51 protein-coding genes (1 of these 51 running past the window's edge) are annotated in these 57,671 nt (G+C 72.1%); 18 read left to right on the top strand and 33 right to left on the bottom strand.

Annotated elements, in window-relative coordinates:
- From IEY93_RS14075 to IEY93_RS14065, 3 genes are all read left to right on the top strand, one after another.
- On the top strand, nt 1–196 hold the final stretch of the coding sequence (locus IEY93_RS14075; protein ID WP_189163603.1) for a glucose-6-phosphate dehydrogenase assembly protein OpcA. Its footprint begins 701 nt before the window's first position; only the last 196 of its 897 coding nucleotides appear in the window; the start codon falls outside the window, past its left edge; it ends in the stop codon at nt 194–196.
- A 135-nt stretch (nt 197–331) separates the two neighbouring features.
- Nucleotides 332–1,105, top strand: coding sequence for a 6-phosphogluconolactonase (pgl, locus tag IEY93_RS14070; protein WP_189163493.1), 774 nt, complete (start codon nt 332–334; stop codon nt 1,103–1,105).
- A gap of 433 nt (nt 1,106–1,538) precedes the next feature.
- Entirely contained in the window at nt 1,539–2,393 is an 855-nt protein-coding gene (locus tag IEY93_RS14065) for a helix-turn-helix domain-containing protein (RefSeq protein ID WP_203968370.1), read from the top strand.
- 12 nt (nt 2,394–2,405) lie between these two features.
- Here IEY93_RS14065 and add read toward each other — a convergent pair whose 3' ends face one another.
- Together add and IEY93_RS14055 are read right to left on the bottom strand one after the other, a co-directional pair.
- Nucleotides 2,406–3,464, bottom strand: coding sequence for an adenosine deaminase (add, locus tag IEY93_RS14060; protein ID WP_189163491.1), 1,059 nt, complete (start codon nt 3,462–3,464; stop codon nt 2,406–2,408).
- A gap of 67 nt (nt 3,465–3,531) precedes the next feature.
- On the bottom strand, nt 3,532–4,326 hold the full coding sequence (locus IEY93_RS14055; protein WP_229691118.1) for a class I SAM-dependent methyltransferase: 795 nt from the start codon (nt 4,324–4,326) through the stop codon (nt 3,532–3,534).
- 72 nt (nt 4,327–4,398) lie between these two features.
- Here IEY93_RS14055 and IEY93_RS14050 point away from each other — a divergent pair, with 72 nt between their 5' ends.
- The gene (locus IEY93_RS14050) at nt 4,399–4,977 is read left to right on the top strand and encodes a CGNR zinc finger domain-containing protein (protein ID WP_189163490.1); all 579 of its coding nucleotides are present in this window, start codon (nt 4,399–4,401) and stop codon (nt 4,975–4,977) included.
- 46 nt (nt 4,978–5,023) lie between these two features.
- A complete protein-coding gene (locus IEY93_RS14045; RefSeq protein ID WP_189163489.1) occupies nt 5,024–5,689 on the top strand; it encodes a nitroreductase in 666 nt (221 codons plus the stop codon).
- Between the two features lie 307 nt (nt 5,690–5,996).
- Here the strand turns inward: IEY93_RS14045 and IEY93_RS14040 are convergent, their stop codons facing one another.
- Nucleotides 5,997–6,485: a nuclear transport factor 2 family protein gene (locus IEY93_RS14040; protein ID WP_189163488.1), complete on the bottom strand. Its 489-nt coding sequence runs from the start codon at nt 6,483–6,485 to the stop codon at nt 5,997–5,999.
- 165 nt (nt 6,486–6,650) lie between these two features.
- Between IEY93_RS14040 and IEY93_RS14035 the strand changes: the two genes are divergently transcribed.
- Both IEY93_RS14035 and IEY93_RS14030 read left to right on the top strand, forming a co-directional pair.
- Nucleotides 6,651–7,478: a LysR family transcriptional regulator gene (locus IEY93_RS14035; RefSeq protein WP_189163487.1), complete on the top strand. Its 828-nt coding sequence runs from the start codon at nt 6,651–6,653 to the stop codon at nt 7,476–7,478.
- A gap of 145 nt (nt 7,479–7,623) precedes the next feature.
- Nucleotides 7,624–7,770, top strand: a complete 147-nt coding sequence (locus IEY93_RS14030) for a hypothetical protein (protein WP_189163486.1) — start codon at nt 7,624–7,626, stop codon at nt 7,768–7,770.
- Nucleotides 7,771–7,779: 9 nt separating this feature from the next.
- Here the strand turns inward: IEY93_RS14030 and IEY93_RS14025 are convergent, their stop codons facing one another.
- Nucleotides 7,780–10,035 carry a molybdopterin-dependent oxidoreductase gene (locus IEY93_RS14025; protein ID WP_189163485.1) on the bottom strand — a complete coding sequence of 752 codons (2,256 nt, stop codon included), beginning with the start codon at nt 10,033–10,035 and terminating at the stop codon, nt 7,780–7,782.
- A 170-nt stretch (nt 10,036–10,205) separates the two neighbouring features.
- Nucleotides 10,206–11,240, bottom strand: a complete 1,035-nt coding sequence (locus tag IEY93_RS14020; protein ID WP_189163484.1) for a GNAT family N-acetyltransferase — start codon at nt 11,238–11,240, stop codon at nt 10,206–10,208.
- A gap of 190 nt (nt 11,241–11,430) precedes the next feature.
- On the opposite strand from IEY93_RS14020, the gene IEY93_RS14015 reads away from it, so the two are divergent.
- A complete protein-coding gene (locus tag IEY93_RS14015) occupies nt 11,431–13,104 on the top strand; it encodes an amidohydrolase (protein WP_189163483.1) in 1,674 nt (557 codons plus the stop codon).
- A 69-nt stretch (nt 13,105–13,173) separates the two neighbouring features.
- Here IEY93_RS14015 and IEY93_RS14010 read toward each other — a convergent pair whose 3' ends face one another.
- The 11 genes from IEY93_RS14010 to uvrA all read right to left on the bottom strand — a co-directional run bounded on the left by IEY93_RS14010 (nt 13,174) and on the right by uvrA (nt 26,779).
- Nucleotides 13,174–13,518, bottom strand: a complete 345-nt coding sequence (locus tag IEY93_RS14010) for an RNA polymerase-binding protein RbpA (RefSeq protein WP_189163482.1) — start codon at nt 13,516–13,518, stop codon at nt 13,174–13,176.
- A 74-nt stretch (nt 13,519–13,592) separates the two neighbouring features.
- A complete protein-coding gene (secG, locus tag IEY93_RS14005; protein WP_189163481.1) occupies nt 13,593–13,826 on the bottom strand; it encodes a preprotein translocase subunit SecG in 234 nt (77 codons plus the stop codon).
- 130 nt (nt 13,827–13,956) lie between these two features.
- Nucleotides 13,957–14,742 carry a triose-phosphate isomerase gene (gene tpiA / locus IEY93_RS14000; protein WP_189163480.1) on the bottom strand — a complete coding sequence of 262 codons (786 nt, stop codon included), beginning with the start codon at nt 14,740–14,742 and terminating at the stop codon, nt 13,957–13,959.
- 7 nt (nt 14,743–14,749) lie between these two features.
- Entirely contained in the window at nt 14,750–15,937 is a 1,188-nt protein-coding gene (locus tag IEY93_RS13995; RefSeq protein ID WP_189163479.1) for a phosphoglycerate kinase, read from the bottom strand.
- Nucleotides 15,937–16,941: a type I glyceraldehyde-3-phosphate dehydrogenase gene (gene gap, locus IEY93_RS13990; RefSeq protein WP_189163478.1), complete on the bottom strand. Its 1,005-nt coding sequence runs from the start codon at nt 16,939–16,941 to the stop codon at nt 15,937–15,939. The genes IEY93_RS13995 and gap overlap by 1 nt, the downstream gene beginning before the upstream one ends.
- A 494-nt stretch (nt 16,942–17,435) precedes the next feature.
- Complete coding sequence (gene whiA, locus IEY93_RS13985) at nt 17,436–18,416, bottom strand: DNA-binding protein WhiA (RefSeq protein WP_189163477.1); 981 nt, start codon at nt 18,414–18,416, stop codon at nt 17,436–17,438.
- 138 nt (nt 18,417–18,554) lie between these two features.
- Nucleotides 18,555–19,472, bottom strand: a complete 918-nt coding sequence (locus IEY93_RS13980; protein WP_229691133.1) for a gluconeogenesis factor YvcK family protein — start codon at nt 19,470–19,472, stop codon at nt 18,555–18,557.
- Nucleotides 19,473–19,912: 440 nt separating this feature from the next.
- Nucleotides 19,913–20,779 carry an RNase adapter RapZ gene (rapZ, locus tag IEY93_RS13975; RefSeq protein WP_268241554.1) on the bottom strand — a complete coding sequence of 289 codons (867 nt, stop codon included), beginning with the start codon at nt 20,777–20,779 and terminating at the stop codon, nt 19,913–19,915.
- A 68-nt stretch (nt 20,780–20,847) separates the two neighbouring features.
- On the bottom strand, nt 20,848–22,740 hold the full coding sequence (gene uvrC / locus IEY93_RS13970; RefSeq protein WP_203968380.1) for an excinuclease ABC subunit UvrC: 1,893 nt from the start codon (nt 22,738–22,740) through the stop codon (nt 20,848–20,850).
- A gap of 446 nt (nt 22,741–23,186) precedes the next feature.
- Nucleotides 23,187–23,651: a Rieske (2Fe-2S) protein gene (locus IEY93_RS13965; protein ID WP_189163473.1), complete on the bottom strand. Its 465-nt coding sequence runs from the start codon at nt 23,649–23,651 to the stop codon at nt 23,187–23,189.
- Nucleotides 23,652–23,938: 287 nt separating this feature from the next.
- Nucleotides 23,939–26,779, bottom strand: a complete 2,841-nt coding sequence (uvrA, locus tag IEY93_RS13960) for an excinuclease ABC subunit UvrA (protein WP_189163472.1) — start codon at nt 26,777–26,779, stop codon at nt 23,939–23,941.
- Between the two features lie 189 nt (nt 26,780–26,968).
- On the opposite strand from uvrA, the gene IEY93_RS13955 reads away from it, so the two are divergent.
- Both IEY93_RS13955 and IEY93_RS13950 read left to right on the top strand, forming a co-directional pair.
- Entirely contained in the window at nt 26,969–27,766 is a 798-nt protein-coding gene (locus IEY93_RS13955; protein WP_203968369.1) for a maleylpyruvate isomerase family mycothiol-dependent enzyme, read from the top strand.
- The gene (locus IEY93_RS13950) at nt 27,763–28,407 is read left to right on the top strand and encodes an MBL fold metallo-hydrolase (protein WP_189163470.1); all 645 of its coding nucleotides are present in this window, start codon (nt 27,763–27,765) and stop codon (nt 28,405–28,407) included. Before IEY93_RS13955 ends, IEY93_RS13950 begins: the two co-directional genes overlap by 4 nt.
- 91 nt (nt 28,408–28,498) lie before the next feature.
- Here IEY93_RS13950 and pssA read toward each other — a convergent pair whose 3' ends face one another.
- The 12 genes from pssA to IEY93_RS13890 all read right to left on the bottom strand — a co-directional run bounded on the left by pssA (nt 28,499) and on the right by IEY93_RS13890 (nt 41,560).
- Nucleotides 28,499–29,338: a CDP-diacylglycerol--serine O-phosphatidyltransferase gene (gene pssA / locus IEY93_RS13945; protein ID WP_189163469.1), complete on the bottom strand. Its 840-nt coding sequence runs from the start codon at nt 29,336–29,338 to the stop codon at nt 28,499–28,501.
- The gene (locus IEY93_RS13940; protein WP_189163468.1) at nt 29,325–29,972 is read right to left on the bottom strand and encodes a phosphatidylserine decarboxylase; all 648 of its coding nucleotides are present in this window, start codon (nt 29,970–29,972) and stop codon (nt 29,325–29,327) included. Before IEY93_RS13940 ends, pssA begins: the two co-directional genes overlap by 14 nt.
- A gap of 121 nt (nt 29,973–30,093) precedes the next feature.
- On the bottom strand, nt 30,094–31,077 hold the full coding sequence (locus tag IEY93_RS13935; RefSeq protein WP_189163467.1) for a TerC family protein: 984 nt from the start codon (nt 31,075–31,077) through the stop codon (nt 30,094–30,096).
- A gap of 217 nt (nt 31,078–31,294) precedes the next feature.
- Entirely contained in the window at nt 31,295–32,416 is a 1,122-nt protein-coding gene (locus tag IEY93_RS13930) for a glycosyltransferase family 4 protein (protein ID WP_268241552.1), read from the bottom strand.
- A 143-nt stretch (nt 32,417–32,559) separates the two neighbouring features.
- Complete coding sequence (murJ, locus tag IEY93_RS13925) at nt 32,560–34,245, bottom strand: murein biosynthesis integral membrane protein MurJ (protein WP_189163466.1); 1,686 nt, start codon at nt 34,243–34,245, stop codon at nt 32,560–32,562.
- Entirely contained in the window at nt 34,242–35,132 is an 891-nt protein-coding gene (locus tag IEY93_RS13920) for a hypothetical protein (RefSeq protein WP_189163465.1), read from the bottom strand. The genes murJ and IEY93_RS13920 overlap by 4 nt, the downstream gene beginning before the upstream one ends.
- A 126-nt stretch (nt 35,133–35,258) precedes the next feature.
- Nucleotides 35,259–36,230 carry a copper transporter gene (locus tag IEY93_RS13915; RefSeq protein WP_189163464.1) on the bottom strand — a complete coding sequence of 324 codons (972 nt, stop codon included), beginning with the start codon at nt 36,228–36,230 and terminating at the stop codon, nt 35,259–35,261.
- Nucleotides 36,227–37,423 carry a putative cytokinetic ring protein SteA gene (steA, locus tag IEY93_RS13910; protein WP_189163463.1) on the bottom strand — a complete coding sequence of 399 codons (1,197 nt, stop codon included), beginning with the start codon at nt 37,421–37,423 and terminating at the stop codon, nt 36,227–36,229. The genes IEY93_RS13915 and steA overlap by 4 nt, the downstream gene beginning before the upstream one ends.
- Nucleotides 37,424–37,622: 199 nt before the next feature.
- A complete protein-coding gene (gene recN, locus IEY93_RS13905; RefSeq protein ID WP_189163462.1) occupies nt 37,623–39,341 on the bottom strand; it encodes a DNA repair protein RecN in 1,719 nt (572 codons plus the stop codon).
- Between the two features lie 234 nt (nt 39,342–39,575).
- Complete coding sequence (locus IEY93_RS13900) at nt 39,576–40,484, bottom strand: NAD kinase (RefSeq protein WP_189163461.1); 909 nt, start codon at nt 40,482–40,484, stop codon at nt 39,576–39,578.
- Nucleotides 40,485–40,518: 34 nt separating this feature from the next.
- The gene (locus tag IEY93_RS13895) at nt 40,519–41,337 is read right to left on the bottom strand and encodes a TlyA family RNA methyltransferase (RefSeq protein ID WP_275411981.1); all 819 of its coding nucleotides are present in this window, start codon (nt 41,335–41,337) and stop codon (nt 40,519–40,521) included.
- A gap of 28 nt (nt 41,338–41,365) precedes the next feature.
- Nucleotides 41,366–41,560: a hypothetical protein gene (locus IEY93_RS13890; protein ID WP_189163459.1), complete on the bottom strand. Its 195-nt coding sequence runs from the start codon at nt 41,558–41,560 to the stop codon at nt 41,366–41,368.
- 295 nt (nt 41,561–41,855) lie between these two features.
- Between IEY93_RS13890 and IEY93_RS13885 the strand changes: the two genes are divergently transcribed.
- On the top strand, nt 41,856–42,203 hold the full coding sequence (locus tag IEY93_RS13885) for an SCP2 sterol-binding domain-containing protein (protein WP_189163458.1): 348 nt from the start codon (nt 41,856–41,858) through the stop codon (nt 42,201–42,203).
- A gap of 93 nt (nt 42,204–42,296) precedes the next feature.
- Here the strand turns inward: IEY93_RS13885 and IEY93_RS13880 are convergent, their stop codons facing one another.
- Complete coding sequence (locus IEY93_RS13880) at nt 42,297–43,292, bottom strand: HAD-IIA family hydrolase (protein WP_189163457.1); 996 nt, start codon at nt 43,290–43,292, stop codon at nt 42,297–42,299.
- 94 nt (nt 43,293–43,386) lie between these two features.
- Entirely contained in the window at nt 43,387–43,815 is a 429-nt protein-coding gene (locus tag IEY93_RS13875) for a tetratricopeptide repeat protein (RefSeq protein WP_189163456.1), read from the bottom strand.
- 113 nt (nt 43,816–43,928) lie between these two features.
- Here IEY93_RS13875 and IEY93_RS13870 point away from each other — a divergent pair, with 113 nt between their 5' ends.
- Nucleotides 43,929–45,194, top strand: a complete 1,266-nt coding sequence (locus tag IEY93_RS13870; protein WP_307837572.1) for a DUF1015 family protein — start codon at nt 43,929–43,931, stop codon at nt 45,192–45,194.
- 137 nt (nt 45,195–45,331) lie between these two features.
- Here the strand turns inward: IEY93_RS13870 and IEY93_RS13865 are convergent, their stop codons facing one another.
- Nucleotides 45,332–46,423 (bottom strand): LacI family DNA-binding transcriptional regulator, encoded by a 1,092-nt coding sequence (locus tag IEY93_RS13865; protein WP_203968368.1) that lies wholly within the window; start codon nt 46,421–46,423, stop codon nt 45,332–45,334.
- 254 nt (nt 46,424–46,677) lie between these two features.
- Here IEY93_RS13865 and IEY93_RS13860 point away from each other — a divergent pair, with 254 nt between their 5' ends.
- From IEY93_RS13860 to IEY93_RS13845, 4 genes are all read left to right on the top strand, one after another.
- On the top strand, nt 46,678–47,583 hold the full coding sequence (locus IEY93_RS13860; RefSeq protein WP_189163454.1) for a carbohydrate ABC transporter permease: 906 nt from the start codon (nt 46,678–46,680) through the stop codon (nt 47,581–47,583).
- Nucleotides 47,584–47,586: 3 nt separating this feature from the next.
- Nucleotides 47,587–48,525 carry a carbohydrate ABC transporter permease gene (locus tag IEY93_RS13855; RefSeq protein ID WP_189163453.1) on the top strand — a complete coding sequence of 313 codons (939 nt, stop codon included), beginning with the start codon at nt 47,587–47,589 and terminating at the stop codon, nt 48,523–48,525.
- Between the two features lie 59 nt (nt 48,526–48,584).
- On the top strand, nt 48,585–49,922 hold the full coding sequence (locus tag IEY93_RS13850; RefSeq protein ID WP_229691117.1) for an ABC transporter substrate-binding protein: 1,338 nt from the start codon (nt 48,585–48,587) through the stop codon (nt 49,920–49,922).
- Nucleotides 49,923–50,108: 186 nt separating this feature from the next.
- On the top strand, nt 50,109–52,151 hold the full coding sequence (locus IEY93_RS13845) for a beta-galactosidase (RefSeq protein ID WP_229691116.1): 2,043 nt from the start codon (nt 50,109–50,111) through the stop codon (nt 52,149–52,151).
- A 125-nt stretch (nt 52,152–52,276) separates the two neighbouring features.
- Here the strand turns inward: IEY93_RS13845 and IEY93_RS13840 are convergent, their stop codons facing one another.
- Nucleotides 52,277–52,738: a hypothetical protein gene (locus IEY93_RS13840; RefSeq protein ID WP_189163450.1), complete on the bottom strand. Its 462-nt coding sequence runs from the start codon at nt 52,736–52,738 to the stop codon at nt 52,277–52,279.
- Nucleotides 52,739–52,983: 245 nt separating this feature from the next.
- On the opposite strand from IEY93_RS13840, the gene IEY93_RS13835 reads away from it, so the two are divergent.
- On the top strand, nt 52,984–53,928 hold the full coding sequence (locus tag IEY93_RS13835) for an MBL fold metallo-hydrolase (RefSeq protein ID WP_229691115.1): 945 nt from the start codon (nt 52,984–52,986) through the stop codon (nt 53,926–53,928).
- Between the two features lie 259 nt (nt 53,929–54,187).
- Here the strand turns inward: IEY93_RS13835 and IEY93_RS13830 are convergent, their stop codons facing one another.
- Nucleotides 54,188–55,462: a tetratricopeptide repeat-containing protein gene (locus IEY93_RS13830; protein WP_189163449.1), complete on the bottom strand. Its 1,275-nt coding sequence runs from the start codon at nt 55,460–55,462 to the stop codon at nt 54,188–54,190.
- Nucleotides 55,463–55,987: 525 nt separating this feature from the next.
- Between IEY93_RS13830 and IEY93_RS13825 the strand changes: the two genes are divergently transcribed.
- The gene (locus IEY93_RS13825) at nt 55,988–56,602 is read left to right on the top strand and encodes a hypothetical protein (protein WP_189163448.1); all 615 of its coding nucleotides are present in this window, start codon (nt 55,988–55,990) and stop codon (nt 56,600–56,602) included.
- The last annotated feature ends 1,069 nt before the right edge of the window (nt 56,603–57,671 follow it).

Raw genomic sequence — 57,671 nt, 5'->3', positions numbered from 1 at the left:
GGAGCAGGGCGAGGTCGCGGTCGAACGGCACGACTCGCGCACCGCGACGCTGATCCGGCCGGGACAGCCCGACCGGCACGTCGCGCTCGCGCGCCGGCCGACCTCCGACCTGCTCGCCGAGGAACTGCGGCGGCTGGACCCCGACGAGGTCTACGCTTCGGCGATCAGGCACGTCGCCGACCACGACGGCTCCTGACCCTCCGATGCCGCCGGCCGGGCCGGCGGCACGGGTTCGCCGACCCGGCTGCCCGGCACCGCCGCAGCGCACCGATGTGACGGCGCGCTGCGGCGGTGCCGGGCGCCTGTTGTTCGTAGATGAAGGGGTGTTCTCGTGAGTGTTCCCTCGGTCCTGATCCACCGGGACCCCGACGTGCTGGCCAAGGCGGTCGCCGCGCGCCTGATCACCGGGCTCGCCGACGCCCAGGCCGCCAAGGGGTCGGCGCACCTGGTGCTGACCGGCGGCGGCATGGGCACCGCCGTGCTGAAGGAGGTCGCCGCCACGGCGGCGCGCGACGCGGTCGACTGGCCGCACCTGGACATCTGGTGGGGTGACGAGCGGTTCCTGCCCACGGGCGACCCCGAGCGCAACGAGACCGGCGCCCGGGAGGCGCTGCTCGACCGGGTGGACGTCGACCCGGCCCGCGTCCATTCCGTGCTCGGGCCCGACGCGGGGGTCACCGCCGAGGAGTCCGCCGAGCGGTACGCCGAGGAGCTGCGCAAGGCGGCCCGTCCGGAGGACCACGGCCCGGTGCCGTCGTTCGACATCCTGCTGCTCGGCCTCGGCCCGGACGGCCACGTGGCCTCGTTGTTCCCCGAGATGCCCGCCGTCCACGACGAGCGTCCGGTCGTGGCCGTCCACGGCTCTCCCAAGCCGCCACCCACCCGGGTGAGCATGACCCACCCGACGATCAGGGCGGCGCGCGAGGTGTGGGTCATCGTGGCGGGCGAGGACAAGGCGGGCGCCGTCCGGCTGGCGCTGCAGGAGTCGGGCCCCTTCCAGGTGCCCGGGGCCGGGGCGCGCGGCCGCCTGCGCACGCTGTTCCTGCTCGACCGGGCCGCCGCCGCCAAGATCCCGCCGGGGCTGACCCGCCGCGCCTCCCCCTGACACCGGGGGACGGCCGCTCGCCGCGTGGTGGGTGACCGGTCTGCGCACGCCCCTGGACGCCCGGCCGTGACCTGCGGCCGGGCGCCTTCTTTTCCCGCCCGCCCGGGACTCGCGCGCACCTGCCCTCGTCCTTTCTCCCGCGCGGGCCCGTGCCGCACCTCGTACGCTGGTCCGTACCCCCCGCCCCACGCGCGAGGCCAGGGCGCGGCAGCCGCTTCCAGGTGGAACTTTCCCGGCCGAAGGATCGTTCGCCCAAGCACCTGGATCAAGCCGGGTCGAATCATGGCAAGCGAACCACGCCGGATGGGATGCTGGAACGTCCTGGCCACTGTGAGCTGCGCCATGTGCCGCCTGCTGGGACGCCCGTGGGATGCCCCGCTCGACCTCACGCCGCGCTCCCGCCCGGCGGCTCCTCGCCGCAGAAGGAGGAATCTTGTCGCAGACGGGGGAAGTCGAGCGCTTCGCCGCCCGGTTGAGGATGCTCAAGGAGCGCAGCGGCATGAGCTTCGAGGTGCTCGCCGCGCGCACGGGCATCAGCCGGTCGAGCCTGCACCGTTACTGTTCGGGCAGCAAGCTCCCCACCGGCTACGGCCCGGTGCACGCCTTCGGCAAGGCGTGCGGGGCCAGCGGGGAGGAACTGCGCGAGCTGCACCGGCTGTGGGCGGTGGCCGACACGGCCCGCTCCGCACGACCGGAGCAGGAGGACGACGACCCGGAGATCGCAGCGGAGTCCCCGCGGGAGGCTCCGGAGCACACCTCGCGAGACGCCGCGGAAGAGCAACTCCGGGACGCTCCGGAAGAGCCTCCGGGCGAACCGGTGGACGGGCGCCGCCGCGGCTCCCCCCGGGCGGTGTGGGCCGTCGCCGCCGCGGTCGTGCTGGTCGCCGCCGCCGTGACGGTGTTCGTCGTGCTGCGCCCGGAAGGCGGCCTGGCCGGTCCGGTGATCGTGGCGTCGACCGGCGCCACGGCGGCCACGGCGCAGGTCACCGTCTTCAACATCGAGGGGGACTGCGGAAAGCGCAAGGACCGCTTCCCCGCCTGCAGCATGGGCCTGGCCATCGACCCGCGCAAGAAGTACGCCGCCGGGAACGTGGTGAGCCACCGCGTCTGGCACGGGGACGTGCTGGTGGCCGACTGCGTGCTGTTCGACGGCGACCGGGTGGAGGACGAGACGGGCGTCGGCACCTCACGCTGGTTCCGCGTCCGGCTCGACGATGTGCCCGAGGGCCACGGCTGGCTGCCCGCCGTGCGCACCCACGACAACCCCGCCCTGCCCGTCTGTGCCTGAGCGGTCGGAAGGTCAGAAGGCTCCGGGTGACCGGACGGCGTGCGCGGCGCAGACCTGGTCGATCTCGGCGAGGATCGCCCGCTTGGCCGGCTCGTCCAGGAAGGACGCCCGCACGGCGTTGCCGGCGAGCCCGGCCAGCTCGGCCGTGCCCAGCCCGAAGGCGCGGGCGGCGAGGGCGTACTCGCCGTTGAGGGTGGTGGCGAACATCGGCGGGTCGTCGCTGTTGAGCGTGACGTACAGCCCCTCTTCCAGCATGCGCGGCAGCGGGTGGCGGGCGATGGTGGGCACCTGGCCGGTGCGCAGGTTCGAGGTGGGGCACACCTCCAGCGGGAGCCGCGTCTCCCTCAGGTACGCCATGAGCCGGGGGTCGCGCACGCAGGCGATGCCGTGCCCGATGCGCTCGGCGCGCAGGCCCTCGATGACCTCCCACATCGTCTCGGGCCCGCTCATCTCGCCGCCGTGCGGCACGCTGTGCAGACCCGCGGTGGTGGCCGCGCGGAAGGCGTCCCGGAAGGCGTCGCGGTGCCGCACCCGCTCCTGCTCGATGCCGGCCAGGCCGAAGCCGACCAGGGCCTCCGGTGGCACCGACAGCGCGTGGTCGAGCGTCACGCGGGCGCCTTCGGCCCCGCACTCGCCCGGCACGTCGAAGATGTAGCCGACGCGCACGCCGTGCTCGGCCACGGCTTGGCGGGCACCCAGGTCCAGCGCCTCGGTGACCGCGGCCATCGGCATGCCGACGGCGAGATGGGAGTACGCCGTGACGGTCAGCTCGACGTACCGGACGTTCTGCGCGGCGAGGTCGCGGGCGATGCCGGCGACCAGGATGGCGATGTCCTCCGGGTCGCGCACCAGGCTGTTGACGCTCGCGTAGACCTGCGCGAAGTGCGGGAAGTCACGGAAGACGTAGAAGGCGCGCAGTTCCTCCTCCGTCGTGGGGACCGGGCCGCCGGGGTGCCGGCGGCTCAGTTCCAGCACCGTTGGCACCGAGGCCGACCCGATCAGGTGGACGTGCAGTTCGGCCTTGGGCAGGGCGGCGATGAACGCGTCGATCGAAGAGGTGGGCTCCGTCATGCGCCCGACCCTAGGCAGCTCAGCCGCCCCGGTGGAAGCGATCGGGCGGGAATCTCACCCGAACCTGTCAAGTTCTCGGTTCGACGGGGAGGACGGCGCACAGGACGCGGTCGTGACCGTTCTGCCACAGGGTGCCGACCTCGGCGAACCCGGCGGCGCGCAACGCCGCGACGTGCGTGGACAGCTCCAGCGACTCCGAGCCGTGGTGCGCCGGGCCCGCCACCTTGCGGGCGCGTTCGTCCGCCAGCGCCGCGAGCGCGGGGTCGGCGCCGGCCGCGTCCCACCACTCGCGCCAGTCCTCGGGCATGCCCGCGGCGAACCGGCGCCGCGTCGCCCGCTCGTGCACCGCCCGCTCCAGCCCGGCCAGGGTCGGCGCGACATCGACGACCTCCAGGTGGTCGCCGTTGAGGAACAGGCCGCCGGGCCGCATCACACCGGCCAGTTCGGCGAACATGGCGCGAAGCTCCGGCTCGGCGAGCCAGTGCAGGGCGGTCGTGCTCACCACGGCGTCCACCGGCCGGTCCAGCCCGAGCGTGGAGGTCCAGCCCGGGTCGCGCAGGTCGGCGTCGGCGAACCGCAGGCCCCGCCTGCCCTCGTGGGCGGCCCGGCCGAGCGCGAGCAGCAGCGGGTCGGCGTCCACCGCCACCACCTCGGCCTCGGGCAGCCGGTCGAGCAGGCGGACGCTGAGCGACCCGGGCCCGCAGCCGAGGTCGAGCACCAGCGGGTCAGGGCGATCCGTACCCGCCTCCACCGCGTCGATCAGGGCGGTGAACCGCGCCTCCCGGTCGGTCAGATAGCCCTCCTGCTGGACGTCCCACCGGGCGATCCAGTCGCGGGCCTGCTCAGGGTGAAGAATGGACATCAAAGCTCTCCTGTAACTGTCGTGTAGACTTTCACCAGTTACACGGTAGGACGTGAGGATGTAACGGGTCAAGTGAATTTCAACAGTCACACCGACGCGGTGGTGGCCATCGCCGCCGCCCTGGTCAACACGCTGACGGCCGGCGAGGCCCGCGGCCGGGAGTACGCGCCCCCGCCCCTCGGCCCCGCACGGCGCACCGCGGCCACCGGCGCCCTCGCGACGGGCGGCAGGCATCCGCGCGAGGTGACCGACGCGGAGACGGCCGAACTGTCCCAGGTCGCGCTCGAACTGCGTGCGGTCTTCGAGGCGGTCGACGCCGGCGACCTGGACTCGGCGGCCGTCCAGGTCAACCATCTGCTGGACCGCACGCAGGCGCGCCCCCTGCTGGAACGGCACGACGGCGAGCCGTGGCACCTGCACTTCCACGGCAACGCCGGCACCGTGGGAGACGACTACGCGGCGGCCTGCGCCACCGGCCTGGCCGTCGTGCTCGGCGGCGAGCTGTACGACCGGCTCGGCGTGTGCACGGCGACCCGCTGCGACCGGGTCTTCGTCGACACCTCACGCAACGGCACCCGCCGCTTCTGCTCGACGACCTGCCAGAACCGCGTCAAGACCGCCGCCTTCCGCGCCCGCACCCAACGCCCCTGACCCCACACCTGCGCCCCCATGTCGTTGAGCGAGAGGACGAGAAGCCGTGGATGTGTACGAAGCCGTGGACAGTCGACGTGCGGTGCGGGCGTTCAGCGATGAACCGGTGCCCAAGGAGATGCTCGAACGAGTGCTGGCCGCGGCGACGCGGGCTCCGTCGAGTGGGAACCTCCAGCCGTGGCACCTGTACGTCGTGACCGGCGAGCCCTTGGCCGAGCTGAAGAGGCGCGCGACGGCCAGGGCACTGGCGGGAGACCCGGGTGACGAGCGGGAGTATCCGATGTACCCGGACGAATTCACCTCGCCGTACCTGGACCGCTTCTCCGCCGCGGCCGCCCAGCGGTACAGAGCGCTGGGAATCGAACGCGACGACCCGGACAGGCCCATGAAGATCGCCGCCTTGAACTCGGAGGCGTTCGGGGCGCCGGTCGTACTGTTCTGTTACCTCGACCGGACGATGGGCCCCGGACAGTATGGGGACGCCGGGATGTACTTGCAGACGGTCATGCTGCTGCTGAGAGCGGAAGGGCTGCACAGTTGCCCTCAGGTGATGTGGACGATGTATCGCAAGACCGTCAGCCAGACAGTGGGAGTTGATGACGGGTTCGTATTGTTCTGTGGTGTCGCGGTGGGATTCGAAAAGGAGGGCGCGCCACGCCTGCGTACCGGGCGGGCGGACATGACGGAAACCGTGACCTTCATCGGAGTGTGACCACTGGCGGCCGAGCCGGCACTCGGGGTGCCGGCAAGAACCACTCCAGCGGCTGTCACGGTCCTTGCCGGCACCCCACCGGTGAGGGGGACACTTCGTCACCGAGGCTCGCGTACACGGAGGTCTCGCGCATCGCGAGAAGCGCGTACAGGCGCGGCGCCGCCCAATGCCGGGCCGTCTCCTTCGCCGCCCCGATGAAGCGCTGCGCCTCACGAGTACGACCGGGATCACTCCGCGTCATGCGTGCGCACCGCATGGCGAGCAGCGACGCTGCCTGGACGTTGTCCGGTGACCGCCACGTGGTCCGTCAGGCGCCGGGGATGGCGTAGGGCATGTCGAGCAGGATGTGGTGGCGGACGATCTTCCATTCGCCGCCGACGCGCCGCAGGTCGGTGTCGTAGTAGCCGGACTCGATCGGCCGCACGGTGCCCTGCGCGCCGAAGGAGTCCTGCGGCCATCCGTTTTCGGGGCGGGCGGCGGCGCGCACCTCGAACACGATGAACTGGGCGTTCATGTGGGCCGTGTCGCCGTCCACCTCGATGATGTGGTCGGCGGTGACGTGGTGGCTCGATCCCCCCTGGGGGTGCGGGGCCATGTAGTTGTCCACCGCGTAGTGGACCGCGGCGCCGCCGATCATGGGCTCGGTGAACGGCTCGTACTGTTCCGGGCCGACCTTGCTGAAGGACTGGATGATCGCGTCGTCGGTGAACAGCGCGCCCTGGGTCGCGCCGTCGCGGCGGTCGGTGGCGCGCACGTACTGGGCCAGGACTTCCTGGATCTTGCGCTCGTCGCTCATATCGTCGTCTTCTCTCTGTCGCACGTGATGGTGGGGTCCGCAACCGGACGTCCCGATCGCCGCCGCGCTCCGGAGAAGGGGGCCGGACGTGGCGGTGGGACCATTCCACCCGCTCCGACCTGGGGGAACAATGACGGTTCCGATAGCGACCATTACCCTTGCGGTATGGATCGTCTGGAGACGCGGGAGCTCGCGCAGTTCGTGGCGGTGGCCGAGGAGCTGCACTTCGGCCGGGCCGCCGAGCGGCTCGGCATCGCCCAGCCCCCGCTGTCGCGCACCATCGGCCGGCTGGAGCGCCGCATCGGCGTCCGGCTGCTGGAGCGCACCAGCCGTCGCGTCGCGCTGACCCCGGCCGGGAAGGTCTTCCTGGACGAGGCCCGCAAGGCGTTGCGCAGCGTGGACACCGCCGTCCGGCGCGCACAGCAGGCCGCGCGCCCGCACCGGCTGACGGTGGCCGCCCGGCCGGGCACCGGTGCGGGTCTGCTCGCCGAGGTGGTGCGCGCCTACGGGCGCCGCCCGGACGCCGCCGAGGTCGAGGTCGTCTTCACCCACGACCAGGCGGCCGCCCTGCGGGACGGCACGGCCGACCTCGCGCTGATGTGCGGCGACGGCGACCTCGCCGGGCTGCGCACCGCCGAGCTGGCGCAGGAGGCGCCGGTGGCCCTGCTGCCCGCCGGGCACCGTCTCGCGAAGCGCACCGCCGTCACGCTGGCCGACCTCCGCGCCGAGGGCGTCTTCACCGAGCACTGCCCCACGGTCGCGCTGGACGAGATCGTGGACCGGGTCGCGCTGGGCCTGCTGGTCGTCGTGACCGGGGACGGCGTCACCGGCCGGCTGGGCGGCGACGTGGCCGCGGTCCCGGTCGCGGACCTTCCCGGCAGCGACCTCGTACTCGCCTGGCCCGAGCACGCCGCCGCCCCCGCCCGCGCCGCGTTCGTCCGCGCGGCCCGCGAGATCGCCGGCACCCGCGCCCACCAGCCCAGAGCCTCCTGACCCTGTCCAACGTGCAACCCGCCCACGGGGCCCAAGGGTCCCGCGGACCGGCGGCCTCTGTGGTCCCCGTCTTCTGAGCTGGAGATGGGCGGCGCGACCGCGATGGCACGCGCGAGGTGATCAAGAGCGCGGATCGCCGGTCACGGTGGAGAGCACCATCACCATGACCGAACCGACGTCCGCGATCAGCGAATATCGGGACGCCGCCTCTGACGCGTTCGATGACGAGCCCGGCCACGGCCTGCGAGCCGATCACACACGCGCCGCCCGGGATCGCCTGCTGCGCGAGTGAGCGCGGTGTTCAGGCCGGGAGTGCCTCGACGCGGGCGGGGACGTGTTTGTGCCAGGGGGTGCCGGCGTAGGGGTCGCGGTCTTCGGCGGCGGTCAGCTCGTTCGGCGGGGCGCCCGTGGTGGCCTGGCCCGACTCGCCGGGGTAGGTCAGGCCGAGGCCGTTGGGCAGCGAGACGTGCCCGGCCTGGAGGGTGTCGGTGATCTCGACGACGGCCTCGACCGAGCCGCGCCGCGTGGTCACCCGGGCCCGCGACCCGTCGGACAGGCCGAGGTCGGCGGCGTCCTTGGGGCTGACGCGCAGCACGCCCTCGGCGTCCCGTCTGCGCCAGGCGGGGTCGCGGAAGATCGTGTTGGCGGTGAAGGCGCGCCGCTCCCCCGCCGAGAGCACGAACGGGTAGTCCGGGTGCCCCGCCGGGCCCGGCCCGAGGGCGGCCAGTTCCGCCAGCAGGTCCGGCAGCGCCAGATGGATCTTCTTGTCCGGGGTGCCGAGCCGGTCCCAGCCGTCCCCGGGCTCGTCCAGGGTGAACACCATGCCGGAGGGGCTGTCCAGGACGGCGTCGAACAGCCGGTCACCGAGTTCGGCCCCCTCGCCTTCGACGCCGGCCCGGCGGACGGCCTCCGGATGGGCCGCCGCCACCCGGTGCGCCTGCGCCCACAGGGACGCCGCGGCCGCCGCGCCGTGCGGCAGCGCCGGGCCGAGCGTGCGGTACAGCAGGACCGGTGCGATCTTGGCCAGCGCGGGGTCGGCCATGGCGGCGAGGAACGCCTGGCCGAAGGCGGCCCGGCCGCGCCCGGCCGCCGCGCGCAGCGGAGCGACCTTCTCCTCCGGGAGGGCACCGATGGCCTCGCACAGCCGCGCGTAGATCTCCGGCTCGGGCAGCAGGTCGGTGCCAGGGGGCGGGTCGAGCACCGGCGGGCGCAGGTGGAAGTAGTTGGCGGGGGCCTCCAGGTTGAAGAAGGTCGCCTCCCACTTCTCGAACTGCGACGGCGCCGGCAGCACGTAGTCGGCCATCCGCGCGGTCTCGGTCATGGCGACGTCGATGACGACGAGCAGGTCGAGGGCGTCCAGCGCTTCGCGCATGCGCGGGGAGTCGGCGACGGAGTGCGCGGGGTTGGCGGACTCCACCAGCATGGCGCGATAGCGGCGCGGGTGGTCGGTGAGGATCTCCTCGGCGACCACGTTCGCCGGGACCAGTCCGGAGATGATCCGTGCCCCGGCCACCGGGCTGAACCGCTCGGCCTTCGGACCGTGGTGGGAGAAGGTGATGAACGGCGCGAACAGGATCGGTGGGTTGTTGGCGCCCGGACGCCCGAAGTTGCCGGTCAGCAGCCACAGCAGGTTGTCCAGGTAGCTGTTGAGAGTCGAGTGGAGGGTCATCTGCACGCCGAGGTCCTCGAACACCGCGACGCTCGCCGCGGCGGCGATCCGGCGTGCCGCCGTCCGCACCAGTTCCTCGGGCACGCCCGCGGTGGCGCAGTAGCCGGAGACCGGCACCGCGCGCAGGACGGCGCGCACCTCGTCCAGGCCGGTGGCGTGGGCGGCGAGCCAGTCGCGGGCGATGAGGTCCTCCTGGACGAGGACGCCGGCCATCGCGGCGAGCAGCCACGCGTCGGCGCCGGGGCGCACCCGCAGGTGGATGTCGGCCATCTCGGCGGTCTCGGTGCGCCGCGGATCGATGACGATCATGCAGCGGGCCGGGTCGCGGGCGATCTCACGCAGGGTGGGACGGGCGCGAGGCAGGCCGTGGGACTGCCAGGGATTCTTCCCGACGAACAGCGCGACCTCGCAGTGCTCGAAGTCGCCGGAGACGGTGGTGCCGAGCATGCGGTCCGACACCCAGAACAGGCCGGTCTTCTCCTGGGCCAGGGCGTTGGAGCGGTACCGGGCACCGAGCGCGCGCATCAGGGAACCGGAGTAGGAGCCGCCGAGATGGTTGCCCTGCCCGCCCCCGCCGTAGTAGAAGATCGACTCTCCGCCGTGGGCGCCGGCCACGCCGCGGAGCCGGGCCGCGACCTCGCCGATCGCGGTGTCCCAGCTCACCCGCTCGAACGTGCCGTCGGGCCGGCGCCGTAGCGGGTGAGTGAGCCGGTCCGCACCGTTCTGGTAGTGGTCCAGCCGCAGCGGCTTCTCGCAGGTGTACCCCTGGGAGGACGGGTGGGCCTTGTCGCCCCGGACGCGCGCCAGGTGCCGGCCGTCCAGCTTGATCTCGATGCCGCAGTTGCACGCGCACAGCACGCATGCCGAAGGCCGCCACTCGGTGCCCATGTCGCTCCCCGGTCAGGCGTTGAGTTCACTATGCGGACCCAGCCTAACCAGAAGAATCCTCTTGTCACCACCCCGGGACGACCGTGCCCCTCGTCCCGGCGTCCCGGCGGGCCGTCCGCCGTGATCCGCGATCCCCGAGCGTTCCCGGAGCGCGGCGGGCGGCCCGGCGTTCAGCCGCGAGGAGCGGGCACCATCGCGCCGGTGGCGATGCGCGCCTCCACGACGCCGGGGTCATCGGTGTAGGTCAGCGTGGCGCCCAGCGAGATCAGCAGGCGGCGCATGCGCACGTTGTCCGACAGCAGACTCGCCTTGACCTCGGCGAAGCCCAGGTCGCGCGCCTCCTCCAGCAGCATCCGTGCCAGCGCGCCGCCAAGGCCCCGTCCCTGCCAGCGGTCCTCGACCAGGAACGCCATCTCGGCGATACCCGGATCGGGTGTGAAGATCAGGTTGGCCAGCGCCACCACCTGCCCGTCGTACCCGGCGACGATCGAGTGCCCCCGGTCGCGGTCGCACAGCCGGTCGAACATCTTGGGGGGCAGCGCCGGCATCGAGGTGAAGTACCGGAACCTGCGCGAGTCGGGCGAGCAGCGGTCGTGCAGGTCGCGCACCGCTTCGCGGTAGAGCAGGGTGAGCGGGCGCACCTGCACCTCGATGCCGTCATGCAGGGTCACGGGGCGCTCGGCCGAGGGCATCTCGGCCGGCGGCTGCGCCAGCCGGACGAGGGCCGCCGCCCGGGCGGCCTCGGTCAGCGTGAACGGCAGCTCCGTGCGGCGCAGCCGGATCGCCCGGCGCGGCGCGACCGGCACGGTGAGCAGGGTCGGGTCGGGCAGGTCGGAGGAGAGGTCCACGCCGTACACCCAGCGCGCGTCGTCGGCGCGCAGCAGGTCGGTCAGCACCTCCGGCAGCCGCCAGGGCTGGGCGCGCAGGCGGGCGGCGAGCAGCAGCGCGCGGGTGGGCTCGTCGGTCAGTTCGTGCGCCGCGGCGGGCACGACCTGTACGCGACGGCCGCCGGCGGCCTCCAGCGCCTCCCGCACCGCCTCCGCCGAGGCGGGGATGTCGGCCACGAACTCGTCCACGGTGCCGTCGGTATCGGGCTGGACGCTCAGTCCGAGGATGTTGCCCCCCTTGGCCGCCAATGCGGCGGCGAGAGAGGCGAGCCGGCCCGGTCGCTCATCTACCGTGGTACGTATGCGCAGAAATCCCATCAAAACTCCCCTGTCGTCCGTCAGCAGGATGCCGCCAAGCTGTTACAGAACTGCTACATGGACATGAGCCGCCGGTTTCCGTTCATCGCATTTACCGCTGGAAGACGGATTTGACATGACTTGTCGGCATCGCTAGCCGCTTTCTGCCGACGTCCCGGCGGTAGGGCCACCGGATATAGCATCGTGGCCGATGACCGATCTGCTCTTCCACGGCGGCCGTGTGTTCACCGGCGCCGCGCACCAGGCCGCCAGGCCCACCACCACCGCATCCGGTGACTCTCCGGGAGCCTCCGCCGCCTTCGCCGAGGCCGTCCTCGTCCGCGGCGGGCGGATCGCGGCGGTGGGCGCCGAGGCCGACGTGGTCCGCCAGGCGCGCCCAGGGCACGAGAGCGTCGACCTGGCCGGCCGCCTGCTGACCCCGGCGTTCACCGACGCGCACATCCACCCCGTCCAGGCAGGGCTCGAACGCGCCAAATGCGACCTGTCGGAGGTCTTCGGCCTTCCCGCCTACCTCGACCTGATCGCACGGTACGCGCGCGAGCATCCGGGCAAGGCGTGGATCGACGGCGGCGGCTGGGACATGGCGGCCTTCCCCGGTGGCCTGCCGCACCGCACGCAGATCGACTTCACCGACCGCCCCGTCTACCTCATCCAGCGCGACCACCACGCGGCCTGGGTGAACACCAGGGCCCTGGAACTCGCCGGGATCACCGCCGCCACCCCCGACCCCGCCGACGGCCGCATCGAGCGCGACCCCGACGGCACGCCGAGCGGCGTCCTGCACGAGGGCGCCATGGACCTGGTCGGCCTGCTCACCCCACGCCCCACCGCGGGCGACCTGGACGCCGCGCTCATGGACGCCCAGGCCCACCTGTTCTCGCTGGGCATCACCGGCTGGCAGGACGCCATCGTCGGCTCCTACGCCGGATCCGACGACAACTTCCCCGCCTACCTGTCGGCCGCCGCCTCCGGCCGGCTGCGGGCGCGGGTCGTCGGCGCCCTGTGGTGGGACCGGGCGCGCGGCGCCGAGCAGATCGAGGAACTGGCCGAGCGCCGCGCCCAGGCGGGCGGGACGTTCTCCGCGGGCTCGGTGAAGATCATGCAGGACGGCATCGCGGAGAACTTCACCGCCGCCGTCATCGAGCCCTACTGCGGCTGCGGCCCCGACGAGCGCGGCCTGTCCTACGTCGACCCGGTGAAGCTCAAGGGGTACGTCGCCGAGCTGGACCGGCGCGGTTTCCAGGTCCACTTCCACGCCATCGGCGAGCGCGCCGTCCGCGAGGCACTGGACGCGCTGGAGGACACCTCGCCGGCGGGCCGGCACCACATCGCGCACCTGCAGATCGTCGAACCGTCCGACGTGCCGAGGTTCGCCCGGCTCGGCGTGACCGCCAACCTCCAGCCGCTGTGGGCGACCCACCACCTGCAGATGGACGAGCTGTGCATCCCCTACCTCGGCGAGGAGCGCTCGTCCTGGCAGTATCCGTTCGCCGGTCTGGTGCGCACCGGAGCCCGCCTGTGCGCGGGCAGCGACTGGCCGGTCTCCTCCGCCGACCCGCTCCAGGGCATGCACGTCGCCGTCAACCGCACCGAGCCCGGCGGATCGGTGCACGCGGGCTACCCGACCGCCCAGACCCCGTTCCTGCCGCACCAGCGCCTCGACCTGGCCACGGTGATGACGGCCTACACGTCCGGGTCGGCGTGGATCAACCACGACGACGAGGCCGGGGTGATCACCGTGGGCAACCGGGCCGACCTCGTGGTGCTCGACCGCGACCCGTACGCGCTGCCCGCCGGGGAGATCTGGACGACGCGGGCCGACATGACCTTCGTCGCCGGAGAGACGGTCTACGAACGGAGCTGACCGCGGACGCGAAGGCCCCCACGGGATCCCGTGGGGGCCTTGGCGTCGACCGGTTCGAAACCCGCAGGCCTACCAGGGCGAACGGTTGTTGCGCAGCCGCTCGAGGGCCTCGGCGAGAATCGCCGCGCCGTCGGTGTCGCTGCGCCGTTCCTTGACGTACGCCAGGTGGGTCTTGTAGGGCTCGTTGCGCGGCGGCGCGGGAGGGGCCGACTCGTCCTGACCGGCGGGAAGACCGCAGCGGGGGCAGTCCCAGTACTCCGGGACGGCGGCGTCGCTCGCGAAGCTCGGACGCGTCTCGTGCATGTTGGCGCACCAGAACGAGACCCGGACTCGCGGGGCCGCCTCGCCACGCTCGGCCTCCCCCATCGGACCAGCACCGACACGGCTACCACGGATGGCGTTGCCACTACCCACGGATGAACTCCTCGCTTGATCGCCCCGCCGCGCGGCGGGGAAAAGAATCTCTGTCAGGCCGTCAGGGAGGACGACTACGCCGGCCGGAGCAGCAGCCCCAGCGCGATGATGCAGACGAACCAGACCGATCCGGTGATGACCGTCAGCCGGTCGAGATTCCGCTCCACCACCGAGGACCCACCGAAGGACGATGTGAAGCCGCCGCCGAAGAGGTCGGAGAGACCGCCACCCTTGCCCTTGTGGAGCAACACGAGCAGCACCATGAGGGCGCTCGACAGGATGAGGGCGATGGAGATACCGATAATCACCGTTGACCTGTTTCCCTGTTATGCGCGCCGGAGCGCGACCTGACCTGCCCGGCGAACGCCGGGGTGACGATTCAAAGTGTCTCTTCGAGGGTACGTCGTGATGTCAACTCGTACCTCCCGAACAGCTCAGCTAGCCCGGCATTTCGCCAAAACGACTGATTTTGACGAAGTCGACCGGGTCGAGGCAGGCACCGCCGACCAGAGCCCCGTCGATATCCGGCTGCGCCATGATGCCGGCGACGTTGCCGCTCTTCACCGACCCACCGTAAAGGATACGGACGGCGGCGGCCACATCCTGGTCGTACAGCTCGGCGAGTCGCACCCGGATGGCGCCGCAGACCTCCTGCGCGTCGTCCGGAGTGGCCACCTTGCCGGTGCCGATCGCCCATACCGGCTCGTAGGCGACGACGACCGACTTGGCCTGGTCGGGCTTGACACCGTTCAGCGCGGCGTCGAGCTGGGACAGGGTGTAGGCGACCTGACCGCCGGCCTGCCGGATGGGGAGGCCTTCGCCCACGCAGAGGATGGGCGTGAGCGAATGCCGGTAGGCCGCCTGCACCTTGGCGCCGACGACCTGGTCGTCCTCGCCGTGGTACTGCCGGCGCTCGGAGTGCCCGGCCAGCACGTACGTGCAGCCGAGCTTGGCCAGCATCGAACCCGAGATCTCGCCGGTGTAGGCGCCGGCGTCGTGCACCGAAAGGTCCTGCGCGCCGTAGACGATGCGCAGCTTGTCACCGTCCACCAGGGTCTGCACACTGCGCAGGTCGGTGAACGGGGGCAGCACCGCGACCTCGGCACGGTCGAAGTCCTTGTCGGTCAGCGTGAACGCCAGCTTCTGGACCAGGGCGATGGCCTCGAGATGGTTGAGGTTCATCTTCCAGTTGCCGGCGAACAGCGGCTTGCGGGCTGTGCTCATGGGGCGCTCAGTCCTCCAGCGCTGCCAGGCCGGGCAGGGTCTTGCCCTCGAGATACTCGAGGCTCGCCCCGCCACCGGTCGAGATGTGGGAGAAACCGTCCTCGGGGAGACCGAGCTTGCGCACGGCCGCCGCCGAGTCGCCGCCGCCGACCACGGTGAACGCGCCGGAGGCGACCAGCGCCTCGGCCACGGCGCGGGTGCCGCCCGAGAACGCCTCGAACTCGAACACGCCCATCGGGCCGTTCCAGAAGACGGTCGCGGCGTCGGCCAGCTTGGACGCGAACAGCTCGCGGGTCTTCGGCCCGATGTCCAGGCCCTCGCGGTCGGCCGGGATCGCGGTGGCCTCCACCACGTCATGCGGCGCGTCCTCGGCGAAGGTCGTCGCCGCCAGGATGTCGACCGGCAGCACGAGCTCGACACCGCGCTTGTCGGCCTCGGCGATGAACCCGCTCACCTGCTCGAGCTGGTCCTCCTGCAGCAGGGACTTGCCGACCTCGTGGCCCTGGGCCTTGAGGAAGGTGTAGGCCATGCCGCCGCCGACGATCAGGCGGTCGACCTTGCCGAGCAGGTTGGCGATCACGCCGAGCTTGTCGGAGACCTTCGCGCCGCCGAGCACGACGACGTACGGCCGGGCGGGGTCCTCGGTGAGCTTCTTGAGCACCTCGACCTCGGCGACGACCAGCCCGCCGGCGGCGTGCGGGAGCCGCTTCGGCACGTCGTAGACGCTGGCGTGCTTGCGGTGCACGGCGCCGAAGCCGTCACCGACGTACAGCTCGGCCAGGGCGGCGAGCTCGTCGGCGAAGGCGCCGCGCAGCGCGTCGTCCTTGGACTCCTCGCCCGGCTCGAAGCGGAGGTTCTCCAGCAGGGCGACCTCGCCGTCGCCCAGGCCCTCGACCGTGGCGCGGGCGGAGTCGCCCACGACGTCGGAGGCGAAGGCGACCGGGTGGCCGAGCAGCTCGCCGAGCCGCGCGGCGACCGGGGCCAGGGAGAACTGCGGCGCCACCTTGCCCTTGGGGCGGCCCAGGTGGGCGCAGACGATCACCCGCGCCCCCCGGCTCGCGAGCGCGCTGATCGTGGGCACCGACGCGCGGATGCGCCCGTCGTCGGTGATGACGTCCCCGTCGAGGGGAACGTTCAGGTCGGCGCGCACGAGCACGCGCCGACCCTTCACGTCGAGAGCCTCGATGGTCTGCATCAGAACCGCGAACCAACCAGCTCGATGAGGTCGCCGAGGCGGTTGGAGTAGCCCCACTCGTTGTCGTACCAGCCGACGACCTTGACCTGGTTGCCGATGACCTTGGTCAGGCCGGAGTCGAAGATGCAGGAGGCCGGGTCGGTGACGATGTCGGCGGAGACGATCTCGTCCTCGGTGTAGCTGAGGATGCCGCGCAGCGGGCCCTCGGCGGCGGCCTTGAGGGCGGCGTTGACCTCCTCGACCGTGGTCTCGCGCTTGAGCTCGACGGTCAGGTCGGTGGCCGAGCCGGTGGGGATCGGCACGCGCAGCGCGAAGCCGTCCAGCTTGCCCTTGAGCTCGGGGAGCACCAGGCCGATCGCCTTGGCGGCGCCGGTGGAGGTGGGCACGATGTTCAGGGCGGCGGCGCGGGCGCGGCGCAGGTCCTTGTGCGGGCCGTCCTGGAGGTTCTGGTCCTGGGTGTAGGCGTGGATCGTGGTCATCAGGCCCTTCTCGATGCCGAAGGTGTCGTTGATGACCTTCGCCATGGGGGCCAGGCAGTTGGTCGTGCAGGAGGCGTTGGAAATGATGGTGTGCGCCGCCGGGTCGTACTTGTCGTGGTTGACGCCCATCACGATCGTGATGTCCTCGCCCTTGGCGGGCGCGGAGATGATGACCTTCTTGGCGCCGTTCTCGGCGTGCACCTTGGCCTTGGCGGCGTCGGTGAACAGGCCGGTCGACTCGACGACGACGTCCACGCCGAGGTCGCCCCACGGCAGCTTGGCGGGGTCGCGCTCGGCGAACACCTTGATCGCCTTGCCGTCGACCGTGATCTCGTCGGCCGTGTTCTTGACCTCGTACGGCAGGCGGCCCAGGATGCTGTCGTACTTCAGCAGATGGGCGAGGGTGGCATTGTCGGTCAGGTCGTTGACGGCGACAATCTCGATGTCCTTACCGCCGGCCGCCACGGCTCGCCAGAAGTTGCGGCCGATACGGCCGAAGCCGTTGATGCCTACGCGGATGCTCACGGAACCAGATCTCCTCGAACGTCGTGGCGCCGGCCCGTGCCGGCGTCGTGGCGGGCTGAAACCTCAGATAACCCTACCGGGTGGCAATTGGTGTAGACCACGTGGCTCTCCCCTTTGCGGCCGCGGTCGCGGACCGCGCAGGCCCCCCAGCTCACAGCGGCACGAGCGGACGCGAACGCCGCTTCCTCCGCCCCGCCCTCCGGCGGTCACGCGGACCGGGCGAAAGACCTCCCCACCGCCCGGGGCACGGCCCCTTCACGCCGCCGGAGCCGGCGCCCGGACGTGCGGAACGCCAGATCTCAGATCACGACCGTGCCGCCGGACCGCATCCCTCCTTGACGTTCCTGACGCGGTCTCGGCGTCCCACGCCGACGGCTTCCCCCGGCCGCCTTCGGCGGCGACGGAGCCCTGTGCGCCCGGCGCCGCGGGGGGACGGTGCACGCGGCGAACGGCGGCGCCACCTCGCGCAGGGGCCCGGACCTCTGGCCGACGCGTCAGGGGGCGAGCATCTCGGCGGTGAGATTGGCGTCGGTGGAGGCGATGCCGAGGTCGGCGGCGCGCTTGTCCGCCATGGCGAGCAGCCTGCGGATGCGGCCGGCGATGGCGTCCTTGGTCAGCGGCGGGTCGGCGATCTGGCCGAGCTCCTCCAGCGACGCCTGCTTGTGCTCCACACGCAGCCGTCCGGCGATCACCAGGTGCTCGGGGGCGTCATCGCCGAGGATCTCCAGCGCGCGCTGCACACGGGCCCCCGCCGCGACCGCGGCCCGGGCCGACCTGCGCAGATTGGCGTCGTCGAAGTTGGCCAGGCGGTGGGCGGTGGCGCGCACCTCCCGCCGCATGCGGCGCTCCTCCCAGGCCAGCACGCTGTCATGGGCACCGAGCCGGGTGAGCAGGGCGCTGATCGCGTCGCCGTCCCGGACGACCACCCGGTCGACCCCACGGACCTCCCGCGCCTTGGCGTGGATCTTGAGCCGCCGGGCGGAGCCGACCAGGGCCAGCGCGGCCTCCGGGCCCGGGCAGGTGACCTCCAGCGACATCGAACGGCCGGGCTCGGTCAGCGAGCCGTGGGCCAGGAACGCCCCGCGCCAGGCGGCCTCGGCGTCACAAGTGGCGCCGGAGACCACCTGGCGCGGCAGGCCGCGCACCGGGCGCCCATGGTTGTCGATCAATCCGGTCTGGCGGGCCAGCGCCTCACCGTCGCGATAGACACGCACCACGTACCGCGACCCCTTGCGCAGGCCCGCCGGCGCCAGAACCAGCACCTCGGCCCTGTGCCCGAACACCTCGCCGATGTCCTTGATCAGGCGGCGGGCCGTGACGTTGGTGTCCAACTCGGCCTCGATCACGATGCGGCCGCCGACGAGATGCAGCCCGCTCGCGAAGCGCAGCAACGTCGACACCTCTGCCTTGCGGCAACAGGGCTTCAGCACCGAGAGCCGGCTCAGCTCGTCCTTCACCACACCCGTCATGGCCATGTGCCCGTGTCCTCCCCCATAAAGACGCCTCTCACGGTCCAGGCGGGCCGGCCGCGCCGCACGGCGGGCTCCCCCGCCCGGCGCGGCTGCGACGGCCCCCGGCAAGTCTCTCGCACCCCGTGGGCGCGCTGACCAGGATCAACGCTTCCCACGGAAAATCTCGTCCAGGACCGAGGCAAGTCGTCGTGCGTCATGCCGGGGGGAACCATCGGCGGCGGCCACGTCGGCGAGCACCAGGCGTCCGCCGAGCGCCTCGGCGGCCTTCTCCAGCTCATCGCGCTCACCCGCCACCCGGCTGTCGGCGAGCACGACGTCGATGCGCAGGCCCGGGGCATGCTCGCGGAGCACCTGCAGGTGCTTCTCGGCGGAGAACCCGTCGGTCTCGCCCGGCTGCGGCGCCAGGTTGAGCGTGACCAGCCGCCAGCCACCGGTGTCGTGCAGCGCCCCGGCGAGCTCGGGTACTTTCAGGTGCGGCAGCACGCTGGTGAACCACGAGCCGGGCCCGAACACCACCCAGTCGGCGTCCCGCACGGCGGAGACGGCCTCGGGACAGGCCGGTGGGTCGGCGGGCACCAGGGAGATCGCCTGAACGCTGCCCGGGGTGAGCGCGCACGCCACCTGCCCGCGCACCACGGTCACCTTGCCGTCGAGCTCGACCTCGGCCTCGATGTCGAGCGGCACCGAGGCCATCGGCAGCACCCGGCCATGCGCGCCGAGCAGGCGGCCCACCCAGTCGAGCCCCGCCACGGGGTCGTCGAGCAGCTCCCACAGCGCCACGATCAGGAGGTTCCCCACGGCATGACCGTGTAACTCGCCCTCGCTGCGGAAGCGGTGCTGGACGACCCTGCTCCACGTCTCGCCCCAGTCGTCGTCTCCGCACAGGGCGGCCAGGGCCATGCGCAGGTCGCCCGGGGGCAGGACGCCGAGCTCGCGCCGCAGGCGGCCACTGGAGCCGCCGTCGTCGGCGACGGTGACCACGGCCGTCAGCTCGCCGGTCACCCGGCGCAGCGCCGACAGCGACGCGTGCAGCCCGTGCCCGCCGCCGAGCGCGACCACCCGCACGGGCCTGGCGCGCCGCGCGTTCCCGGTGCCCGCCGGCCACGCCGCCGCGTCCCGCAGTGCGGCGTCCGATGCGCCTGCGCCGGCCGTGGAGCCGGCCACGCGGGCGCCGGTCCTCGCGGCGCCGGAACGTGCCCGGGAATCAACGACCTCGGCATCCATTTCGGCGAGATCCGGACACGCCCGCGAGCCCAGAACACGAGCACCGGCCCCTGTGACACCGGAACGCGCCCAGGAATCAACGACCTCGGCATCCATTTCGGCGAGATCCGGACACACCGGCGAGCCGAGGTCACGGGTGTCGGCCTTGGCCTGGCAGCCGCCCGGCGCGGACGGAGGGTCATCGCGGTCTTCTTCTCGGCGGTCGACCTGGGCCATGCGGCGGCCCGGCGGGGTCCCCGGGTGGGCGCGGCCCCCCGGCTCCCCGTCTAGCTCGTTCACTCGCGGCCCACATCCCGGTGGCTGACCTGGACCTCCATGTCGCGCTCGCGCAGGCGGGCGCCGATCTGCTCGGCCATCGCGACGCTGCGGTGCCGGCCGCCGGTGCAGCCGACCGCCAGGGTGGCGTAGCCCTTGCCCTCGCGGACGTACCCGGCCGCGACCACGCCGAGGACCTCCTCGTAGCCGTCCAGGAACTCCTTGGCGCCCGGCTGGCTGAGGACGTACTCGCGCACCGGGGTCTCCAGCCCGGTCATCGGGCGCAGCTCGGGCACCCAGTGGGGGTTGGGCAGGAACCTGCAGTCGACCACCAGGTCGGCGTCCACCGGCAGACCGTACTTGAAGCCGAAGGACACGATGTTGACCCGCAGGCCGGGACGGTGGTCGCCGCCGAAGAACGAGACGATCTTGCCGCGCAGCTCGTGCACGTTGTGCGATGAGGTGTCGATGACCAGGTCGGCATTGGCGCGCACCTCGCGCAGGATGCCTCGCTCGCGGGCGATGCCGTCGACCAGCCGTCCCTCGCCCTGCAGCGGGTGCGGGCGGCGGACGTTCTCGAAGCGGCGCACGAGCTCTTCGTCACTGGCCTCCAGGAACACCACGCGCACCCCGACGCCGCGTGCCTCGAGCTCCTCGATGGCGCTGTTGAGGTCGGTGGTGAACGCGAGACTGCGCACGTCCACGACGGCGGCGACCTTGTCGGTCGGCAGCTTGACCCGCCCGGCCTCCTCGGCCATGGCGAACAGCATGCCGGGAGGCAGGTTGTCGATCACGAACCAGCCGAGATCCTCCAGGGCCTTGGCCGCCGTGCTGCGCCCCGCGCCGGACATGCCGGTGACGATGACGAAGGCGGTGTCGCCCACCACGCCCCTTCGTCCCCGCTCGGCGGGCGGCGGCCGCGAAGGGTCGCGCCCGGTGCCGCCGGTCTGCTCGCTCATGTGCCCTCCCCCTTCAGTGCCGCAACGATCGCCTCGGCGGTCGACAGCCCGATGCCCGGAACCTCGCGGATCTCGTCGACCGTCGCCCCCCGCAACCGCTTGACGGACCCGAAGCGTTTCAGCAAAGCCTGCTTCCGTGCCGAACCGAGCCCTCGGATCTCGTCCAGAACGCTTTCTTTGACAGACTTCGAACGTTTCGAACGATGGTAGGTGATGGCGAAACGGTGCGCCTCATCACGCACCCTCTGCAGAAGATAAAGGCCCTCGCTGCTTCTGGGCAGGATGACCGGCTGGTCGTCGCCGGGCAGCCAGACCTCCTCCAGCCGCTTGGCCAGGCCGCTCACCGCCACGTCGTCCACACCGAGCTCATCCAGGGCGCGCTGGGCGGCGGCCACCTGTGCCGGGCCGCCGTCGACGACCACGAGGTTGGGCGGGTAGGCGAACCTGCGCGGCCTGCCGGTCTCGGGATCGATCGGCTCGGGGTCCAGCTCGCCGGTCTGCGCGCGTTCCTCCAGGTGGCGTTTGAACCGGCGCTGGATCACCTCGTAGATGGAGGCGACGTCGCCCTGGCCCGCGGTGCCGCGGATCGCGAACCGGCGGTACTCGCTCTTGCGGGCCAGACCGTCCTCGAAGACCACCATCGACGCCACGACGTCGTCGCCCTGCAGGTGGGAGACGTCGTAGCACTCGATGCGCAGCGGGGCCTGGTCGAGGTCGAGCGCGTCGGCGATCTCCTGCAGGGCGCGGCTGCGGGTGGTCAGGTCACTCGCCCTGCGCAGCTTGTGCTGGGCCAGCGACTCCTTGGCGTTGCGCTCGACGGTCTCCAGCAGGGCCTTCTTGTCGCCGCGCTGGGGCACGCGCACCTCGACCCGGGCGCCGCGCTGCTCGGTGAGCAACTCGGCGACGGCGTCCGCCTCCGGCGGCAGGACGGGCACCAGCACCTCGCGCGGCACGGCCTCGGGGGCGGCCTCGCCGTACATCTGGAGCAGGAAGTGCTCGACCAGCTCGGCGGACGAGGCCTCCTCCACCTTGTCGACCACCCAGCCCCGCTGGCCGCGGATGCGGCCGCCGCGCACGTAGAAGACCTGGACCGCGGCTTCCAGAGCGTCCTGCGAGAGGGCGACCACGTCGGCGTCGGTGCCCTCGCCGAGCACCACGGCCTGCTTCTCCAGCGCCCGCTGCAGTGCCTGGATGTCGTCGCGGAGCCGGGCCGCCCTTTCGTACTCCTCGGTGGCGGCGGCCTCGCGCATGGCCCGCTCCAGCCGTTTGATGAACCGGCCGGTGTTGCCCGCCATGAAGTCGCAGAAGTCCTCGGCGAGCTCGCGGTGCTGCTCGGGGGTCACCTTGCCGACGCACGGGGCCGAGCACTTGTCGATGTAGCCGAGCAGGCAGGGCCGGCCGATCTGCCCGGCCCGCTTGAACACACCGGCCGAGCAGGTGCGCACCGGGAAGACGCGCAGCAGCAGGTCGACGGTCTCCCTGATGGCCCAGGCGTGGGAGTAGGGCCCGAAGTAGCGGGTTCCCTTGCGCTTGGCGCCGCGCATGACCTGCACCCGGGGGAAGTCGTCCCCCATGGTCACGGCGAGGTAGGGATAGGACTTGTCGTCGCGGTATTTGACGTTGAAGCGCGGGTCGAACTCCTTGATCCAGGAGTATTCGAGCTGGAGGGCCTCGACCTCGGTGCCGACGACGGTCCAGTCGACGCGCGCGGCGGTGGTGAGCATGGTCTGGGTGCGCGGGTGGAGCCCGGCGAAGTCGGCGAAGTAGGAGTTGAGCCGCTGGCGCAGACTCTTGGCCTTGCCCACGTAGATGACCCGGCCATGCTCGTCCCGGAAGCGGTAGACACCGGGGGACTCAGGGATCGACCCCGGCTCGGGACGGAAACTCAGGGGGCTGCTTGCGGATCTCGCCACAACAGAAAGCCTATCCGCCTCCGCCGACAGAACAGGGCTTTCGGCACCCGCCGCAGGGGACCCCCACCCCCCGCCCCGTAGATCATCGCCCCCGCGAAGCCGGCCGCGGCGACGGCGCGAGCCGGGCGATCCGCGGCACGGCGCACGATGTCCGCAGCCGTGGCACGGAGGGGCCGGATCATGCGAGACGAGCGGCCGGTGAACCGACGGCCGGGCCGTCGCGATCGTCCGCGCGTGCGTCGTTCTCGCCGACGCGCTCCGCGGGGAGCCGGAGCCTCCCGGCCTGGTCCCGGAAGAGCTCCGGCACACCGGCGCGGGCCCGGCAGGTCGCGGCGCGGTGCGCCGGCCGTGTACCGGCGTGGGCCGGGGGCGGAGGGTTCCGGTCTCCTCCGCCCCACCCGCCCGCGACGGACGCCCGGCGGTCAGGCCAGGCTGATCGAGTCGCCGTCGACCTTGATCTGCTTCTCCTCCAGCGGCCGGCTCGCCGGGCCGTCGACCACCGAGCCATCGGAGATCTTGAACTTGCTCCCGTGGCACGGGCAGTTGATCGTCCCGCCGGAGACGGAGCCGACCGGGCACCCCTGGTGGGTGCACAGGGCGCTGAACGCCTTGAACTGACCGTCGCTCGGCTGGGTGATGACGATCTTCTCGTCCTTGAAGATCTTGCCGCCGCCGGTGGGGATGTCGCTCGTCTTGGCCAGGCCGCCCGCGCCGGAGCCGGCGTCCTTCCCTCCCGGGTCCGAGGAGGCCGCCGGCTCGCCCGCGGAGTCGCCCCCGGAGGTGGTCGCCGACGTCCCGTATCCGCCGCAGGCGGTCAGCGCGACCGCCAGACCCGCACCGCCGGCCCCGAGCATCACCGCACGCCGTGTCGTGTCCATCTCGCTCATATGTCAGCCTTCCTCAGATTGCGTCATCACGTGCTACGGCCCACGCCCCGCACCAGTTCAGCATGAGGCACCTGTGACTTCGGCAGTATGCACAATTACCCGTAAGCCCAAGATCAGTCTTCCGCCGCAGCCGGCGGCCCCTGAGAGACCCTGCCACATTCGGGCATCGCTCTCGAAGACGCGCACTGTATCCCGGGCGGCCGGTCTCCCGGAGACGTTCCGGCCCCCTCCGGCGGGGCATCGAGAAGACGGCGCTCCGGCCCGGTGGCCGGAGCGCCGCGGGCGGGTCAGCCGCCGAGGATCTTGCTGAGGAAGCGGCCGGTGTGGCTGTCCTCGACCTGGGCGATCTGCTCGGGGGTGCCGGTGGCCAGCACCTTGCCGCCCTTCGACCCGCCCTCGGGGCCCATGTCGATGATCCAGTCGGCGGTCTTGATCACATCGAGGTTGTGCTCGATGACGATGACGGTGTTGCCGCCGTCCACCAGGCGTCCGAGGACGCCGAGGAGCTTGTGGATGTCCTCGAAGTGCAGGCCCGTGGTGGGCTCGTCCAGGACGTAGACCGTGCGGCCGGTGGAGCGGCGCTGCAACTCGGAGGCCAGCTTGACGCGCTGGGCCTCGCCGCCCGACAGCGTGGTCGCGGGCTGGCCGAGCCGGACGTACCCCAGGCCGACGTCATTGAGCGTCTTGAGGTGGCGCTTGATCGCCGGGATGGCGTCGAAGAACTCCAGGGCCTCCTCGATCGGCATGTCGAGGACCTCCGAGATCGTCTTGCCCTTGTAGTGGACCTCCAGGGTCTCCCGGTTGTACCGGGCGCCGTGGCAGACCTCACAGGGGACGTAGACGTCCGGCAGGAAGTTCATCTCGATCTTGATGGTGCCGTCGCCTGAGCACGCCTCGCAGCGGCCGCCCTTGACGTTGAAGCTGAACCGGCCCGGCTGGTAGCCGCGGATCTTCGCCTCGGTGGTCTGCGCGAACAGCTTGCGGACGTGGTCGAAGACGCCGGTGTAGGTCGCGGGGTTGGACCTCGGAGTGCGACCGATGGGGCTCTGGTCGACGTGCACGACCTTGTCCACCAGGTCGGTGCCGGTCACCCGGGAGTGCCGGCCCGGGACGGTCTTGGCGCCGTTGAGCTCCTTGGCCAGCGCGTTGTACAGGATGTCGTTGACCAGGGTGGACTTACCCGACCCGGACACACCGGTGACCGCGGTGAACACCCCGAGCGGGAACTCGGCGTCCACGCCCTTGAGGTTGTGCTCGCGGGCGCCCTTGACCACCAGCTTGCGCTTGGCATCGCGCTTGCGCCGCTCGCCCGGCACGGCGATGCTCCTGCGTCCCGACAGATAGGCGCCGGTGAGGGAATCTTCACTGGCGAGCAGGTCGTCCACGGTGCCGGAGACGACGACCTGGCCACCGTGCTCGCCGGCGCCGGGGCCGATGTCGACCACCCAGTCGGCCGCCGCGATGGTGTCCTCGTCGTGCTCGACGACGATCAGCGTGTTGCCCATGTCGCGCAGCCGGATCAGCGTGTCGAGCAGGCGCTGGTTGTCACGCTGGTGCAGGCCGATCGACGGCTCGTCCAGGACGTAGAGCACGCCGACCAGGCCCGAGCCGATCTGGGTGGCCAGGCGGATGCGCTGGGCCTCACCACCGGCGAGCGTGCCGGCCGCGCGGTCGAGGGTGAGGTAGTCGAGGCCGACGTCGAGCAGGAAGCCCAGCCGCGCGTTGATCTCTTTGACCACGCGCTCGGCGATGTGCATGTCGCGCTCGGAGAGGGTGAGCTCACCGAGGAACCCGGCGCACTCGCCGATCGACATGCCCGACACCTCGGCGATGGACCGGTCGCTGACCGTCACCGCCAGCGAGACCGGCTTGAGCCTGGCTCCCTTGCAGGTGGGGCAGGGGATCTCGCGCATGAAGCCCTCGAAGCGCTCGCGCGAGGAGTCGCTCTCGGCCTCGGCGTGCCGGCGCTGCACCCAGGGGATCACGCCTTCGAAGGTGGTGTAGTAGGACCGCTGGCGGCCGTAGCGGTTGCTGTAGCGGACGTGCACCTGCTCGTCGTAGCCGCGCAGCAGTGCCTTCTGCGCCTGCTTGGGGAGCCGCTCCCACGGGGTGTCGAGGTCGAATCCCATGGCGTGGCCGAGGGCCTCGACGAGCCGGATGAAGTAGTCGCTGGTGTGGCCGCCCGCCCACGGGGCCAGAGCGCCGTCGCCCAGCGACTTCTCGGGGTCGGGCACCACCAGCTCGGGGTCGACCTCCATGCGGGTGCCGAGGCCGGTGCAGTCGGGGCAGGCGCCGAAGGGCGAGTTGAACGAGAACGAGCGCGGCTCGAGCTCCTCGAACGACAGGTCGTCGTAGGGGCAGTAGAGGTGCTCGGAGTAGAACCGCTCACGGCCGGGGTCGTCGTCGGGCAGGTCGACGAAGTCGAGGGTGATCGTGCCGCCGGACAGCTGCAGCGCCGTCTCGACCGAGTCGGTGAGCCGGCGGCGCGCGCCGTCCTTGACCGAGAGGCGGTCGACGATGACCTCGATGTCGTGCTTCTCGTACTTCTTCAGGACCGGCGGCTCCTCCAGCCGGACGATCGTGCCGTCGACCCGCGCCCGGGCGAAGCCCTTGGTCTGCAGCTCGCGGAACAGCTCGGAGTACTCCCCCTTGCGCCCGCGGATGACCGGAGCCATGACCTGGAAGCGCGTGCCTTCGGGCAGCTCGAGGACACGGTCCACGATCTGCTGCGGGGTCTGCCGGGCGATCGGGCGGCCGCAGGTGGGACAGTGCGGCTTGCCGATGCGCGCCCACAGCAGGCGCAGGTAGTCGTAGACCTCGGTGATGGTGCCGACCGTGGACCGCGGGTTGCGGGAGGTGGACTTCTGGTCGATCGAGACGGCCGGCGACAGGCCCTCGATGAAGTCGACGTCGGGCTTGTCCATCTGCCCGAGGAACTGCCTGGCGTACGCCGAGAGCGACTCGACGTAGCGCCGCTGGCCCTCGGCGAAGATGGTGTCGAAGGCCAGGCTGGACTTGCCCGAGCCGGACAGCCCGGTGAATACGATCAGAGCGTCTCGCGGCAGGTCGAGCGAGACGTCCTTGAGATTGTGTTCGCGCGCGCCACGAACGATCAAGCGGTCGGCCACAGCAGATCTCTCATGTTGGGGTTGCGATCCACGGCGGCCGCAGACGGCCACCTCTGACTAGTCGCCGCCACTGTAACGACGGGGTCCGACAGTTTTCCCGCCCTCCGGCGGAGCAGGCGCGGCGAGCCGGGGGCCCCGTGCCCGCGGACGGTCGCGTGGGAACGGACCGATGGGGAAATGATGGTTCGCATGACGGTTCTGAAAGCCCTCCGCGCCGAACTCGCCGCGGCCACGGACCGGTTGCTCGCGACCACGGCCGCGTTGACCGACCCGGACGTCACGGCCCCCTCCCTGCTTCCGGGCTGGACGCGCGGCCACGTGCTGGCCCACGTCGCCCGCAACGCCGACAGCCACGTCAACCTCGTGACGTGGGCCGGGACAGGTCTGTACACACCACAGTACCCAACGCAGGAGGCCAGAGAGACGGGGATAGCCGAAGGAGCCGCGCGGCCCGCGAAGGAGCAGCACACCGACATCGCCGAAAGCGCGGCCCGGCTCGAGGCCGCCATCGACGGCCTGCCCGGCCACGCCTGGGCCGCGACGGTGGGCACCATGAGCGACTCCGAGCACCCCGCCTGGTACATCCTGGTGCGCAGGATCAGGGAGGTGGAGTTCCACCACGTGGACCTCGGCGCGGGCTACACCTGGGCCGACTGGCCCGAGCCCTTCGTGTGGCGCGAGTTGCACGAGGTGATGGCGCTCTGGCCGCGCGGCGAGAGCCAGGTGAGGGCGGTTCATGCGGACGAGCGGTCCTGGACGGGCCTCGGCGAAGGACCGGCCGTGGAAGGGCCGCCCGCCGCCGTGCTGGCCTGGGTCACCGGCCGCCTCGGCCCCGGCGATCCGCGGATGCCGGTGGGCGTACGCGAGGAGGATGATCGGGACGGGGTGGCGAGGCTTAGGCTGGCGGGGAAGCCCCCGGCGGCGCCGCGGTGGGCGATGACGCCGCCGCCCGGCCTGCCGGCGACGCCACCTGAGGAGTACCCATGACCTATACCGGTGATGTGACCGCCGGCGGCCCCGCCGATGTACGCGAGTTGCCCGACCTGACGATCAGCAAGCTGGAGGTCGGCGGCTTCGGCAACAACGCCTATCTCCTGCGCTGCCGGGAGACCGGCGACGGGCTGCTGATCGACGCCGCCGCCGAGCCCGACCGGCTGCTGGAGCTCATCGGCGACCTGCCGATCAGCCAGGTCGTGACCACCCACCGCCACCGGGACCACTGGACTGCCCTGGCCGAGGTGGTCAAGGCGACCGGCGCCGAGACCGTCGCCCACCCGCTCGACGCCCCGCACCTGCCGGTGCCGGTCACCCGTCCGGTCGAGCACGGCGACAAGGTCACCGTCGGTGTGGTCACCCTCGACGTGATCCACCTGCGCGGCCACACGCCGGGCTCGATCGCGCTGCTGTTCCAGAACGCCCACCTGTTCACCGGCGACTCGCTGTTCCCCGGCGGGGTGGGCAACACCGAGCGCGACCCCGCCCGGTTCGACCGGCTCTACGGCGACGTGGTGGAGCGGATCTTCGACCGGCTGCCCGACGAGACGTGGGTGTACCCGGGCCACGGCAAGGACACCACGCTCGGCGCCGAGCGCCCGTCGCTGCCCGAGTGGCGCGCCCGCGGCTGGTAGAGCCTGCGACCGCCTGGGCGCACCGGCCCGGTCCGGGAACGACAGGACGGCCCGGCCTCCCGCGAGGAGAGGCCGGGCCGTCCGGGCGTGGCTAGCGGATCGCCGCCTCGGTCTCCTTGCGCTCCTTGCGCTGCTCGCGCTTGAACATCAGCACACGCAGCGGGATCGCCGACACCAGGGCGATCTGCATGCAGGCGCCGATCTGGATCAGCAGGTCGCCGCCGGACAGGTCGGCGGCCCACACCACCAGGCAGGCCACATTGATCATGATCCAGCCGAGCACGACGGCCGCGAGGTTGCCCTTGGGCTTGGGGTACTCGATGCGGCTGACCATGAGCCAGGCCACGGCGAAGATGCCGAGCAGGGTGAGGTAGGACGGCTGGAACAGCAGCACGATCGACACGACGGTCATGGCGCCCATCGGAATCGGCAGGCCCATGAAGTCGCCGCTCTTGGTCTTCACGCACGCGAACCGCGCCAGGCGCACGACGCCGGCGACCAGCACCGAGACGGCGGCCGCCAGAACGATCCAAAGCGGCAGCTTGTGCGAAAAGCCCGCCCAGGCCACCACCATGAACGCCGGGGCGAAACCGAAGCTGATCACGTCGGCGAGGTTGTCCAGCTCGGCGCCCATGGCCGAGGCGCGGAACCTGCGGGCGACCAGGCCGTCGAACAGGTCGCAGGTGGCGCCGATCAGCAGCAGCACCACCGCGGTCGCGAAGTAGCGGGGGTCGGACTCGAACTCCCGGTTGACCTGCAACTGCGTGATCGCCGACCAGGCGAGGACGCACACCGCGAGGAACCCGCACACCGCGTTGCCGATGGACAGCGAGTCGGCCGCCGACAGCCGGAACGCCTTGCCGACCGGCCCTCGGGGCTCTTCGTCCTCCTCCTCGCCCTCCATGGACCAGTCTGCCTCAGCCGCGGTCAATGCGAGTCACCCCTGCCGTCGTACGCTGCCCCACGCTCACCGCCGGGGCGATCCCTTCGGGAAGGTAGATGTCCACGCGCGAGCCGAAGCGGATCAGCCCGATGCGCTGCCCTTGCGCGACCTTGGCGCCCACGCCGAGGTACGGCACGATGCGTCGCGCCACGGCGCCGGCGATCTGCACGAGCTCCAGGTCGCCGATCGGCGTGGCGAGGTGCCAGACGACCCGCTCGTTCTGGTCGCTGTCCTTGTCGAACGCCGGCCGGAAGCCGCCCGGGACGTGACGCATCGAGGTCACCGTTCCCTCGGCCGGCGCGCGGTTCACGTGGACGTTGAGCGGGCTCATGAAGATCGCGACGCGGGTGCGCCCGTCCGGCTGGGGGTCGATGCTCTGCACCACGCCGTCGGCGGGGCTCAGCACCAGCCCGTCGCCCGGCTCGCGCTCGGGGTCGCGGAAGAACCACACCATGGCGCCGGTGAGAGCCGTCAGCGGAGCCGCCGCGAGCAACCATGGGCGCGACCGCCGGGCCAGCACCGCCGAGACGGCGGCCGCGGCGGCGGTCGGGACCAGCCACGGAGAGACGCCACGTGCCAGCCGCACGCGGCGGCGGCCGTGGCTTGGCGAATCGTTGGACACAGGGAACCTTATGTGATGTTTGCGGGTAGAGACCGGTTCGTGACTTGTCGCCGAATGTTACCCATCCCGTCGGCGTTGCATAGCAATACTGGACAAGCAAATCGGCTCATGCACCATTTCGCTACCCCTGGGACACCTTCGCCGGGGCCGTGGTGCCGCCCGACCGCCGGTCGCGCCTGGCCTTGATCAGGCTGGCCACGGTGGTGACCGTCATCGTGACGCCGATGACCGAGAGTGAGACCCAGATCGGCACCTCGGGCGCCCAGGAGACCCCGCTGCCGTGCAGGGCGTCCAAGATGAGCTTGACCCCGATGAAGGCCAGGATGAACGACAGGCCGTAGCTGATGTACACCAGCCGCTGCAGCAGGCCGCCGAGCAGGAAGTAGAGCTGGCGCAGGCCCATCAGGGCGAAGGCGTTGGCGGTGAAGACGATGAAGGCGTCCTGGGTGAGACCGAAGATCGCCGGGATGGAGTCGAGCGCGAACAACAGGTCGGTGGTGCCGATTGCGACCATCACGATCAGCATGGGGGTCACCATGCGGCGGCCGTCGATCCGGGCGGTGACCTTGGAGCCGACGAAGCCGTCCGTGGTGGGGAAGATGCGGCGCACCCAGCGCAGCAGGAGGTTCTCCTTGAACTCCTCCTCGTCGTGGCCGCGCAGCAGGTTCACCGCGGTGTACAGCAGGAAGGCCCCGAACACGTAGAACAGCCAGCCGAACCGCTCGAGGGCGGCGGCGCCGACCAAGATGAACGCCCCGCGCATCACCAGGGCCATCAGTATGCCGACCAGCAGCACCTTGTGCTGGTAGATGCGGGGCACGGCGAAGCGGCCCATGATGATGTAGAAGACGAAGAGGTTGTCGACGCTCAGGCTGTACTCGGTGAGATAGCCGGCGAAGAACTGCCCGGCCTGGTCGGCTCCCGCGACCGCGAACATGCCGATGCCGAAAAGGACGGCGAGCGTGACGTAGAAACCGACCCAGAAACCGGCCTGCCGCATCGAGAACTCACGCGGTTCGCCTCTGTCGACGATCCACAGGTCGAACGCCAGCACGACCAGCAGGCCGCCGATGACGGCCAGCCACGCCCACACGGAAACGTCCAAAATGACAAACCTCCGGCCAACGTCAAAGTGCCGGAGGTCTCTCCCGCCCGCATGCGTCCGCGGACCGGCAGCCCCGGGCGCGCCATAGGGGACGCACCGTGATGACGAGGCTGTCGCGAAGGGATACTCCCCCCCTCGCCGAGGAGTATAGGCGAGCGAGTAAGCCCTACCTAATCAAGGTTTGCGCGCACCGCCGTGGCGGCGCGGCCAGCCGTGGTCAGCCGTGACCTCCCGCCGCCTGCCGTGCCGCCTCGTAGGCCGCCACGGCCGCGCTCAGCGCGTCCTGCTCGCCCGGGAGCGGGCGAGCCGCCGCGGCGGCCGACAGGCGTCCGGCGAGCCCGGGGTCGCCGAGCAGCCCGGCGATCTGCGCCCGCAGGGCGGCCGCGTCCCCGGGCGGGACGAGCAGTGCGGCGTCGCCGACCATGCCGGGGATGCCCCCGACGGCGGTGGCGATGATCGGACGGCCGGCCCGCAGCGCCTCCTGCACGCTGAGCGGCTGCCCCTCCCAGCGGCTGGGGACGATCACCGCGTCGGCTGCCCCGAGCAGGTCGGCCACATCGGCCCGGTCCCCGAGCAGCCGGACCGGCAGCGCCTCGGCGTCGATGCGCTCCTGCAGCGCGCCACGCAGCGGCCCCTCCCCCGCGACCACGAACAGCGGGGCCGCGGCGTCCTGCCCGTAGGGCCCGCGCGCGGCGTCCAGCAGGGTGGAAAGGCCCTTCTGCTGGGCCAGTCGGGCGATCGTGAGGAGGATCGGCCCGGTGTCCTGCTCGTGGCCGGGAGGCCGCAGTCCGGCGCGCACCTCGGCGGCGGGCCTTGCGGGAGGGCGCAGCGGCGGCGCCGGCACGACGGCGGCGGCCACCCGCCTGGCGCCGCGGGCGGCCATCCGTTCACCGAGGTCGGGGGCGACGACCAGCACCAGGTGGGCACGCCGGGCGACGATGCGCTCCAGCAGGCCGTACACCGCGCCGATCACCCCTGACGTGGTCAGCGCGTTGTGCAGGGTGACCACCAGGGCGGCGCGGCGCCCGGTGAGCGCCAGGGCCGCCAGCGCGCCGGCGCGCAGCCCGTGGGCGTGCACCACGTCGGCCCCCGCCGTCAGCGCGCGCAGGCGCAGCACAGCCCGGGCGTCGGCGGCCGGGCGGGGACGGTCGGAGACGGGAACCTCCGCGAAGGGGGCGACGGTGGAGAAGCCGAAGGCTGCCTCGGTGCTCGCCGGGCCCGCCACCACGACCCGGTGTCCCTCGCGGGCCAGCCCTTCGGCGAGCATCCGCACGTGCCGTCCCACTCCGCCGGTGCTCGTCCCGAGCACCAGCGCCACGCGCCGCGCCGTCTCAGCCACTGCGACACTCCCCTTCCGTCACCGCTCCCGCTCCCCGCCCGCCGGGGAGCGCCATCACCCGGTCGCACCCGCCACCGGACCGCCGTGCCCACCGCCGGTGGATGACCCGTGCCACCAGGCGGCGACGCGGCCTGGGAACCGTTTCACCCGCGTCGCACCCGGGGCAGGGCCGCCGTGATGTCGTGCCGGTCGACCGCCAGTGCCACCGCCAGGGACGCCACCAGCGCCGCCGCGCCCGCGAGCACGGCCACGCCCGCCCCGGCGACCGGGCCGCCGGTGGGCAGCAGGGTGGTGACCCACCATCCGGCCAGGAAGCCGGCGCCACCGCCGAGCACCGCCGCGAGCGACGCCCGGGCGAGCCCGGCCAGCGCCGCCGCGCCGTGCGGCCGGGCCACCGCCACCAGCAGCAGAGCCCCGCCCGCGGTCATGCCCACCGTGCTGCCCAGGGCCAGCCCGCCGAGCCTCCACCCCTCGGGCGAAACCGCCGCGAACGCCGCCTGGGCCGCCATGACCACCAGCCAGCCGGCCACCGTGCCGGCCGCGGCGGCCCTCCCCCTCCCCTGGGCGTACAGGACGCGGCCGAGGTGGGCGAGCAGCCCGTACCCGACCAGGCCGGGGGCGAACAGCGCGATGGCCCGGGCCAGCTCCGCGACGCTGACCTGGCCGGGGATGCCGGAGACGAACACGGCGGCGACCGGTGCCGCGACGGCGGCGAGCACCCCGGCGGCGAGCCCGGACACCAGCACGACGGCCCGGGTGGTCCGTGCGGACAGCGCGGCGAACCCGTCGCGGTCGCCGTCCTCGGCGCGGGCGGACAGCGCGGGGAAGGCGCTGGTGGCGATGGGCACGGCCAGGACCGCGTAGGGCACCTGGTAGATCGCCCAGGCGAAGCCGTACCCGGCGCTCCCGCCCGCTCCGAAGTACCGGTTGGCGAGCCAGAGCACCAGCGCCGTGGCGGCCTGCTGGGCGAGAAGCGCGCCGAGCCCGGCCGCGGCCAGGCGGCGCACCCGCGCGGCGACCCCGGCGGGGAAGCGCAGGGTGGGCCGCAGCCGCAGGCCGAGCCGGGAGAAGGGGCCGATCACGGTGACGACCAGCGCGAGCACGCCCAGCGTGGTGCCCACCGACAGGGCGAGCTCGGCGGGGCGCGGCACCTCGGCGAGCGGGTCGACCGTCCCGTGGCCGAGCGGGGTGAACAGCAGGTAGGCGACGATGACCACCAGGCTGGACACCAGCGGGGCGGCGGCCGGGGCGGCGAAGCGGCGGTGGGCCTGCAGCACCCCGTACAGCACCACGGCCAGGCCGTACAGCGGGATCTGCGGGGCGAACACGACGAGCATCCGGGTGGCCATGCCCACCAGATCGCCCGCCTGGGCCTGGCAGCCGGACACCTGCCCGGTGAACAGCACGATCAGCGGGCGGGCGGCCAGGGCGGTGAGGACGCCGAGCGGGACCAGCAGCACCAGCACCCAGGTGAGCAGCGCGGAGGTGATCTGCCCGACCCGCTCCCGGGCCTGCTCGGCGCTCTCCTGCTCCGCCGCCTCGCCCGGCGCCGACCCGGCCCCCGCGCGGGCGACCGCCGGGGCCGCGGCGCGGGTGGCCGCGCCGGCCAGCACGGGGACCACCATGCCGGCCAGGGCGCCGCCGGCGACGACCTCGAAGATGATGTTGGGCAGCCCGTTGGCGGTGGTGTAGGCCGTGCCGAGGCAGCCGGTGCCGATCGTGCGGGCCAGGACGAGCTGCTTGGCGAAGCCGACCACCCGTGCCAGCACCGTGACGGCCCCGATCAGGACCGCCGCGGCGGCGAGGCCCCGGCCCACCCGTGCGGTCATGCGGGACGGCGGCCCAGCATGTCGAGCCGGTTGAGCACCGGGTTGCCGGCGATGACCTTGGTGAAGCTGACCTTCTCGGAGGCGGCGGTGAGCGCGGCGACCGTGCCGAGCACGGCCAGGCGCGAGCGGCGGTCCAGGCTCGCGACGGCGGCGACGCCGAGCAGCGCCCCGAGCGCGTTGGCCCCGGCGTCGCCGAGCATGGCGCGCTCGCCGAGGTCTTCGGGCAGCAGAGCCAGGCCCGCGCCGAGCGGGGCCGCGGCCAGGGCCGCCGCCGCGGTGCCCGGCCCGCCCGCCCGCGCCTTGGCGAGCGAGACCGCGAGCAGCGGGCCACCGGTCAGCAGCCCCACCTTGATGGCGCGGCCGGGCCGCAGGTCGAACAGGTTGGCCAGGTTGGCGGCCCCGGCGATCAGCGCGCCGTCGGCGAGCGTGCCGGCGGCGCGGGCCAGCGGCCCGCCCTTCTCCCCCGGCCGGCTCGGCAGGAGCGCGGCGGCGGCCAGGCCCGCGGCGCCGATGCCGAGGATCTTGACCGCTCCGCTGGTGACCTCGCCGCGCGCCAGGGCGGCCAGGTGGCCCTTGAAGCCCTTGGACGAGGTGGCCCCGCGCAGGTCGTCGTACGCCCCGAGGGCTCCGCTGCCCGCGGTGGCCAGCAGGGCCGCGGCGCGGGCGCGCACCGGCAGGCCGGGCGCCAGTGCCGCCGCCGCGCCGGCGCCCGCGACGAACGCCGGGCCCTCCAGCAGGGTGAGCGGCTCACCGCGGTGGTTGGTGCGCGTCCAGGTCTTCTCGTCGCCGATCGGAGGGCGGCGGGTGAACGCCGCGTAGGCGGCGCGGGCGGCGACGGCGCCGAGGGCCGCGCCGGTCAGGGCGCCGAGCCAGGTGCGATGGGCCACTGCTGATCCCTCTTCATCAGGAGCGTCCGGCGCGGGAGCCGGCACGGGTCGTCAGGACGGGGCGGCCGTCCGCGGGAACCGGCGGCCGGATGCACGGTGGGCGGGCCGCGCTCGCGGTGCGCCCGGTCAGCCGCCCGCCGCAGGGGTGGGCGTGGGCGCGGCCAAGGAGGTCGGTTCGAGTGCCGTGGCGTCGGAGCCGAGGCCGTACTGCCCGACCTCTCCGGCGGCCTGCTCCCGCAGAGCGTAGACCACCACGGCCTGCCCGATGGCCATATCGACGTCGTCGACGGTGGAGACCTTCGAGGAGGCCTCGCTCTCGGCGCGCAGCGCGCCGATGACGCCGGCCGTCGCGGAGGTGGGCACCGTCCCGGCGATGACGGCGCCCTGGCCACCCTCGTCGAGCCGGGCGGCCAGCGACACGACGGCGGCGTTCTGCGCGTCGGCGGCCTCGCCCTCGAACGGCGCGGCGGGGGCCACGACCAGGGCGAGGGTGGCGCGCTTGGCGGCCTCTCCCTCCACGGTCAGCAGCCCGTCGCGCTGGAAGGAGTCGAGCAGCGCGGCGCCCGCCGGATCCTCCTTGCCCGCCTGGGCCTTGTCGGCGGTCATCAGAGCGCCGGTCAGCACGGCGGCCGCCTTGTCATAGGGCGTGGCGTTGAGGGCGAACTCCAGGCCGGAGGGCTTGACGCTGGTGGCCAGCTCGTCCAGCGTCACCGCCTGCTCGGCGTTGAGGTACTTCTCGGTGAGGGTGATCCGGCCGCTCACCACGGCCCCGGCCGCCGTGACGACGTTCTGCAGCGGCTCGCGGAGCTTGGTGTCGGCCCCGGGCGCCTCGACGATCAGGACCCGCTCGCCGGCCAGGGCGCCCTGGACGAGCTGCGGGAGCCGGTCGGCGACGAAGGCGTCACCGGCCGAGCCGCGGGCCTGCGCGACGCCGACCCGGGAGCGCAGCTCGGCGTTGTCCGCCTGCAACTGCGCGGAGACCGCCTCGGTGGAGGCGACCAGCGGGGCGTTCAGCACCGTGCTGCCCAGCACGATGCCGACGGCCAGCGCGAGGAAGATCGCGACGATGGAGACGAGGTGATAGCGGAAATCGATCACGAGAAGATTCCGACCAGCCAGAAGATGAAACCGTTCCAGGCGTCCTGCAGCCCGTTCAGCCAGACCTTGCCCATCGGCGAGAACCACAGGACCACGCCCACCGTGATCAGCGCCGTCGCCACCAGCAGCAGAAGCGAGCCGACCGAGATGCGGCTGCGGTAGAGCCGGCTCACTCCCTTGGCGTCCACCAGCTTGCCGCCGACCCGCAGCCGGGTGAGGAAGGTGCTCGCCATGCCCGAGCGGCCCTTGTCCAGGAACTCCACCAGGGTGGCGTGCGTGCCGACGGCGACGATGAGGCTTGCGCCCTTGTCGTCGGCCAGCAGCATCGCGATGTCCTCGCTGGTGCCGGTCGCCGGGAAGACGACGGCCTGCTGCCCGAGCTGCTGGACGCGCTCCAGCCCTGGGGCCCGGCCGTCGCGGTAGGCGTGCACGACCAGCTCGGCGCCGCAGCACAGCGCGCGCTCGGACACCGAGTCGAAGTCGCCGACGATGAGGTCGGGCAGGTAGCCGGCCTCCAGCAGCGCGTCGGCGCCGCCGTCCACCCCGATCAGGACGGGGCGGTACTCACGGATGTAGGGACGGAGGGTGGCGATGTCCTCCTTGTAGTGGTAGCCGCGCACCACCACCAGGACGTGCCTGCCCTCCATCGTGGTGCGGATGTCGGGGACGCCCACGCCGTCGAGCAGCAGGTCGCGCTCGCGGCGGATGTACTCCATCGTGTTGATGGCGAAGTCCTCGATCTGGACCGACAGGCCCGCGCGCGCCTCGGCCATCTTGGCGGCGACGCTCTCGGGAGTGGCGACCTCGCCCTTGCCGACGAGCTCGTCATCGAGGTGGATCTCGCCGTCGTGGACGCGCACCACGTCGCCGTCGCGGACGCGGTCGAACACCTCGGGGGTGACGTTGTCGATGACGGTGACGCCCGCGTTCAGCAGGATCTGCGGGCCGAGGTTCGGGTAGCGGCCGCTGATGCCCGCCGCGACGTTCAGCACCACCGAAACGCCGCACGCGACAAGAGCCTCCGCGCTCACCCGGTCGACGTCGACATGATCGATGATCGCTATCTCCCCGGGCCGGAGGCGTTTGGTGAGCCCCTTGGTGCGCCGGTCGATCCTCGCCACTGCCGTCACCCCGGGAAGATCTGAGACCTTCCTGCGGCGGAGCCCCTGAACCCTCAAGGTCGGCACCTTCATCACGAACCATCCTGCCAGAGCGTGCGACCAAGATGTGCCCGCATCACGGCGTGTCAGTTGTCTTGTGCGGTGGGAAGCCGGGCGGGGGCCGCGGCGGCCGCGCGTGTTGCGATTACCCCGCAGGACGTCCCGCACGCCTGCGCGGCGTCCTGTCACGACCGCGGCGCGCGGGAGCGGCGGCACGCGACCGGCCCGGAGGTCAGTCCTCCGCCTTGTCGGCGGCGGCGTTCGACAGCAGCTCCTCGGCGTGGGCGCGGCCGAGCTCGGAGTCCTCCAGCCCGGCCAGCATGCGGGCCAGCTCTCTGGCCCGTCCCTCGCGGTCGAGCGCGGTGACGCCGCTGCGCACCACGCTGCCGTCGCCCGCCTTCTCGACGACCAGGTGCTGGTCGGCGAACGCGGCGACCTGCGGCAGGTGGGTGACCACGATGACCTGCGCGGTGCGGGCCAGCCGGGCCAGGCGCCTGCCGATCTCGACCGCCGCCTTGCCGCCGACGCCGGCGTCGACCTCGTCGAACACGAAGGTCGGCACCGGGTCGGCGCCCGCGAAGACGACCTCGATGGCCAGCATGACCCGGCTCAGCTCGCCGCCGGAGGCGCCCTTGTTCAGCGGCAGGGCCGGCGCGCCGGGGTGGGACATCATGCGCAGTTCGATCTCGTCGGCGCCGTCGGGGCCGAACGAGCCCGCGGGGGTGAGCACCACGACGACGCGGGCGTGCGGCATGGCCAGCGCGGACAGCTCGGCGGTCACCGCCTCGCCGAAGCGCTCGGCGGCGGCGGCGCGGATCGCGGTGAGCTCGGCGGCCAGCTCGGTGAGCCGGGCCGTCAGCTCCTCGTGCTCGCGGGTGAGCTCGGCGATGCGGTCGTCGTCTCCGGCGAGCTCACCGACCCGGTCCGCGGCCTGGCGCGCCCATTCGAGAACGGCCTCGGTGTCCGCACCGTACTTGCGCATCAGACCGTTCAGCACCGCCCGGCGCTCCTGGACGAGGGCCAGCCGCGCCGGGTCGGCGTCGACCGACTCGGTGTAGGCGGCCAGTTCGGTGGCGACGTCCGACACCAGGTACCCGGCCTCGGCGAGCCGGTCCGCGATGCCAGAGAGCGCGGTGTCGTACTCGCGGACGGCCTCGACGACCGCGCGTGCCTGTCCCAGCAGCGACACGGCGTCCTGCAGGCCCTGGGCGCCGGCCATGGGGTCGCCGAGCAGCGCCGTGTGGGCGGTCGCGGCGGCGTTCTTGAGCGCGTCGGCGTGCGCGAGGCGCTCCTCCTCGTGCTTGAGCTCGGCCTCCTCGCCCGGCTTGGGGTCGGCCTTCTCGATCTCCTCCAGGCCGAAGCGCAGGTGGTCGGCCTCCTGTGCCCGCTCGCGCGCCCTGGTGGTGAGCTCCCGGAGCTCCTCGCCGGCCTCCTTGTGCCGCTTGTACGCCTGCTGGTAGGCGCGCAGCGGCTTGACGAGCTCCTCGCCGGCGTACCGGTCGAGGGCGGCGCGCTGGCGCCCCGGCTGGAGCAGCCGCTGCTGGTCCATCTGGCCGTGCACGGCGACGAGGTCCTCGGCGAGGTAGGTCAGGGTGCCGACCGGCACCGACCGGCCGCCGAGCCAGGCACGGGACCGGCCCTCCGCGGAGACCGTCCTGGCGATGATGAGCTCGCCGTCCTCGATCTGGCCGCCGATGTCCTCCACCTGCTGGGCGACCCGGCCGCCGGGCTCGACGACCAGGGTGCCCTCGACGGTGGCGCGCTCGGCTCCGGGGCGCACGCGGGCGGGGTCGGCCCGGCCGCCGAACAGCAGCCCCAGCCCGGTCACGACCATCGTCTTGCCCGCGCCGGTCTCGCCGGTGACGACCGTGAATCCCGATGAGAGCCGGAGGACCGCCTCATCGATCACCCCGAGCCCTTTGATCTGGACCTCATCGACCCGTGGCCGCACTGGGTCCCTCCCGCCGTTTCGCCGCGCCGCCTTCCGTCCGGGCACCTCGCCGGACCGTGTGGGCTTGGCTCGGTCACCACTTGTGCGGGGTCGATCCTACGCGTAAATCGCCAAGGTTTTCGATGACCGGGACTTGTCCCCGGGTGGCCCGCACGGCCCCGGCGCCGCTCGGCCGGGCGGGTCTCCGGGCCAGGAAAGGCAGGGCGAACCGGGTGGCGGACCTGCCTGACCTGGTCATTTGCGTATGCGGCCGCGCCATCCCTGGACCGGGAGGTCGAACTTGGCGACCAGACGGTCGGTGAACGGGGCGCCGATGGTCTCGGCGTCGTGCAGCCGCGCCAGCCGCACCGGCAGGTCGGCGCGGCGCACCTCCACCCGCACGCCGGGCGGCAGGTCGAAGCGGCGCCGCCCATCGCACCACAGGACGCCGCCGGAGGTTCCGGGCAGGATCTCGACGGCGATGCTCGACCGGGGCGAGACCACCAGGGGCCTGGCGAACAGCGCGTGGGCACTGTTGGGCACCAGCAGCAGCGCCTCGACCTCGGGCCACACCACCGGCCCGCCCGCCGAGAACGCGTACGCCGTCGACCCGGTCGGGGTGGCGCAGATCACTCCGTCGCACCCCCAGCGGGACAGGGGCCGCCCGTCGATCTCGGCGACGACCTCCAGCATGCGGTCGCGCTTTTCGACGCTGGCCTCGTTGAGCGCCCAGGTGGAGGCCAGCAGCTCGCCGTTGGCCCGTACCCCGACCTCCAGCGTCATGCGCTCCTCGACGGTGTACCGGCTGGTGACGACGCGGTCGACGGCCTCGGCGAGGTCGGCCATCTCGGCCTCGGCGAGGAAACCGACGTGGCCGAGGTTGATGCCGAGGACCGGCGTGCCGACCGGGCGGGCCAGCTCGGCGGCGCGCAGCAGCGTCCCGTCGCCGCCCAGCACCAGCAGCATCTCGGCGTCCTCCGCGGCGGCCGGGCTCGCCGGGACCACGTCGACGCCGGGGGCGCCGATCTCCTCGGCCTCCGGCTCCATGACGCGGACCGTGAAGCCCTCGCCGAGGAATCTGTGGATCACCAGCCGCGCGCTCTCGACGGCCGGGTCGCGGCCGGTGTGGGCCGTGATCAGCACCGTGCGCTTCACGCCGTCCATGCTCAACTCCGCTCCTCCGGCGGCCGGTCACACGTCATTGGGGACCTTCGGTGATCGCCCGCTCGATCTCGGCGTCGAGGTCGGCGACCGGGGCGGCCCCCGGCCCCTTCCCGAGCCACAGCAGGTACTCGACGTTGCCCGAGGGGCCCGGCAGCGGGCTCGCGGTCACGCCGCGCACGGTCAGGGACAGCTCGCCCGCCGCCCGTGCGACATCACGGACGGATGCGGCGCGCAGGGCCGGGTCCCGTACGACGCCACCGGCTCCTACCCGCTCTTTGCCCACCTCGAACTGCGGCTTCACCAGCATCACGAAGTCGGCCTCCTGCGCCGCGCAGGCGGTGAGGGCGGGCAGCACCAGGCGCAGCGAGATGAACGACAGGTCGCCGACGACCAGCGTGGGCGGCTCGCCCACCATCGCGGGGGTCAGGTCGCGGACGTTGACCCGTTCCATGACGGTGACCCGCTCGTCGGTGCGCAGTTGCCAGGCGATCTGCCCGTACCCGACGTCGACGGCGAGGACGTGCGCGGCGCCGTGGCGCAGCAGGACGTCGGTGAAGCCGCCGGTCGAGGCGCCGGCGTCCAGGCAGCGGCGTCCTTCGACGGCCAGGCCGAGCGGCCCGAACGCCTCCAGCGCGCCGAGGAGCTTGTGCGCCCCCCGCGAGACGTAGTCGGGCCCGTCCGGCGCGTCGGCCACGACGATCGCCGAGGCGGTGTCCACCTGGGTCGCCGGCTTGGCGGCGGTGCGCCCGCCGACGCTCACCCGGCCATCGGTGATCAGCTCGGCCGCCTGCTCCCTGGAACGGGCCAGGCCGCGGCGCACCAGCTCGCTGTCCAGGCGCACGCGGCGGCTCAACGCGCCCACCCCCCGGGCGGCCGGGCCGTCATCGGGTGCCCTCCGCGCCGCCGGCGTCCCCCGGGCTCTGGGCCGGGGAGGGGTCGTCCATGGAGGCCAGGGCCGCCTCCAGCCCGCCCAGGACGTCCTCGAACACCGGGACGTGCTCCCGTACGGGCAGCTCCCCCAGGCCGCCCAGCCCGGCCAGGGCGGCGGCCACCCTGGCCTCGCCGGTCTCCGTCATCGCGTCGTCTCCACCCGTTCTCCGTACCCGGCCATCCGGGCGCCGCCGCTCGCGGTGCGCCCGCCGGCCGCGGCACCTTGGTCGCGGCGCCGATCAGGAACACGATGGAACGGTCGCGCGCCGGCGTCGCCGCCTGTTGTGATCGCCGCCGACCCGACCGTATCGGAAGCGGTCACCGGTGCGATGCTCTTCCCTTCCCTGGCCGCGCCCGCGCGCCGGATTTCGCGTAGTACTCAAGTGAAACGCTACCGTCCGTAAGTCGGAGGGCTTTAAAGGATGAGAAGGGGTACCACGCATGGCGACCGTCGACGAGTGCAGGGCGGCGCTGGACAAGCTCGCCGAGCAGTTCGCCGAGCTTGATCCAGCGACCCGTACCAAGCATGTGGTGGACAGGAGCATCAGCTGCCGGATCACCGATCTGGACGTGACGTTCTACGGGCGCATGCGCCAGGACGGGCTGGAGCCGTTCACCGAGGTGCCCCCCGCCGACGGGCGGCCCGCCGAGGTGCGCATCCGCATCTCCGGCGATGACCTGCTGTCCATGGTCAACGGCGAGCTGGACATGGGGCGCGCCGTCCTCGGCGGCCGCGTCAAGATCGACGCCAGCCTGGGAGACCTCCTGCGCCTGCGCAAGCTCCTCTGACCGCCCGCCGCGGGCGGCGGGCGCACAGTGGATGGACAGTGGGTGCATGGCGCCCTGGCCTCTCAGAGGCGTCCCGCGGCGCGGGGCGTGCACTCAGAGGTCGATCGCGGCCATGGCCTGGGTGAGCGCGCCGGGGTCCGTGCGTCCCTCGCCCGCCCGCGCCCAGGACGCGGCGCAGGCGACGCGCAGCCCGTCCAGGGGGTCGCCCCCGCCTTTGAGGTGCAGCCCGCCGTTCTCCCAGCGTGCCACCCAGCCGTTACGGCTCCACTCCTCGCCGTCCGAGACGACCGGCGCGGGCGGTTCGTGGACGGCCGAGACATCCGCGGCGATGTGCGTCGGCCGGTGCGCGGGCGGCGCGGTGAGCAGGCCGAGCGGACCGGTGACCCCGCTCAGCACCAGCAGGCTGTCCACGCCCGCCCTGGTGGCGGCCTCCACGTCGGTGTCGAGCCGGTCGCCCACGATGAGCGGGTCGCGCGCGCCGGTCCGCAGGATCGACTCCCGGTGCAGCGGCGGCTCGGGCTTGCCCGCCGAGACCGGCTCGACACCGGTGGCCGTCGCGATCACCCGGGTCATCGACCCGTTGCCGGGCAACTCTCCGCGGTCGGTCGGCATCGTGGTGTCGCCGTTGGCCGCGACGAACCAGGCGCCGCGCCGCACGGCCAGCGCTCCCTCGCCGAGCAGGGCGTAGGACAGGTCGGGCGAGATGCCCTGGACCACGGCCACGGGAGACTCCGCCGCCGTGGTGACCGGGCGCAGGCCCTGGGCGCGCAGAGCCGAGCGCAGGCCCATGCCTCCGACCACGAGCACCGCCGAACCCGGGGGCACCCGTTCGGCGATCATGCGGGCCGCGGCCTGGGCGGAGGTCACGACGTCGCCGGGCGTGGCGGGTACTCCGATGGACACCAGGTGCTCGGCGATCGCGGCGGGGGTGCGCGAGGCGTTGTTGGTCACGTAGGCGAGCCGCGCGCCGAGGTCGCGCGCGCGGGTGAGCGCCTCCGGGGCGCCGGGCACCGCCCGGCGGCCGAGGTAGACGACTCCGTCGAGATCGAGCAGCAAGGTGTCGTAGAGGTCGATCAGCGTGGACTCCATGGCCCCACTATTTCCGATCCCGTGCCCGGCCGATGACCCGCCCGCCTGCCGGGGCGCGGACGGAACGCCCGCACCGCCCCGCCCGCAGGCGCCGTTACGCCTGCCTTGCCCGCAGAGTCGCTCTGACCTGCTTGAGCGCGGAGACGTAGTCGCGCAGGTCCGGGCGCATGGCGACGGCCATGGCGAGGTGCTGGTGGGCGGCCTCCATGTCACCGGTCCGCCACAGGGCCATGCCCAGGCCGAAGTAGGCGTAGTCCTCGGTGGGGTTGGCGGAGACGATGCGGCGGAAGCTGTCGGCGGCGTCCTGGTATCTGCGCGAGTTGAACTGGGCCCTGGCCAGGGCCTCCCGGATGCTGCGCGACTCGGGCTCGGCGTCGGCCGCCCGGGCCAATATGGCCGCCGCGGCCGCGGGGCTGCCGTCCTTCAGCAGCTTGACCCCGCGCTGGAACCACTCATAGACGTCACCCTCGGGGGCGTTCCGCTGGTGGTCGAACTGCTCCGGCCCGCTTCGTCCCTGCACCATCGTGTGAGGCCTCCTTCAGAGGGCAAGTCATCCCGGCTTCCTGACGAGCCGGGCAGCGCTACGGGGTCGGGGCTGTCTCTGACGACTCAGGCCTTTATGGCACCATGCCCGGTATGGCCATCTCTGAACTGCCGTCACCAGGCGGACTGGTACTACGCCCGTTCCGGGGTGTGCGCTTCGCAGTGGATGATCTGGCCGCGGTCACCTCTCCACCGTACGACCTCGTCTCGGCGCAGGACGTCCGCGAACTGCTGGACGCTCACCCCAACAACGTGGTGCGCCTGATCCTTCCCGGGGGCGACCAGCACCGTTACGGTGAGGCCCGCGAGATCCTCCAAGGATGGCTCGGCTCAGGCGTCCTCGTCGTGGACGACCACCCGGCCCTCTATGTGTACGAGCAGAGCGGGCCGGGCCCGCTGCTGCGCGGCCTGATCGGCGACCTCGGCCTGTCGGAGCCGGAGGAGGGCGTCGTGCTCCCGCACGAGAACGTCATGCCCGCGACGGTGGCCGACCGTCTCGCGCTCATGAGGACCACCGAGAGCAACCTGGAACCGATCTTCCTGCTGTACGAGGGCGACGGCGGTGCTCCCGCCCGGCTGATCGAAGAGGTGGCCGCCACGCGGGAGCCGCTGGTGGACATCCGCACCGGCGACGGGGTCGGCCACCGGCTGTGGGCCCTGACCGACCCAGCGGAGCTGCGCGCCGTGCAGGACGGGCTCATCTCCCGCCGCGCGCTCATCGCCGACGGCCACCACCGCTACGCCACCTACCTGCAGTTGCGGCGCGAATACCACGCCGCGGGACGGGGCCCCGGCCCCTGGGACTTCGGCCTGGCCCTGCTCGTCGACTCGACGGCCTACCCGCCGGAACTCAAGGCGATCCATCGCGTCATCCCCGGCCTGTCCCTGGAGGAGGCCGTGGCGCGGGCCAAAGGGGCGTGGCAGGTGCACGAGCACGCACGCCTGGAAGAGGCGCTCGACGCGCTCGACGCGGCCCACGGGCCGGCGTTCGTGCTGGCGGGTGACGGCCCCGCCCACCTGCTCACCGATCCCGACCCCGTGCAGCTGCGGCACGCGATGCCCCCGGAGCGGTCGGCGACCTGGCGGTCGCTGGTCACCTCGATCCTCGCCGAATTCCTGCTGCCGAAGGTCTGGGGGATACCGGACGACGAGCGGACCGTGCGCATCGTCCACCACGACCCGTTCCTCGCCGCCGAGACCGCCCGCCGCGAGTCGGGCACCGCGGTGATCGTCCCGCCGCTCAAGGTGGCAGACGTGCTGGCCATCGCGGCCGGCGGAGAGCGCGTGCCGCGCAAGTCCACCTCGTTCGGCCCCAAACCGCGCACCGGACTCGTCCTGCGCACCTTCGACGCCGGCTGAACCGGGCGCGCGCCCGACGAGGCGCTCGTCGCCGTTCCGGCACGCCTGCGACCGGCTCGGGGTCGCCGGCTCCCCGCGGCGGCCGTCCGGCCGGACGTCCGCACGAGGGCGCGTGGACGGCCCTCCCCCGAGAGGCTTCAGCCCCTCGGGGGCGCCGTGCTCTCCCGAACCACCAGACGAGTGGGGACGAGCTCGGTGCCGGGACGCCAGTCGCCGCCGTCGCGGATCTGCCGCAGCACACCCTGGACGCAGCGCCGGCCGACCTCGGCGAAGTCCTGGTGAACGGTGGTCAGCGGGGGGACGAAGCACGCGGCGTCGGGAATGTCGTCGAAGCCGACCACGCTGACGTCGCCGGGCACCGCCCGGCCCCCCTCGTGGAGTGCGCGCAGCAGGCCGAGGGCCATCTGGTCGTTGGAGGCGAACACCGCGGTGCAGGCGGGATCCGCGGCGAGGGCCAGCCCGGCGGCATAGCCGGACTCGGCGGACCAGTCGCCGTGCAGGGGCGGTGGGACCGGTCGTCCGGCCTCCTTCAGGACCTGGCGCCAGGCCTCGGCCCGGCGCTGGCTGGCGAAGGACGTCTCGGGACCGGTGATGTGCCAGACGGTCCGGTGACCGAGGTCGAGCAGGTGACGGACGGCCAGGCGCGCCCCCTCGGCCTGATCGGTGTCCACGACGCTGTAGCGGTCGCCGGCGTCGGAGTCCACGACGACGACATGGACTCCCGGCGGCAACGTCACCGTCCCGGCGTCCAGGAGGTGGATCTCGATGATGACGATGACCGCGTCGACGGCCAGCTCCCCCATGCGGGTGAACGCGCCCAGCACGTTGTCCTGCGTGGGGACGTCGATCGGGATGAGGGTGATCGCGTATCCCTCCGCGGCGGCGTGCGTGGCGATGGCCTCCACGGTGCGGCTGTTGCCGGTGGAGGCCAGGTTGAAGAGGATCACCCCGATCGTGTTGAACTGCCCGTACCGCAGCGCCCGGGCGGCGCTGTTGGGCCGGTAGCCGAGCTCCCGCATCGCCGCGAGCACCTGCTCGCGGGTCGCGCCGACGACGCCGGGATGCCCGTTGGCGACCCGGGAGACCGTCTGGGAGGAGACGCCGGCCAGCCGGGCCACGTCGGCCATGGAGACCCGCTGCTTGCGGCGACCGCCCGGGATGCCCGAGCCACCGCGTTGCGCGCCGCCGGCCGGGGCGGCGGGCCGCCCGGACGGGCCGTCCAGATCCATCGCTGTGTCGCTCCTGTCTGCCTGCCCGGGTGACCGGGGAGATCCCGCTCAGGTCCGGCTCGTCACCGGTGCGAGGACGGCTCTTGACCTCGCATTGGACCGGTGCCACCATACCGCAGCATAAGTTAACGTAAACATTACCCAGGCGACCCGGAAGACCACCGTGCGCAACGCCCGGGTAATATCCAGAGGTCGCGATGTTCACGTGAACATCACCGTGGGTCGGTGACACGCCACGGAAAGGAGCGGAGCCGGTGGTCTCGGGTCATTCCAACGTTCGGGGCGCCTGGCGCACCCAAGACCGATCATGGATCGGCTGGCGGTTCGTCGGGCCGTTCATGGCGGTGTTCGCGCTGGTCTTCCTGGCACCCATCGCCTACTCGATCTACCTGAGCCTGTTCCGCACCCGGCTGATCGGCGGGACGGTCTTCGTCGGGGCCGGCAACTACCTCGACGTCCTTCGCGACCCGCAGTTCTGGTCGGCGTTCACACGGGTGGCGGTCTTCCTGGTCGTGCAGGTGCCGATCATGCTGTTCCTCGCGCTGCTCATCGCGCTCGCGATCGACAGCGGCCGGCTGTACGGGTCGGCGTTCTTCCGGATCGCGGTGTTCCTGCCCTACGCGGTGCCGGCGGTCGTCGCCACGCTGATGTGGGGCTTCATGTACGGCACGAGGTTCGGCCTGATCGGGAACATCAACCAGGCACTCGGCGTCTCGCTGCCCGACCCGCTGTCGCCCGGCCTGATCCTCGCCTCCATCGGCAACATCGTGACCTGGGAGTACGTGGGTTACAACATGCTGATCCTCTACTCGGCGCTCCGGGTGGTGAGCCCATCGCTGTACGAGGCGGCCGCCCTCGACGGAGCCGGCCAGTTGCGGATCATCTGGGCGATCAAGCTTCCCGCACTGCGCGGAGCGCTGTCGATCGCGACGATCTTCTCGATCATCGGCAGCTTCCAGCTGTTCAACGAGCCGAGCATCCTCAAGGCGCTGGCGCCCAACTCCATCACCACCTACTTCACGCCGAACCTCTACGCCTACTCGCTGTCCTTCGCGGGACAGCGCTTCGACTACTCCGCGACCGTCGCCATCGTCATGGGCGTCATCACGATGGTCATCGCCTACCTGGTCCAGCTTCGTGGCACGCGGAAGGCGGTCTGAGCCATGGCGACGAGCACACCCATCGCCGATCGAGCCCACCGGCGCGGGCGCGGTCCCGCCTCCCGCGGCCCGCTCGTGATCAGGCGCGGCCGGGCGGCCCGCGAGGGCCGCAGCGTGACCCTGACCGCCCTCACGGCCATCATGCTGGTGTACACGCTGCTTCCCCTGGCCTGGCTGGTGATCAACGCCACCAAGACCCAGGAAGGGCTGCTGAACTCCTTCGGTCTGTGGTTCGCCGGCGACTTCGCCCTGCTGGACAACATCGGCACGACGTTCACCTACAACGGCGGGATCTTCACCCGCTGGCTGCTGAACACGCTGCTGTACGTGACCATCGGAGCCGGCGGCGCGACCCTGCTGGCGACGCTCGCCGGCTACGGGCTCGCGAAGTTCGACTTCCCCGGAAAGAAGGGCGTCTTCGCCGTCGTGATCGGGGCGGTGGCGGTGCCCGGCACCGCACTGGCCGTGCCGACCTTCCTGATGTTCGCCAATCTCGGGCTCACCAACACCCCCTGGGCGATCATCATCCCGTCACTGGTCTCCCCCTTCGGCCTGTACCTGATGTGGACGTTCGCCACCGACGCGGTGCCGAAGGAGATCCTCGAGTCGGCGCGGGTGGACGGCTCGGGCGAGTTCCGGACGTTCTTCCGGATCAGCCTGCCGCTGCTGGCGCCCGGCACGGTCACGGTCCTGCTGTTCAACGTGGTCGCCACCTGGAACAACTACTTCCTGCCACTGATCATGCTGAAGGACCCCGACTGGTACCCACTGACCATCGGCCTCAACGCCTGGAACCAGCAGGCCGGCACCGCGGGCGGCGAGGCCGTGTTCAACCTCGTGATCACCGGCTCGCTGCTCACCATCATCCCGCTGATCGCCGCGTTCCTGCTGCTGCAGCGGTACTGGCAGTCGGGCCTGGCCGCCGGAAGCGTCAAGGAGTGACCGGCGCTCCGGCCCGGCCGTCCCTCCCCAGGAATCCCAGAAAGGCAACATCCATGACGATGACCCGCCGTCGCGCCCTGCTGCTCGGCGCGGCCCTGACCCTGTCGCTCACGGCCGCCGCTTGCGGATCCTCCGGCGACGCGGGCTCCGGCACCGCCGCCTCCTCCACCGTCTCCGACGCCGACCTGCAAAAGGCCCTGGACACCGGCGGCACCCTCACCGTCTGGGCCTGGGAGCCGACTCTCAAGGACGTCGTCGCCGGTTTCCAGGCCAAGTACCCCAAGGTCAAGGTCAACCTCGTCAACGCCGGCACCGGCAACGACCAGTACACCGCGCTGCAGAACGCGATCAAGGCCGGTTCCGGTGTCCCGGACGTGGCTCAGGTGGAGTACTACGCCCTGCCGCAGTTCGCCCTCGCCAAGTCGGTCGCCGACCTGAACGCCTTCGGCGCCGGCAAGCTGAACGGCACCTTCACCCCCGGCCCGTGGAACGCCGTCCACGTCGGCGAGAGCGTCTACGGGCTGCCCATGGACTCCGGCCCGATGGCCCTGTTCTACAACAAGGACGTCTTCGACAAGTACGGCCTGACGGTGCCGGCCACCTGGGATGAGTACGTGGCCGCGGCGGAGAAGCTCCACAAGGCGGACCCGAAGGCCTACATCGCCAACGACACCGGCGACGCCGGCTTCACCACCAGCATGATCTGGCAGGCCGGTGGCAAGCCCTACACCGTCGCCGGCACCGACGTCGGCGTGAACTTCGGTGACGACGGCACGCGGAAGTTCACCGCGACCTGGCAGAAGCTCATCGACGGCAAGCTGCTGGCGCCCGTCACGAGCTGGAGCGACGCCTGGTACAAGGGCCTGGGCGACGGCAGCATCGCCACCCTGGTCATCGGCGCGTGGATGCCCGCCAACCTCGAATCCGGAGTCAAGACCGGCTCCGGAAAGTGGCGGGTCGCCCCGATGCCGCAGTGGGAGGCCGGCGGCAAGGCCACCGCCGAGAACGGCGGCAGCTCCCTGGCGATCCCGGAGGCCGGCGCCAACAAGGCGCTCGCCTACGCGTTCGTGAAGTACGCCAACGTCGACGAGGGCGTCAAGACGCGCGTCGACGGCGGCGCGTTCCCCGCCACCACCGCCCAGCTGCAGGACACGGCGTTCCAGAACAAGGAGTTCCCCTACTTCGGCGGCCAGAAGGTCAACGAGGTGCTCGCCCAGTCGGCCGCCCAGGTCGTCACCGGCTGGTCCTACCTGCCCTTCCAGGTCTACGCCAACAGCGTCTTCAACGACACCGTCGGCAAGGCCTACACCTCCGCCACCACGCTGCAGGACGGCCTGAAGGCGTGGCAGGACGCCTCCGTCAAGTACGGCCAGGAGCAGGGCTTCACGATCAAGTGACCTCCCGCGTCCCGTGCCGCCCCGCGCCCGTCCCCCCTTCGTGACATCGCGATGGGCGGCGGCTCGCCGCTCGTGCCGAGCGGCCGCCTCCAGCCGCCAGACGGCTCGGGCCGCGCGGCCGATCGGTAGTGCATGTGGACGTCCCGGCGGACACCACCAGGTTGGATCTTGAGAGCAGGAGTCGTTGTGGAAGCTGACCACGGTCATCGATGGCTGCGCTGGCCATCGAGCCAGGCACGAGCGCGGCTGGCGTTCGGCGCCGACTACAACCCCGAGCAGTGGCCTCGCGAGGTCTGGGACGAGGACATGCGCGCCATGCGAGCGGCCGGGGTGAACATCGTCTCCCTGGCCATCTTCTCGTGGGCGCGGATCCAGCCGGCGCAGGACGTCTGGGACTTCGGCTGGCTCGACGACGCGATGGACCTGCTGCATGCCCACGGCATCGCCGTGGATCTGGCCACGGCGACCGCCTCGCCGCCGCCGTGGCTGACCACGAAGCACCCGGAGATCCTTCCCGTCGACCAGAACGGCCACACGGTGTGGCCCGGCGCGCGCCAGCACTGGCGGCCGACCTCGCCGGTCTTCCGCGAGCACGCGCTGCGGCTGACCCGGGCCCTGGCCGAACGCTACGGCCGCCATCCCGCCCTCGCCGCCTGGCACGTCTCCAACGAGCTCGGCTGCCACAACGTCTACGACTTCTCCGACGACGCCGCGACCGCCTTCCGCGCGTGGTTGCGCTCGCGGTACGGCACCCTGGAGGAGCTGAACCGCGCCTGGGCGACGGCGTTCTGGTCCCAGCACTACAGCGACTGGGCGCAGATCCTGCCCCCGCGCCTGGCGGCCTCCTACCCCAACCCGACCCAGCAACTGGACTTCAAGCGGTTCTCCTCCGATGCGCTGAAAGACCATCTGCGCGCGGAGCGAGACGTGCTGCGCGAGGTGACACCCGACGTCCCCGTCACCACCAACTTCATGGTCATGGGCGGGACCAAGGGCATGAACTACGCCGACTGGGCCGGCGAGGTCGACTTCGTGTCCAACGACCACTACCTGCTGACCGGTCCGCAGGCGCAGGACGAGCTGTCCTTCTCGGCGAACCTCACCGGCTCGCTCGCCGGCGCCCGGCCGTGGTATCTGATGGAGCACTCCACCAGCGCGGTCAACTGGCAGCCGGTCAACCTGGCCAAGAAGCCCGGTGGCATGGCCCGGGACTCTCTCACCCACGTCGCCTACGGCGCGGACGCGGTGTGCTTCTTCCAATGGCGGCAGTCCGCGGGCGGAGCCGAGAAGTACCACTCGGCGATGCTGCCGCACGCCGGCGAGGACAGCGAGGTGTTCCGCGCGGTCACGGAACTGGGCGCCACGCTGGCAGCGCTCGCGCCGGTGGCAGGCACCCGGCGCAGCCGCGCCGCCGCCGCGATCGTCTTCGACTGGGAGTCGTGGTGGGCGAGCGAACTCGACTCCCACCCCACCTCTCTGCTGCGATATCGGCAAGAGGCCCTCGACTGGTACTCCGCCTTCCTCGCCGCGGGCGTCCGCGTCGACATCGTGAGCCCGGCCGACGACTTCACCGGTTACCAGATGCTGGTCGCGCCGATCTTGCACGTCGTGCCCGGCGCGCTCGGCCGGCGCCTCGAGAACTATGTCGCCTCCGGCGGACATCTCGTCACCACCTACTTCTCCGGAATCGTCGACGAGGACGACCATGTATGGCTCGGCGGCTACCCCGGGGCCCTGCGCGATGTGCTGGGCATCCGCATCCAGGAGTTCGGCCCGCTGCCGGCCGGCGACGCCGTCGATCTCGACCTCGGCGTCGCCGGTACGCTCTGGACCGACCGGATCGAGCTCACCGACACCGCGACCGAGGTTCTGGCCTCCTACAAGACGGGCGACCAGGCCGGCCGCCCCGCCATCACGGTGCGGCGTACGAAGGCCGGCTCGGCGTCCTACGTCTCGACCCGGCTCGGCCCCGACGGACTGTCCGTCGTCCTTCCGCGTCTGCTGGACATCGGCGAAGTGGCCTCCGACCTGCCTCCCGAGGCCCGCGGCCTGGTGGAGGTGGCCGTCCGAACGGATGAGACCGATGACTACTGGTTCCTGATCAACCGGACGGACCGGCACGTCGACCTCTCCGCAGTGGAAGGCGTCCCCCTGCAGGGGCCCTCCCTGGCTGCGGACGCGATCCTGGGGCCCCGGCAGGTCCGCGTCCTCCGCCGTCCCCGCCACTAGGGCCCATCGGCGCAGACGGACTCCCCGGTATCCGGACTCCGGCCCCACCGGAGAGGGCTTCATTCCTGGGCATCCTCTCCGGATGACTCACCGTCCCCGTCAGGCCTCATCAGGCCTCATGGGCATCAGCCGGGAGCCGGACCAGGGGTGCTGGACGCGCGACCCGGTGGCGGATCACCGGCCGGACGTCCGTGGAGCGAAGGTTCCGCCACCCGCGCTCCCGGCACCGGCCGGGCCTCATCGGGCCCAGATCGCGCGTCCGGCTCGGCTCCCTGCGCGGCGGAGACCCCGGGCGGCTTCGCCAGGTGCTCCTGGAGCCGGTGAGCGTGGTGCACCTCGACCTCGTAGGTGCTGACTCCGCCACCGGCGCCGGGCCGATATCGCTGATGCAGGGCTCCCTCGACCGCGACCACGTCGTCGATCCGCCACCCGGCCACCCGGCCGCCGAGCGCGGGGTCGAAGGTGACACAGGCGATGCCATCGGCCTTCTTCCCGCTCGGATGCTCCGCGGGCCGGCGCACCGCGAGGCCCCACATCGTCATCACGTCGCCGCTCGGCAGTTCCTTGTGCCGTGGCGGCTTGGACAACCGCCCGACCAGCCTGACCTCGTTGCTGTGCGTGGCAGCCCCTTCCTGCTGAACATCCCGGCACCGCCCATCTTCGGCATCGGAATCCCGCGCCGGAGATCCGAACGCCACTCTGTGGACAGCGCGCCGGTGACGCCCCCAGCCGATGACACGGATCGGACGGTTCGCGCGGGAGATCGCCCAGGTGATACGAACAGAGGAGCGGCGCGAGCACGGCCCGCGCCCGCGGAGCGAAGGAGTCGCCTGTGGACAACATCACGCCACTGGGCGGAGACGTCTACGAAATCGACACGCGCATGGCCGGGTATGCCGGGATCACCGCGGGATATCTGATCCTCGGCGACCGTCCGTGCCTGGTGGAGACGGGCACCTCCACCTCCGCCCCCGTGGTCCGCGACGCACTGACCTCTCTGGGAGTGGGACCAGACGATCTCGCCACCGTCGTGGTCACGCACATCCATCTGGACCATGCCGGAGGAGTCGGCGACATCGCCGGTTTCTACCCTGCCGCCCAGATAGTGGTCCACCAGAAGGGCGCGCGGCACCTCGCCGACCCGAGCCGCCTGATGTCCAGCGCCCAAATGGTGTGGGGGGACAAGCTCGACGTCCTCTTCGGCACCCTCTCCCCCACCGAAGCCTCTCGCATCCGAGCCCTGGACGACAGCGACTCGATCGACCTCGGCGGCGGCCGGACCCTGTCCAGCCACTACTCTCCCGGGCACGCCAGGCACCATGTCGGCCTCCTGGACTCGGCCACCGGCGACCTGTACGTCGGGGATGCGGCGGGGGTGTACCTCCCGAAGACGGGCGACCTGCGTCCCGCGACGCCTCCGCCGGACTTCGATCTCCAGGTCGCCCTGAACTCACTCGCGCTGTTCGAGAGCCTCGGCCCGCAGCGACTGCTGTTCAGCCACTATGGTCCGGTCCCCGAGGTGACCGAGACCTTGGCACGCTCGGCAGAGGAACTGCGCGTATGGGTGGATCTCACCCGCCGAGCTCATGCCGAAGGCATGGACCTCGACCACGCGGTGGCCATGGTGCGCGAGAAGACGCGCGAGCGGTACGCCGTCCTCGCCTCCGAAGATGGCGCGGACACCGAGGAGGCCGCGCACTTCGAGCTGCTCAGCGGAGCGCCTTCGAACGTCGCGGGCATCGTGCACTGGCTGGAGCGCACCTCGGGCGAGAGGTGACGGAACGTGGCGGATGTGAAGTGGCCCATCGAACCAGACGCATCGTCTGTCTCACCGGCTGACCGGCACACGAGCGCTCTCACCCGCCAGAGGGACGAGCGGCCGTCCCCCGACGACGGCCGGGGGCTGTAGGAGAAGCCATGATTTCCAAGCCGGGCGGGCACGCTTAGCCCGGCCCGGCGTGGGAACGATGAGTGGCGGGCGCCGCACACCTCGAGGTTTGCCGGCGCCCACCACCCCTCGTCAGCACGGGTGCGCCTCAGTCGTCACGCCTGTCGGACGCGCGGCGCCGGGCGTCATCTGCCTCGTCGTCATCGTCCAGAACATCCCCAGGAAGTGCACCGGCCGAAACCCCGAAGTCGGGCTCGATGAACGGCGGCGCCATCCCGATCTCCACCCGCGGTGCCGCGGTGGCCGACGGGGCCTGACGTTCCTGGACGTCGCCGTCCCCGGTGCCGATCTCGGCGCTCTCCGCCGCGGAGTCGGCGCCTTCGTCCTGTGGGACCACCCGCTCTCCGCCCGTGGCCGGTCCGGCGAGCGGAGCGGCCCGGTGGGCGTCGGCGGCCGCCGGGGAGTCCTCAGGCGCACCCGAGGCACGCTCCTCCGACGCGTCATCCCGCTCACCGGTCCCGGTGCCGGGAAGACCGGCATCGCCCCCGTCGCGGACGTCGACGTCAGTGCCGTCGCCGGTGTCCGCGTGGAGATCACGAACCGGATCGGCATCAGACTCCGCGGCGAGACCGGCGGAAGGCTCGTCGTCCAGGTCCTCGTCCTCCTGGTCGTCAAGGTCGAACACGCCGCCTGCGTCCACAAGGAACTCGGCGTCCGCGCCATCCTCCTCGTCGTCCTCTTCGATGTCCTCGATCACGGCCCCGGTCAGCTGGGCGTACCGCTCGGCGGCGTCCGTCTCACCGTCCTCGTCGAACATCATCGCGCGCTCGAACCAGTCGGTGGCCGCGCTCTCGTGCCCGGCCTCGGCGAGAGCGTCGGCGTAGGCGAAGGCCAGGCGGGCCGACCAGGGGTGCGGCTCCTCACCGCGCAACTCGGGCAGCCGCTGCAGCGTGATGACCGCCGCGTCGAACTGGCCGAGATCCCGGCGGGCACCGGACTCGACGATGGCCAGCTCGATCTGACCAGCGCGGCCCAGGCGACCGGCCTCGGGCGAACGGACCAGGTCGAGAGCACGCTCGGGCCGGCGCAGCCCGCGCTCGCAGTCCGCCATGATCGGCAGGAACTCCTCCGATCCGGTCATCCTGCGCGCTGCCCGCAAGTCGCTGAGCGCCTCGGCGTAGTGTCCGGCGCGGTAGGCGGCCAGGCCCACCGCCTCGCGGACGACGCCGATGCGTGCCGCGAACCGCCGGGCGACCTTCGCGTGCTCGTACGCGAGCGCCGCGTCGTCGTCCCCGAGTGCGCGCTCCGCCGCGACCAGGTGGCTGGCGATCATGTTCGCGAGGTCGTTCGGCAGGGAGCGGAGCTCGTCCCGGACTTCCTTGTCCAGTTCCTCCGGCGTGATGTCCGCGGCCAGCTCGGGCACCGGCTCGCGCTCCTCACGGCGGGCACGGTCGTCTCGGGCACCATGCTCGGTGTTCGCGGCGAAGGGGCGTCCTCCACCATCCCGGCCGTAGCGTCCACGGGAACCGCCGGCCGTGTCCCGCGCCGGCCCCGACCGTTCGTCCCGGAATCCGCGCTCTGCCTTGTCCTTGTCCCAGCCGCGGTCACGATCGCGGTCGCGGAAGCCCCTGCTCCCGTCTCGGTCGTCTTGGAAACGCCCCTGGCGAGGTGCCCTGTCGTCCCGCCCTTCACGGCTGAACGGACGCGGTCCCGAGCCGGCGCGGTCCTCCCGCCGGAACGGACGCTCTCCGCTCTCACTCCGGCCATCGCGACCGGTGGGGCGGCCTCCGGCATCGGACCGGCGGTTCCCACCACCGTACGACCGGTCACCGCGATCATCGCGGAAGGAAGCACGCGGACTCGTGAAGCCACCGCGTTCGTCCCGGCCCTGGCGCCCTTCGCCACCGTAGGGACGCGCGGGCCCACGGCGGTCGCCCTGGGAGCCGGCGTGGCCGCCTCGGTCGCCGCGCTCGAACGAACGGCCACGAGAATCGTCCCGGTCGCGTCCCTGAGCGCCACGGTTGTCCCGGTCATCGCGGGAGAAGCCCCGGCCACCACGCTCGTCACGCTCGAAGCTCCGGCCACCACGCTCATCAGGCCGGCCGCGCCCGTCACGGTCGCCCGTCCGGCCACCGCGCTCACCGCGGTCGAAGGAGCGGGCCCCTCGATCGTCACGGTAGGACGGGCCGCCACGCCGGTCGCCACGATCGCTCCGGTCGTACGGACGCCCACCTGCACCGCCCCGGTCGCCTCGGTCCTCTCGGGTGAAGCCACCTTCTCGGGTGAAGCCACGGGAACCGGAACCTCCGCGGTCCTCGCGTCCGAACGACCGGCTGTCACGGTCTCCGCGTCCAGGACCGGACGGACGACCACCACGATCATCCCGATCACGCCACGTGGACGGCCCGGCGCCGCGCTCATCACGCCGGTCCCCACCGTGACCAGGGTTCACGCGGCCGCCCGAAGAACGGTCACCGCGCCCATACGAGCGATCCCCGCCCGCGCCACGACGATCGTCATCGCGGTCGAAGGAGCGCTGAGGGCGATCGTTCCGGTCGAATGACCGCTGGGGCCGGTCACTGCGGTCGAAGGAGCGTCCCGGACGGTCCGAGCGATCGAACGAACGCTCTGGCCTGTCGCTGCGGCCACTCCTGTCGTCGAAGGAGCGGCGCGGACGGTCGCCCCGGTCTTCGCGCTCGTCCCGACCGAATCTCTGACCGCCGCCTGAAGCGCCACGTTCCGGACGGCCGTACGGTCGATCGCCCTGATCATTACGCTGGTACGGACGCCCTCCCCGGTCATTGCGGTCACGAGACCCGTAGGACCCGCCGGAGCGGCCTTCACGCGACTCGCCGTAGCGAGGCCCGTCGCCTGGACGTCGCTCACCACGAGCTCCCGCCCGGAAGCCTCCGGCCTGCCGCCCTTCCCTGGCCCCCTCGGAACGGTCGCCGCGGGAATCTCCGGATCTCCCGCCCGAGCGGTATCCGCCCTCTTGGGGGCGACCCGAGTCCTCACGTCCGTCTTCTCTGTTCACTTCTGTCCTTCGTTGCTCGCTCACCGCGTCCGCCGTGATCGGCGTTCACCTGTAGCGCCGACCATGTGCGGAGGGGGCGGGCTACCCGGCCGCGGGCACCGAAGCCCGTTCACTCTGTCGCTGCCCGCCCGTGGCGCCTTTACGCGACGAAGGCCACCCGTGGTGGGGTGGCCCGGCATCGTCCAGCCTAGCAAGCCCCCACCACTTCACCATCCATTCGTTCGAACAGACCCCGCTCCCGGCACCAGCGCGCCAGGTAATACCAACCGGCGGTAGGAGGCTGGCATCTCGAGTATCCGGTGGTCACAGGAAGTGGAGGTCCGCGCGGAAGACACACCGGAACCCCGGAACACCAGGACCGAGAGTCGAGGACACGCTAGAAGCGACGACGCACCGGGAGAGAGGACACGCCAGGAACAAGGACAAGCCGCGGGGCGCAGCACGATCCTGGCGCCGGGAGAAACCCCCGGAAACGCAGGAAGGCCGCCCGGAACCCGGGCGGCCTACCTACATATCCATCTATCTATCAAATTTTGTCCGGCGGTGTCCTACTCTCCCACACCGTCCCCGGTGCAGTACCATCGGCGCTGGAAAGCTT

This window comes from Sphaerisporangium melleum (assembly GCF_014646695.1).
Taxonomy (GTDB): Bacteria; Actinomycetota; Actinomycetes; order Streptosporangiales; family Streptosporangiaceae; genus Sphaerisporangium; species Sphaerisporangium melleum.
Note: the sequence above shows the minus strand (reverse complement) of the source record. Positions and strands in the feature narration are given on the sequence as shown.

Excerpts from the sequence above, each read along its gene's own strand:
- whiA (WP_189163477.1), bottom strand. The coding sequence starts at position 18,416 with ATGGCCATGACGGGTGTGGTGAAGGACGAGCTGAGCCGGCTCTCGGTG.
- IEY93_RS14020 (WP_189163484.1), bottom strand. The coding sequence starts at position 11,240 with ATGGGATTTCTGCGCATACGTACCACGGTAGATGAGCGACCGGGCCGG.
- IEY93_RS14040 (WP_189163488.1), bottom strand. The coding sequence starts at position 6,485 with ATGAGCGACGAGCGCAAGATCCAGGAAGTCCTGGCCCAGTACGTGCGC.
- IEY93_RS13870 (WP_307837572.1), top strand. The coding sequence starts at position 43,929 with ATGGCCATCTCTGAACTGCCGTCACCAGGCGGACTGGTACTACGCCCG.
- IEY93_RS13855 (WP_189163453.1), top strand. The coding sequence starts at position 47,587 with ATGGCGACGAGCACACCCATCGCCGATCGAGCCCACCGGCGCGGGCGC.
- IEY93_RS14015 (WP_189163483.1), top strand. The coding sequence starts at position 11,431 with ATGACCGATCTGCTCTTCCACGGCGGCCGTGTGTTCACCGGCGCCGCG.
- IEY93_RS13885 (WP_189163458.1), top strand. The coding sequence starts at position 41,856 with ATGGCGACCGTCGACGAGTGCAGGGCGGCGCTGGACAAGCTCGCCGAG.
- IEY93_RS13995 (WP_189163479.1), bottom strand. The coding sequence starts at position 15,937 with ATGCAGACCATCGAGGCTCTCGACGTGAAGGGTCGGCGCGTGCTCGTG.
- IEY93_RS13900 (WP_189163461.1), bottom strand. The coding sequence starts at position 40,484 with ATGGACGGCGTGAAGCGCACGGTGCTGATCACGGCCCACACCGGCCGC.
- IEY93_RS13850 (WP_229691117.1), top strand. The coding sequence starts at position 48,585 with ATGACCCGCCGTCGCGCCCTGCTGCTCGGCGCGGCCCTGACCCTGTCG.
- IEY93_RS14035 (WP_189163487.1), top strand. The coding sequence starts at position 6,651 with ATGGATCGTCTGGAGACGCGGGAGCTCGCGCAGTTCGTGGCGGTGGCC.
- IEY93_RS14055 (WP_229691118.1), bottom strand. The coding sequence starts at position 4,326 with ATGTCCATTCTTCACCCTGAGCAGGCCCGCGACTGGATCGCCCGGTGG.
- IEY93_RS13880 (WP_189163457.1), bottom strand. The coding sequence starts at position 43,292 with ATGGAGTCCACGCTGATCGACCTCTACGACACCTTGCTGCTCGATCTC.
- IEY93_RS13865 (WP_203968368.1), bottom strand. The coding sequence starts at position 46,423 with ATGGATCTGGACGGCCCGTCCGGGCGGCCCGCCGCCCCGGCCGGCGGC.
- IEY93_RS14025 (WP_189163485.1), bottom strand. The coding sequence starts at position 10,035 with ATGGGCACCGAGTGGCGGCCTTCGGCATGCGTGCTGTGCGCGTGCAAC.
- add (WP_189163491.1), bottom strand. The coding sequence starts at position 3,464 with ATGACGGAGCCCACCTCTTCGATCGACGCGTTCATCGCCGCCCTGCCC.
- murJ (WP_189163466.1), bottom strand. The coding sequence starts at position 34,245 with ATGACCGCACGGGTGGGCCGGGGCCTCGCCGCCGCGGCGGTCCTGATC.
- IEY93_RS13955 (WP_203968369.1), top strand. The coding sequence starts at position 26,969 with ATGACGGTTCTGAAAGCCCTCCGCGCCGAACTCGCCGCGGCCACGGAC.
- IEY93_RS13965 (WP_189163473.1), bottom strand. The coding sequence starts at position 23,651 with ATGAGCGAGATGGACACGACACGGCGTGCGGTGATGCTCGGGGCCGGC.
- IEY93_RS13875 (WP_189163456.1), bottom strand. The coding sequence starts at position 43,815 with ATGGTGCAGGGACGAAGCGGGCCGGAGCAGTTCGACCACCAGCGGAAC.
- IEY93_RS13950 (WP_189163470.1), top strand. The coding sequence starts at position 27,763 with ATGACCTATACCGGTGATGTGACCGCCGGCGGCCCCGCCGATGTACGC.
- IEY93_RS13890 (WP_189163459.1), bottom strand. The coding sequence starts at position 41,560 with ATGACGGAGACCGGCGAGGCCAGGGTGGCCGCCGCCCTGGCCGGGCTG.
- tpiA (WP_189163480.1), bottom strand. The coding sequence starts at position 14,742 with ATGAGCACAGCCCGCAAGCCGCTGTTCGCCGGCAACTGGAAGATGAAC.
- steA (WP_189163463.1), bottom strand. The coding sequence starts at position 37,423 with ATGAAGGTGCCGACCTTGAGGGTTCAGGGGCTCCGCCGCAGGAAGGTC.